The organism is Archangium violaceum, assembly GCF_016859125.1.
GTDB classification, from domain to species: Bacteria; Myxococcota; Myxococcia; order Myxococcales; family Myxococcaceae; genus Archangium; species Archangium violaceum_A.
In genome coordinates this window covers 12030223-12086144 of sequence record NZ_CP069338.1, presented here as the reverse complement: position 1 = coordinate 12086144, position 55922 = coordinate 12030223, and the positions used below count along the sequence as shown (strand labels likewise).

Below are 55922 nucleotides of genomic sequence, written 5' to 3'. Positions count from 1 at the left end.
AAGATCCGCACCGAGCAGATCGTGTCCTGGGCGGACTACAAGGAGATGATCCTCGACGCCGTCGAGGACGTCATCGTGTCGCTCACCGACACCTACTGCCCGTCGCGCAACCCCGCCTCCTGGGATCTGGAGGCGCTCAGCCGCGGCGTGAAGGAGACGCTCAACCTGGAGCTGTCCTTCCTCAAGGCCGGCTCGCGCGAGGAGATCCAGGAGGACATCTACAAGGCGGCCGAGAAGATCATCCAGGCCCGCGAGGAGGAGTTCGGGGAGGAGTTCCTGCGCTTCCTCCAGGTGCGCTACCTGGTCACCATCGACACGCTGTGGAAGGACCACCTGCTGGCGATGGACCACCTGCGCCAGGGCATCGGCCTGCGTGGCTACGGCCAGAAGGATCCGAAGCAGGAGTACAAGAAGGAGGGCTACTCGGGCTTCATCCAGATGCTCGGCGCCATCAGCTCGCAGTTCGTCAGCCAGATGATGCGGGTGCAGGCGAAGGCGGCCTCCGCCGCCGCCGAGGAAGCGGCCCGGCTGGCCCGGCAGATGGCCCAGCGGCAGCGGCAGATGCAGGAAGGCCGAGCGGACGCCGAGGGCAAGCTGGCCGAGCCCGTCGCCGCCCGTCCTCCGGCAGCCGCCACGCGTCCGGCCGCCAGTGCCGCCGCGTCCGCCGGGGGTCCCAAGGTGGGCCGCAACGATCCGTGCCCCTGCGGCAGTGGCAAGAAGTACAAGAAGTGCCACGGCGCGGCCGAGGCCAGCGTCTAACGGGCACACCCGGTGGACCGGGCCCCGGTGAGCTCTCCCGGGTGCCCGGCATCCGTCCACCAACCCCCATCTGGTGACGCGAAGCTTGCGCCTCCGGCATGGGTTTTGTTAGAGAAGCGCGCCCGTCGTCGGCCCAGGTCGATGGCGGGTTCGTTGTTCCAGTCAACCCCACTACACACACGTCCGTGCCGGTCCTCGGTGCCTCCCTTGAGGGGCAAGCGGCCGGAAATCCAGCGGGCGTGGAGGAAGAACCGAGATGGAAACGCAAGAGACGACTCAGCAGCAGGCCATGGCCGCCGCCAGCGGCATCACGATGCGGCAGCTCCTGGAGGCCGGTGTTCACTTCGGCCACCAGACGAAGCGCTGGAACCCGAAGATGAAGCCCTACATCTTCGGCGCCCGTAACGGCATCTACATCATCGACCTGCAGAAGACGGTCAACATGGCCCGCGCGGCCTTCCGCTTCGTGTCGGACATCACCGGCCGTGGCGGCTCGGTGCTCTTCGTCGGCACCAAGAAGCAGGCCCAGGACGTCATCCAGGAGGAGGCGCGCCGCGCCGGTCAGTTCTTCGTCACCAGCCGCTGGCTCGGTGGCACGCTGACCAACTTCAAGACGATCAAGCAGGGCATCGATCGCCTGAAGACCCTGGAGAAGATGGCCGAGGACGGCACCTTCGAGCGCCTCCCGAAGAAGGAGGTCGCGGCCCTCGAGCGTGAGCGCGAGAAGCTGGAGAAGAACCTGGGCGGCGTGAAGGAGATGACCAAGCTGCCCAAGTGCATCTTCGTCATCGACCCGAAGAAGGAGCACATCGCGGTGCACGAGGCCAACCGCCTCGGCATCCCCGTCATCGGCGTGGTGGACACCAACTGCGACCCGGACGGCATCGACTTCGTCATTCCGGGCAACGACGACGCCATCCGCTCCATCAAGCTCTTCACCTCGAAGATCGCCGAGTCCTGCATCGAGGGCGGGGCCCGTTACCGCGCCAGCGGGGCGGCCGAGCGTGACGAGGACGAGGCGCGCGAGGAGCGTGGCGATCGCCGCGACCGCGATGACCGTGGCGACCGCCGCGGGCCGCGCCGCGGGGACCGGGGTGATCGCCGGGGTGGTGACCGTGGCGGCGACCGCCGCGGGCCTCTCGTGGAGATGAAGGGCGCTGCTCCCGCCGCTGCCGCGGGTGAGGGCTCCGAGGGCGGCGAGGGCGGGGAGACCGCCGCCGAGTAATGCCGCCGCGCTCCCTCGGGAGTGCGTGAAGTCCAGCCGGGCGGCGCATGGTCGCCGTCCGGCTTTTCGTTTTCAACCCCGCAGTACCTTCAAACCTGAACGCCCCTTCCGGTGCCTGGCGCTGGGGGAGGGCCCCTGGGAGACGAACATGGCCGAGGTCAGCGCCACGATGGTGAAGGAGCTCCGCGAGAAGACCGGCGCGGGCATGATGGATTGCAAGAAGGCCCTCGCGGAGTCCGGTGGTGACTTCGTCAAGGCCGAGGAGTGGCTGCGCAAGAAGGGCATCGCCAAGGCCGGCAGCAAGGAAGGCCGCGTGGCCGCCGAGGGCATCATCGGCACCTACGTCCACGGTGGCCGCATCGGCGTCATCGTGGAGGTCAACTGCGAGACGGACTTCGTCGCCCGCAACACCGACTTCCAGGACCTGGTGAAGGACGTGGCCATGCAGGTCGCCGCGGCCAGCCCCAAGTACGTCCGCCGTGAGGAGGTCCCCACCGAGCAGCTGGAGAAGGAGAAGGAAATCCAGCGCGAGCTGCTCAAGCAGCAGGGCAAGCCCGAGGCCATGTGGGACAAGATCCTCGTGGGCAAGGTGGAGAAATACTACGAGCAGGTGTGCCTCGTGGACCAGCCCTGGGTGAAGGACGACAAGAAGAAGGTCGGTGAGATGATCACCGAGCGCGCGGCGAAGATCGGCGAGAAGGTCGCCGTGCGCCGCTTCGTCCGCTACGAGGTGGGCGAGGGCATCGAGAAGAAGAAGGACGACCTGGCCGCCGAGGTGGCCAAGACGCTGGGCCAGGCCTAGCCGTCCCGCGCCTCATGCGCTTCGGAGGGCCGCGCGTCCCGGAAATTCCGGGGGTGTGCGGCCCTCGCCGTTTGGGGGCCCGGGTGATAGGAGAGGGGCCACTGGAGGACGGCGCAGGCACTCCGGCGTTGATCGCCGCCGGGGCGAGGGATAGAAGCGGGACCAATGTCCGCTCCAGCCACACCCCTACGGTACAAGCGCATCCTCCTCAAGCTGTCGGGCGAAGCCCTGATGGGAGAGGGGAAATACGGCATCCATCCCCCCACGCTGACGCGTATCGCCTCGGAGTTGAAGGAAGTGGCGGATGCGGGCGTGGAGCTGGCCGTGGTCATTGGAGGCGGAAACATCTTCCGCGGCGTGGCCGGCTCCACCGAGGGCATGGACCGCGCGAGCGCCGACTACATGGGCATGCTCGCCACGTGCATCAACTCCATGGCGATGCAGGACGCGCTGGAGAAGCAGGGCTGCCATACCCGGGTGCTCTCGGCCATCAAGATGGAGCAGATCGCCGAGCCCTACATCCGCCGGCGCGCGGTGCGTCACCTGGAGAAGGGCCGCATCGTCATCTTCGCGGCGGGCACCGGCAACCCGTACTTCACCACGGACACGGCCGCCTCCCTGCGTGCCATGGAGATCAACGCCGAGGTCATCCTCAAGGCGACCAAGGTGGACGGAATCTATAGCGCGGACCCGAAGAAGGACCCCGAGGCGCGCCGCTACCGGACGCTGACGTACATGGACGTCCTCAAGCAGAACCTGAACGTGATGGACTCCACGGCCATCTCGCTCTGCATGGACAACAAGCTGCCGATCATCGTCTTCGACCTCACCCAGCGCGGTAACATCCACAAGGCCATCCTTGGCGATGCGGGAGAGATTGGAACGGTGGTGGGCGTGGGCGAGACGGCCTGGGCCTGAGAGAAGCACGGACGCTTCATAAGGAGACCTGCACATGGCAGACGTCGTGACCGAACTGAAGGGCCGTATCGACAAGACGCTCGATGACCTTCGCAAGGAGCTGACGAAGGTGCGGACCGGCCGGGCCAGTCCCAACCTCCTGGACGGCATCCGGGTGGACTACTACGGCACGCCCACGCCGCTGAGCGGGGTGGCCAACATCACCTCGCCCGAGCCCCGGCTCATCGTCATCAAGCCCTGGGAGCGGACGGTCCTCAAGGACATCGAGAAGGCCATTCGCGAGGCGAACCTCGGCATCAACCCGATGAACGACGGAGAGGTTATCCGCCTGCCCTTCCCCCCGCTCACCGAGGAGCGGCGCAAGGAGATCGCCAAGCAGGTGAAGACCAAGGGCGAGGACCACAAGGTCGCCATCCGCAACATCCGCCGCGACGCCAACGAGGCCATCAAGGCGCAGCTCAAGGACAAGAAGATCACCGAGGACGACTCCAAGCGCCTGACGGAAAAGGTGCAGAAGGAGACGGACGACGGCGTGAAGAAGGTCGACGAGATCATCTCCAAGAAGGAGAAGGAAGTGATGGAGGTCTGAGATGGCCTTCATCCTCGTCGCGGAGCCCTCCGCCTCGGTCGCCGGGGCGTTGCGTCGGTTCCTGGAGAGCGCCAGTCACGAAGTGACGTTGGCAACCGACGTGCGGGAGGCCCTGGAGCGCGTGCGCGAGCTGGCGCCCGCGATGGTGCTGGCTTCCGTCACGGAGAGTTTCGACGGCGAGTGGCTCTGCCGGCAGGTGAAGGAGGAGGCGCCGGGCATCCCGGTGCTCCTGCTGTACCTGCCGGAAGAGGAGCAGCCGGAGACGCGCTCGTCGGCGGCCGGTGCGGAGGCGTGCCTGGTGGGTCCGCTGAAGCGGGCCACCGTGGTGTCCTGCGTGAGCTTGATGATGCAGCTCGCGAAGGCCCGAGAGGCGGTGTCGGTGGTGCGGACCGAGATGCAGTTGATGCAGCACCAGGGGCCGCGCCGCGAGCCGACGTCCTCCGGATCGGATCTCGAGTTCCTCAAGCGGCTGCTCTTCATGGAGGTGAAGCGCAGCCGTCGCTACCGCTACCCCATCGCCTACCTGTTGCTGGAGCCGGACCGGTACGCGGAGCGCATCGCGCCCCTGCCGGCCGCGCAGCGCACGTCCGCCCTGGCGGAGGTGCTCCGGCGGCTCACCGAGTCGCTGCGGGACATCGACGTGGCGGTACCGTTCGCCGAGGGGCGCTTCATCGTCTTCCTGCCCTACACGCCCTACGAAGGGGCGGTGGTGGTGGCGGAGCGGTTGAGGCAGCGGGTGAAGGAGGTGGAGTCGGTGCCGGGGCTGACGGCGTCGATGGGGCTGGCGGTCTTCGAGCCGTCGGCGGCCAAGGGGCAGGCGCAGGTGAGCTTCGGCAGCCTCATGAAGGAGGCCGGAGACTCGCTCCGGCGGGCGCAGTCGGCGGGTGGAGACCGCGTCGAAGGCGGCCGTCCGGTGCTCGCGGAGCCCGTCTCGGAATGACCTGGAGTCCCTCTCCCTCTCCCACTGGGAGAGGGCAGGGGTGAGGGTCTACCTCGGTCCCCGGCGGCTCACGCCGGGTACGCGAGCTCCTCGCCGGAAATCTCCCGGACGACGTCGGCCACGAAGCGGAACAGCTCGAGCCCCTTGCCCTTGTCGTCCTTCCAGGAGCCACTGGCGGAGTCGTAGGAGAAGTGGATGCCCTGGCCGCGGCCGGCGACCCAGATCTGCCGCACGGCGCGCTGGGTGTTGATGATGCACTTCTCGCGCGAGGCGGCGGTGAGGGTGACCATGTCACCCGTGCTCTCGGCCTCGAGCACGTCCGGATCGAGCGCATCCGCGGCGGCCAGGATTCGCTTGAACGCCGCGGAGATGAGCTGGTTGTAGGTGGTTTCGTCCATCATCACGGCTGGATGACGTCGAGCACCTGCTGACCGGGGGCCGCGAAGAAGAGCAGCTTCGCCGGAGCGGGCGTGGCACCGGGCTCGGTGGAGTCCGGACGCTCGATGGCGATGACGGTGCCCGGGTTCACCTGCTTGGGGAAGGACTGCATGCCCAGCAGGTGGGCGGCCAGGGCGCCCATGGAGGGCTGGTGGCCCACGAGCACGATGTTCTCACCCGCGTGCTCGTCGATGACGGGCGCCACGGCTCCCACCGGCATGTCCGGCAGGAGGCAACGGTGCGCGCGCAGCGTCCCCTCGTGCTTGAGGATGGTGGAGAGCATCTGCGCCGTCTGTACCGTGCGCACCAGCGGGCTCGCGAGAACGAGCGAGACAGAACCGATACGCTCCGCCAGCGACGCGAAATGTGCGGCCGTGCTGGCTCGGGCCTTGGCAGTGAGCGCGCGCGCCTCGTCGCCGAGCCCCTCGGGGGCTTCCGCGTCCGCCTCGCCGTGCCTTACCAGGAAGATCCTCAAGGTGCCTCCACCTCTCTGAACGAACCGCGGTTCGTACACGACCGCGACCGGGTTGGTCAAAGGTAATACAGCGAATGTTGGCTGCTGGCGGCCTCGCCCTCTGGTGGGCAGGCAACCAGGGCCCGTTCCGCCCCGAGCGGATGCAATCCCGTCCGTGGGGAGACGTGTGCGGACGTATACTCCGCCCCTGTGACAACCGGGGAGGACCCCTGGAGGAGTGTGGATGCGCAAGCTGCTGTGGGTGCTGTTCGCCGCGGGGATGGTGGCCGGTTGCAAGAAGGAAGAGGCCCCCGCGCCCGCCCGTGAGGAGACCGGGGTGGCGGCCGGCATGGGCGAGCAGGCGGCACCGACTGGGGTCGCCGAGGACTTCGATGACAGCAAGCCCTACGTCCTCACCCAGGCGAAGCTGGACGCCTATGTGGGCTACCAGCACAAGGTCCTGGAGGCCTACGCGGCCATGGCGAAGGAGCTCCAGGCCGTGAAGGCCCGGCTGACCGCCGGGACGGAGACGCCGGGCAAGGGACCAAGCCTGAGTGAGTCCATGAAGGCCATCGAGAGCAAGGCCGAGTCCGAGGCCAGGGCGCGTCGCGAGGCCGGCCTCACCGAGGAGGACGTCAACCGCATCGGCGCGCTGGTGACGGACGTCATCACCCAGCGGCACATGTCCACCATGCTGGACCTGGCCGGCGAGCTCAAGAAGCTCGAGGACATGCAGGCGAAGCTCAAGCCCGAGCAGGCCCGGGAGCTGGCGCCGCAGATCGAGGTCATGCGCCGGCGCGTCCAGGAGACGGAGAAGCTCGTGTCCGTCCGGAAGGTCCACGGGGACGCCAACGTGGACCTCGTCCTCTCCCGCGAGCAGGAGCTGATGACCAACTACCAGGACATGCTCCGGTCCTTCGGTGCCAGGGCGCAGTAGGGGCGAGGCGCGCGGTCACCACGGGGACAACCCGTGGCTCGCGCTACCCTCACCCCAGCCCTCTCCCGGTGGGAGAGGGAGTTTTCAGACGCGGCGCAGACCCGGCGCCTTCTTCAGCAGCTGCGCCAGGTACAGGTCCGACACCTTCTCCAGCACCGTGTTGCCCCGCAGGCGCTGGTTCAGGTTCACGAAGTCCACCTGGTCCAGCCGCTGATCCTGGTTGAAGCAGGAGAACACCCACGTCTCCTTGCCCGTCCGCGGCTCCACGTGCCGCTGCAGGCACTGCGCGCAGATCTCCTTCATCATGCACTGCATTGGCGAGTTGATGGAGCCGATCGCCTCGTGCTCGGGGTTCAGGTACGGCTGCAGCACCCCGTGCCGGGCCTCCTGCACCGCCCTCATCATCCGGTCCGAGCCGATGGCGATGATGCGGTTCACGTCCTTGAGCGACGCGATCGGCGCCACCCCGAGCTCACCCTTCGCGTAGGCCAGCATCGCCTGCACCACGTTGCCCCGGAAGGCCGAGTCCTGCGGGCGCCGTGTCTCGATGAGGTCTCCCGCGTCCACCGACCACACCACCTGGTCCGTGTCCGCCTCGATCTCCTCGCGCTTGAAGACGTCCGAGCGCTGACGGAAGCCGGCGAAGTAGATCACCTTGCAGCCGGCCGCCTTCAGCGAGCGCGCGATGGAGAAGAGCACCGCGTTGCCCAGGCCACCGCCCACCAGCAACACCGTCTCGTTGCGGCCGATCTCCGTGGGCGCGCCCGTGGGTCCCATCACCACCACCGGCTCGCCCGGCTTCAGGGCGGCGCACAGCCGCGACGAGGAGCCCATCTCCAACACGATGGTGCCCATCAGCCCCTTCTCCTTGTCCACCCACGCGCCCGTGAGGGCCAGGCCCTCCATCGTCAGGCGCACGCCGTCCACCACCGGCGCCGTCCGCTCGAAGTTCTGCAGCCGGTAGAACTGGCCGGGCTCGAAGTGCTGCGCCGCGAACGGCGCCTTCACCACCACCTCCACGATGGTGGGCGTGAGCCGGTTGACCGTCACCACCCTCGCCAGGAAGGCCTCGTCCTGCTTCGCGAAGTGCTCGGCCAGCTTCTCGTCACGCCGGGCCTGCGCCAGCTCGTCGTGGAAGTCCATGGCCGCCACTTCCTTCGCGTACAGACGCGCCACCTCGGGGTAGCCGTCCTTCGCGCTCGCCATGGCCTTCACCACGTTGCCCGCGTACGTGGGGTGGTTGTCGCCGAAGTACGAGATGAAGTGCCCGTCCTTCCGGTACGAGGTGAAGAAGCCCACCTTCGCCGCGATGTCCTCCACCGGCTCCACCGGCGCCAGGCCGAAGCCGTCCGCCTGCTCGGCGAGCTCGAAGCTCTTGAAGTACTCGCCGTTCTCGTCCAGCTCGAAGGTGCCCGGGTACTCCTTCTCGTACGTGACGTTGGGCGCCGTGCCCGCCGCCACGCACACCGTGCGCGCCGGCAGCTCGAAGAACTCGCCGCTGCCGCGCAGCTTGCCGTCCTTCGTCACCATGCGCTCGAAGCGGATGGCCCTCACCGCGCCCTTCTCGTCCGGCACCGCCTCCACCGGGCTCATGCGCTCGATGAAGCGGATGCCCTCCTCGAGCGCCTTCGCCACCTCCTCGTGGTTGAGGCGGTAGGCCGGCGACTCCGTGAGGCCACGCCGGTACACCAGGCTCACGCCGCCCCAGGCGCGCACCAGCCGGATGAAGTCCGGCGCCCGGCCCTCGGCCCTCGCGCTCTCGCGCTCGGCTCGCACCGCCCGGCCATGCTCCAGGAAGGTCTGGTAGGTGGCCTTCTCGTCGGCGTCCAGGCGCGCGAGCACGGCCTCCTCACCCAGCTCGGCCACCAGCTTCTCGTGGCGATCGAGCGTCTTCTCCACCTGCACCGGGTAGTACGCCAGCAGCTCCGTGGCCGTGTCGATGCCCGTCAGGCCTCCGCCGATGACGATGGCCGGCAGCTGCACCTGCAGGTTGGCCAGCGAGTCCCGCTTGAAGGCGCCCGTGAGCTGCAGCGCCATCAGGAAGTCGCTCGCCTTGCGGACGCCCCGGATGAGGTTGTTCTTCATCCCGATGATGGTGGGCTTGCCCGCTCCCGCCGCGATGGCGATGTGGTCGAAGCCCATCTTCCACGCGTCCTCGATGGTCAGCGTGCCACCGAAGCGGATGCCGCCGTAGATGCGCAGGTTCTGCCTCCGCTCCAGCGTCAGGTGCATCAGCGTGAGGAAGTTCTTGTCCCAGCGCACGGTGATTCCGTACTCGGACACGCCGCCGAAGCCCTCCTGGATGCGCTCGTCCAGCTCGCGGGTGAGCTCCTTCCAGTCACGGATGGGCCTCATCGCCTTGCCGTTGCGGCCCACCAGGTCGTCCTCGAAGGGCTCGATCTTCAGGCCGTCGATGCCGGTGACGCCAAAGCCCTCGTTGAGCAGGTAGTGCGCGAGCGTGTAGCCGGCGGGGCCCAGGCCCACCACCAGCACGTTGCGGCCCACGTACGGCAGCGCGTACGGACGGCGCACGTTCAGCGGGTTCCAGCGCGTGAGCAGGCCGTAGATTTCGAAGCCCCAGGGCAGGCTCAGCACGTCCGTCAGCGCCCCCGTCTCCACCATGGGGATGTTGACCGGCTCCTGCTTCTGGAAGATGCAGGCCTTCATGCAGTCGTTGCAGATGCGGTGGCCGGTGCCCGGGCACATCGGGTTGTCCACCATCACCACCGCCAGCGACGCCAGCGGGTTGCCCTCGCGCTTGAGCGCGTGCGCTTCCGAGATGCGCTCGTCCAGCGGGCAGCCGGTGAGCGGAATCCCCAGTGGGTTCTTCTTGAAGGTGTGGCCCTCGATGACCGGGTCCTTCGCCTTGAAGCCCTTGGAGCACGAGTCCTTCTCGCGCTCGTGGCAGATGACGCAGTAGTCCACCTCGCCCATCACCTCGCGCTGCGTGCCGCGCGGGTCCGTCAGCTTGAAGCCGTCGCGGTAGCGCAGGTGGTGGTCCGAACCCTGGGTGATCTCCGGCAGCTTCTCGTCCGGCCGCTCCAGCTGCACCAGCTGGTCGAACACCAGCGGCTTGGGCACCCGGTGCGTGGGCCACTTGTGGAACAGCTCCTTCATCTCCGGGTGCAGCGCACGCGCGTACGTCCAGCGGTCCGCCAGCGCCAGCAGGTTGCGCACCGACTGCAGCTCCGCCGCGTCGTCCCCGTGCGTCACCAGGCTGGAGCCGAAGGCCTCCTTGCCCTCGGCCTCCGCCAGCAGCGCGGCCCGGATGCCCGTCCACTTCTTGCGCAGCGCCTCGCCCTGCTCCGGCGTCAGCGGCGGCAGGTTGCCGGAGCTTCCGGAGAAGAGCCGCTCCAGGTCCATCAGCGTGAGGATGGACTCGGCCAGGGCGCGCTCCACGTCGTCACTGGCGAGCGCCTCGGGGAAGGCGAGCGACAGCATCAGCCGCATCCGCGCGTCCAGCGAGGGGTACTCGGCCAGCGTGGGGCGATCCGCCGCGCCCTTCTTGAAGACACGGCGGGTGATGAACTCGCGCTTGAAGTCGAAGAGCGGCAGCTCGCCCTTGATGGCGCGCGCCACCCGGTCCGCATCGGACTCGAGGCCGAAGAGCCGGGTGATGAAGGCCGACACGTGGCGCGCCACGCGGATGAGCAGCTCGGACTCGGCCGGGCCGCTGACGCTCTTGCCGCCGGACTTCCGGTAGGCGTCGAAAGTCTTGAAGAGCTCGGGCTCGGCGGTGGCCAGCTGCTCGTCGAAGCGCTCGGCCAGGCGGCGCAGCCCGCGGGGGCGGTACAGATCCTCGAAGCTGAAGCCGGGGATGCCGAGGGTCAGCGTGGAGCCGTCTTGGGTAGGAAGGGCGGTCAAGGGACGCATGTCACTGAGAGTAGGAGAAGGCAACCGGAGAAAAACGGCTGCCAGACCGGGCCTATTTCGCGGCTTACCGGTTGGAAAGCAAGCAGACTTGATGAGGTGGGCTACTGGTGCTGGTGTAACCGGCGGTGCATCTTCCTCAACCCCCAGAACATGCGGGCCGCATCCACGCCGAATCGGACCTTCGAATCCCCGGCATCAGCCCAGTCGATGGGGACCTCGAGCGGGCGGGCGCCCTGCTCCCGCATGAGCACCAACAACTCCACGTCCAGCAGCCACCGGTCCTCGCGAAGCCGGTCCAACAAGGGCCGCAGCATCGAGGCCCGGAAGAGCTTCGCCCCACATTGGGTGTCGTAGTAGCCCAGGTGGAACTGGAGGTCCGTCAAGGTGGCGAAGACGCGCCCCTGCAGGTGCCGGAAGAGGCTGCGCTCCACGTGCCGCCCCGCCATCTGGACACGCGAGCCCACCACCACGTCAAGGTCCCGTGACGCGGCCGCCAGGGTGGCCAGACGCAGGAACTCCTCCGCGCTCACCGAGCCGTCCGCGTCCAGGAAGGCCAGCCACTCGGCCTGGGGAGCGGCCTCCCGCCAGCCCCGCCGGATGGCCAGGCCCTTGCCACCATTGCGCTCGGCCGCCATGAAGCGGAAGCGATGTGGCGAGCCCTCCGTCGCCAGCCGGGCCTGGGCTGCCTCGACGCTCGCCCGTTCCTTCTCCGCCTGCTCCCGGGCGCTCCCGTCGTCGAAGACGATGAGCTCCAGGAGGGGTGACGCGGTGGCGAGGCAGACCCGTGTGAGCAACTCCACGAAGCCCGGAAGCCGGGCCCCCTCGTTGTACGCGGGAATCACCACGCTGATGGTTGGCGGAGCCACTGCGCGGGAGCTTGGAACAGGGGCTCCAGGGGGTCAATCCAGGATGAGCGCGGTGTGCACCCGTCACGAGCACCCGCCTCGTGCCGGGTCATGGACCGTCGACCGGCCCCGCTGTCACGGCGCCATCCGAGGAGCCCGCACGGGGGGGCGTCCAGGCCGCGATGGCGGAGCATAGGGTGGCGACGATGAAGTAGTAGTAGTTGCAGAAGGCCTGCTTGCTGAACGCGAAGAAGACCAGGAACGTCATCGCCACCGCGGCGGCGAAGCCCGCGGGCGTCCGGGGCGCTCGCCAGATGCACAGCCCGAGCGCGGGCAGGACCACCGCGAAGCCGAGCCACGAGGGCGGCTGGACCCCCGTCTCCTTGGCCCACCACGACAGGTAGCTGAGCGCGTCCATGCGGAAGGGCTGACGGAGCTGGAAGCCGAGCAGGTCATGGACGAAGGCCTTTGGATCCAACACGGCGAAGGGCAGCGTCACCACCGCCGCGACCGCCGCGGCCTTCAGCAGCGTGCGGAGCGTGTCCCGCCAGGGCCGGGGGCCCGGGTGCAGCAGCACGACGAGCGGGGCGGCGAGCTCCATGTAGTGCTTGCTGGCGAAGAGCAGGCCCAGCGCGACGGGTATCCACCGGGGCGCCCGGCATGCACACCACACGGTGGCGGCCATCAGGAGCGCGACGTACACGTCCGTCCACCCCTGCTCGAGCACGAAGAAGGTCCGGGGCGTGAACAGGAAGACCACCGCGGCCACCGGGGCCCACTGTCCCGGCCGGCAGGTGGCGATCATCAGCGCGGCCAGTCCCATCGCCACCAGGTTGGCGAAGCGGTAGTCCCCTCCGAGCAGGTGTCCGGCACCGGCCAGGAGCAGGCTGAGCGGAGGGTAGGGGAAGCCCACCTGCAAGCGCCCGTTCTCCGTCAGTCCCGGCCCGTAGAACAGGTCATGCCCGTAGATGTTCGGCATGGTGATGGCGTAGGGATTGATTCCCTTGCCGAGCGCCTGGAACGCCTCGATGTGGAACGTATAGACGTCGATGTGCGGATGCGGTGATGCGCGGATGATCCACGTGCCCAGCACGACGTGCACGCCCACCAGCAGCGGCACGCGCAGCTTCCCCAGCCAGGGCTGACCGCCCAGTCCCGCCCCGGCCAGCACCGCCGCCATGGCGATTCCTCCGAGGAACGGAGCGAATCCCCGAGGCCCCGTGCGCAGGTACATGGCGGGGGAGGAGGTGGCGAGCTGGATGAACTGCCAGACCAGACCCACGCCGAGCACCAGGAGCGTCGCGCGCTCGGCCATGCGTACGAGCCGCGCCTGTCCGGACAGTGGCAGCAACACGGCCAACAGCGAGGTCCCCAGCGCCACCGACAGCAGCGTCATCGAGGTGGGGTGGCGGGTCCCATTGGAGACCTGGATGGCATGTCCGAGCGCCACGGCCGCCAGGGATAGCAGTGGACCCAGGAGGGTCCGCTCGTCAGGGGCAGGAGGGGTGGACGTCTCCACGGGCTGGGGACCCGGTGTCACATCGCCCCCCGGGCCTGCTCCTGCGGGGACTCGATGTTCAGCTTGCGCCCCTCCGGGGAGAGGAAGCGGGGCTGGGGCATCAGGCCCATCCGCATCAACCGAAGCTGCGCGGCCGCCTCGAGCACGCCGAAGCCGTAGCGCACGCTCTTCGCGAAGCCGATGGAGGACGACTGCTCCTCGTAACGCGTGGGGCAACTCACCTCGCCGATGCGGAAGCCGAAGTGGATGGCCTGCACCAGCATCTGGTTGTCGAACACGAACCCGTCGTCATTCTCCTCGAGCGGCAGGGTGAGCAGCACCTCGCGCGAGAAGGCCCGGTATCCCGTGTGGTACTCGCTCAACTTCTGATCGACGAGGATGTTCTCCACCGCCGTCAGGAAGCGGTTGGCCACGAACTTGTACAGCGGCATGCCGCCCTTGAGGGCCGTGTTGCCGAGGATGCGCGAGCCCAGCGCCACGTCGTAGATGCCGCTGCTGATGCACGAGGCCAGCGCGGGGATGAGCCGGGGCGTGTATTGATAGTCCGGGTGGACCATCACCACGATGTCCGCGCCACGCCGCAGCGCCTCGGTATAGCAGGTCTTCTGGTTGCCGCCGTAGCCCCGGTTCTTCGGGTGCACGATGGTGTGGACTCCCAACGAGCGAGCGATCTCCGCCGTTCGATCGCTGGAGCCATCGTCGACGAGCAGGACGTCATCCACGACGTCCTTGGGAATCTCGTCATAGGTTCTCTTGACGGTGTGCTCGGCGTTGTAGCCAGGCATCACGACGCAGATCTTCTTGTTGTTGAGCATGGATACGTCTCCGCGGCCCTCTCTAGCATGCCTGGGAGTGGTGGGAAGCCGCGAGGCGGCAGGTGGGCGGGTGGCCGAGCAGGGCCGGGGACCTGTCCACGCTGGACGAGGTGGGCTATGTGAAGGGGCCGCATGGAAGCCCACCTGTTCGAGGAGATGGCTCGGACCGAGGACCACCATTGGTGGTTCCGGGGCCGCCGCAACATCATCGAGGCCGTCCTCCGGCAACACCTGCCGCCGGCCTCCCAGCGGCGCATCCTCGACGTCGGGTGCGGCACGGGCGGCAACCTCCCGCTCCTCCAGCGCTTCGGCCAGGTGGTGGGCCTGGAGGGCTCCCCGGACGCGCTGGCGCTGTGCCGGCGGCGGCTCGGGCTGGACTTCCCGCTCCACCAGGGGCACATCCCCCAGGACATCCCCCCGGGCCGCTTCGACGTGGTGACGGCCTTCGACGTGCTGGAGCACATCCCCGACGCCGAGGGGGCGCTCCGGGGCATCCGCTCGGCGCTGGCTCCCGGTGGGCTGCTGGTGCTCACCGTGCCCGCCTTTGGCTTCCTCTGGAGCGAGCACGATACGGTGCACCACCACCAGCGCCGCTACACCGTGGACCTGCTCACCGCGCAGCTCACGGGCGCGGGGCTGCGCCCGCGCTGGTCCTCCTACTTCAATAGCCTCCTGTTCCCGCCCATCGCCGTGGTGCGCCTGCTGCAGCGCCTGCTTCCGAGGCCGCGGAATGGCGCGCCGCGCTCCGATGTGGAGGTGACGGACGGCTCGGGCCTGACCAACCAGGTGCTGGAGGCCGTCTTCAGCGCCGAGCGGCACGTCGTGCCGCGCGTCTCGCTGCCCTTCGGTGTATCGCTGATCGCCGTGGCCTCCGCCGAAGCGGGGAACTGAGGCCGGCTACTCCTCCGAGGCCTTGCTCTGCTTCGCCGTGCGCCGCGCGCGGGACGGCGTCGGCTGCGGCTCCTGGGCAGGTGAGGTCTGGACCTGGGGCACGGCCTGGGCGGCGCGCAGGGCCTCCACCTCGGCGCGCAGGCGGATCACCTCCGCGGAGAGCTGCGCGTACGAGTCGCGTACGTGGCCGTTGAAGACGCGCTGGCGGCCGAGCGCCTCGTTGATGAACACCTGGCACGTCTTGCGGAAGGCCCACTTGGCCACCAGCACGAACTGGCCCGTCCCGCCCCGGTGGGTGTGCAGCGGCAGCCCACGCGTGGCGTCCGCGTTCTCCTCCAGGGCCTGGAGGTTGAAGGAGAGCGGATCCACCCGCGGCTCCACGCCCTGCTCGGGCACGTCCACCTGCTCCGACGTGGGCAGACCCCGCGTGCGCAGGCGCTCCTCGATGCGCGCGACCAGCTCTCGCGCGGGGATGTCCCGTCCCAGCAGCTTCATCGGCTCTTCTCCCTGACGATGCGTTCCATCTCTTCCCGGTAGGCGTCCACCACCCTGGGCCACGTGTACCGCGCCGCGTACGTCTTCGCGCGCCGGCTCAGCGCGGCGCGCTGCTCGCCCAGCTCGCGCAGTCCCGTGATGAACGATTCGATGTCCGTGTACGTCCGGCCCGCGCGGCTGCGCTCCACCTGGCCCACCAGCACCTCCGAGTGCCCGTTGACCAGCACCGGCGTTCCCGCGGCGAAGGCCTCCAGCGTGAGCAGCGAGAGGCTCTCGAAGCGCGAGGGCACCACCACCGCTAGAGCGCCCGCCAGCGCGTCGTACTTGTCCTGCTCGCTGATGCGTCCCACGTGGCGCACGCCCTCGCCGCGCAGCTCCATGTGCGCCTCGCCCGCGAGCACCAGGTCCGGCGCGTCGTGGAAGCGCGAGCGCAGCTCCCGGTGGTGCGCGAGCAGCTCGGGGATGCCCTTGCCGGCCTCCAGCCGCCCCACGTAGAGCAGGTAGGGATTGCGCACGCCGTACTGCTCGCGGAAGCGATCCGGGTCCACCTCCTCCGGCACGTCCACCCCCACGCCCACCACCGTCGCGGGAGCATGGTTCGGGTAGTACTTCCCGATGAGCTCCACCTCCTCGGGCGTGTTGCACAGCAGGGCGCGTGGGCGCTCGAAGACGTCCGAGTACACGCCGAAGCGGATGGGCGGCTCGTCGTGTGCCGTGGGGACGAGCAGCGAGCGCCGCGCCACCATGGGCAGGCCCCACACCGTGGGCGCGTACAGGTAGGTGAAGAAGATGAAGCCGTCGTAGTCCGCCCCGTGCGTCTCCAGGTGCTCGAGCAGGCCGGGCACGACCGGGCCCTGCTCCGCCACCCAGTGCTCCTCGCGCAGCCGCTCGTTGGGCTTGTCGAAGACCTGCCTCGACAGCGCGTTGAAGGGCCGGATGTGGCGCACGCGCGTCACCGGGAAGCGCAGCACCCGCACGCCCTCCACGTTCGCGTCCTGCTCCTCGCCCGGCGGGAAGACGTTCTCCCAGGACAGGTGGTTCTTCGCGCACGTGGTGAGCACCGTCAGCTCCCAGTGCGGCGCCAGCTGCTCCACCACCTGCTGTGCGTGCCGCTCGGCCCCGCCCGTGACCTCGCCGTAACGCTGCACCACCACTCCCACCCGTGGCTTCTTCCTCGCCGGCGCGGCGCGGCGCTTGGGCCGTCTGTCCTCACCCAGCGCCTTCGCGAGGGCCTTCTGGCTCGCCTCGGCGGAGAAGTCCTCCAGCCTCCGGGCCTGGCCCGCGAGCAGGCGCTCGCGCAAGGACGGGTCCTCGCACAGGTCCACCACCAGCTCGGCGAGGAAGGCGAAGCGCTTCTGGTCGAACGCGATCCCCGCGCCCCCGAGCGTCTCGGGCACCGCCGCCGCCGCGTAGGCCAGCACCGGGAGCTCCGCGGCCATGGCCTCGATGAGGGGGACGCCGAAGCCCTCGTGCTCGCTCATGGAGACGAAGACGTTGGCCGAGCGGTACGCGGCCACCAGCTCCGCGTGGTTGAGCCTCCCGAGGAAGTGCACCCCGGACAGCTCTCGTGCCTTGCGCTCGAGCGACTTGAAGTACCGGCTGCCCGGCTCGTAGCCGCCCACCACCAGCAGGCGCGCCTCGGGCCGCAGCCGGAGCAGCTCCGCGTGCAGCGCGAGCAGATCCTCGAAGCGCTTGTGGGGCGCCACCCGGCTCACCGAGAGCACCACGGGGCCCGGGCCGGACAGGCGCCGCAGCATGTCCTGGTCCGCGTTGGACTCGGAGAAGCGCTGGGGCTCGACGAAGAGGGGGACGGTGTGGACGTCGCGGTAGCCGGCCTCGCGCAGCTCGGCGCTGTTGTAGTCCGACACGCCGATGGCCACGTCCGTGAAGGGGGCCATGGCGGCGAGCTGCGCCCGTCCCGTGAGGAGCGCCTCGGCCAGCGGGGTGCCCGCGTAGTAGCGCGCGGGGCTGATGTTGTGGAAGACGACACCCCGGCGGCAGGGCAGGTGCAGCAGCCGGCTGCTCAGCGGCGAGGCGATGCCGTGGTGGTAGAGGACGAGGTCATCCGGGCCCGGGCGCAACGCGGAGACGGGGTGGGCCAGGGACTCCAGGCCCGCGCCCACCTCGCCCGCGTACAGCTCGCCGAAGTGGCCCAGCCGGCGCAGCAGGAGTTGCAGGTGCAGTGCCGCCTGTCCGGTGGCGTCGCCCGCGACGAAGCTCGGAATCAGCTGATGGACCGCCATAGGGGAACCCTGCCTATCACAGCACCGTGCTATGAGGCGCCCCGTGTCCATCGGTCCTGTCGCTTTCGATGCGAGTCTGTGGGACGAGCCCACCACGGGTATTGGCCTGTATGCCCGCTGTCTGGCCGCGGGCCTCGAGAACCGGGGCGTGCGCCTGCAGCGCCTGGGGGCTCGGGTTTCGGGAGAGGACCCACGGGGTCGGATGGGGCGCACCGCCTACGTGCTCGGCCGGCTGCCCCAGGCCCTGAGGAGCTCGGAGGCGTCGCTGTACCACGCGCTCGGCAACTTCAACCTCCCGCTGGTGCGCATCCCCGGCAAGGCCTACGTCGTCACCGTCCACGACCTGATTCCCCTGCTGATGCCCGAGACGGTGTCCCGGGCCTACCGCTGGCAGTTCCGCCTGTGGCTCGCCCGGAGCGTCCTGGTCGCGGACCGCATCGTCTGCGTGAGCGCGTGCACCCGGGACGACCTGCTGGCCCGTCACCCCGAGGTCGCGCACAAGGTGTCGGTGGTGCACAACGGGGTGGACCACGTGGACCGCCATGTGACGGATGCCACCACCGAGGACTTCCTGCGCTCGCTGTCGTTGCCACGGCAGTTCGTTCTGTACGCGGGCTCGCTGGACGTGCGGAAGAACGTGAGCCTGGTGCTGGACGCTCTCGAGCGGCTGAAGGCGAGGGGCCGGCCGGCGACGCTGGTGCTGGCGGGGCAGAGTTGGTTCGGCTCGGGCTCGGTGGAGAGCCGGGTGGGGCGCATGCGCGCGGAGGGCCACGACATCCGCCCGCTGGGGTACCAATCCGAGCCCGTCTTCTACGAGCTGATGCGGCGGGCGACGGTGTTCGCGTTCCCCTCGAAGTACGAGGGCTTCGGACTGCCGCCGCTGGAGGCCATGTGGCTGGGGACGCCAACCATCGTGTCCACGACGGGGGCCACGCCGGAGGTGTGCGGAGAGGCGGCGCTGGCGGTGCGGCCGGACGACGCGGAGGGACTGGCGGAGGCGATGGATCGGCTGCTGCGCTCGGACACCGAGCGGCGGCGTTGGGCGGAGGAGGGAAGACGGCACGCGGCCCGGTTCACCTGGGCTCGCTGCGCGGAGGGGACGCTCGAGGCCTATGAGGCTGCGCTGCGGCGTTAGGACGTCCGAGCCAACTCCAGCGTGAAGGCGAGTCGGGGGATGCCGGACTTGCTCTCGTGAGCCTCCAGCAACAGGCCTCCCAAGAGGGAGAGCGCGAGGCCCGCGGCGATCCACCGGGTGTAGCGCTCGCGTGGAGGCCACAACCATGAGGCGAGGCAGAGCAGGGGCACGGCCTTGCTCGCGAGCCGCAGCCAGAACAGTTGCAGCCAGATGCCGGAGAGGAAGGCGGCGACACCACCGCCGGGCTGGGACCGTCTGGTCAATCTTCCCGTGTTGACCGGTGTGATGCGGGCCATGGTGCTCGCGTGGGAGCCGGATTGGGCCGTTGCCGCCACCGATGACTTCCGCGAGCAGATGTCGCGGAACCGCTACCCCGGCACCTTCGTGGGCTGGCTGACGTACTACTCGCGCCAGTGGGGCGAGGTGCCCGCGTTGCCAGTACCCGCGCGCGTCGAGCCCGTGGAAGACAAGGGTTTGCTCGTCGTCCTCTCTCCCGAACGCCTCACCGCCGCGAATCCCGAGCATGTTTCCCTGGGTCACCGTATCCAGGGAGTGCTCGAGGAACGCGGCCTGCTCCGGGAGGTTCTCGAACCACGGGCATGAGCCCACCTCGAGAGCTCCTTACATCGCCGAGTGCATCGGCTCGGGGCCTCTGGGCGCCGCGGGCCCGGTGGCTTCCGCGTCCCTCCGCGCCATGACTTCGGGGACGCGGTGCTTTTGGATCCACTCCTGGAAGTTCCACTTCTGGAAGAAGCGCTCGGCGGCCTTCTGGCCCGAGACGCGCAGGGCCTGGCTCCGCTCCCGGCGGATGCCGAAGTCCGTGGTCTTCACGCCCAACGTGGGGATGGGAATGGTGCGATCGAAGTTCTTCTCCTGGATGTAGCGCCTGTCGTGCGCTTCCATCATCGTGGAGAACAACGCCCGGAGGAGGGAGACGGGGCCTTGGATGCGGCTCGGTGCCTCCTCCGCGACTCCCAGGTCATTCACCTGATCCACCAGCTTGAGACCGAAGGTGGGCCAGGGCGGCTCGAGCGACTTGTCATCGAGGATGTCGACGGGGAAGTTGCTGAGCACTCCGCCATCCACGATGTAGCAGGTGAGGCCTCCTCCATCCTGGAGCCGCACGGGCTCGAAGAAGAAGGGGATGCTCATGCTCATCCTCACGGCCCGGGCCACGTCGAGCTCCTCGGGCTCCATTCCGTAATCCCGGATGTCCCAGGGCAGGACGAGCTGCTTGCGCCGGGTGAGATCAGCGGCGATGACCTGGAGCTTGTAGAAGTATTTCGACCCGGGCTGTTCGCCCTGCATGTGCAGGTCGCGGAAGGTACGGACCTTCCGGGGGGCCCTGGCCAGCAGGTCGCGCAGCCAGCGCTCGAAGTAGGCACCTTCGTAGAGCCCCTTCTCGCGCAGCACGCTCAGCGCGGGGCCGAGCAGGGGCACCCTGTCCAGCGCGCTCATGTCCGTGAACCGTCGATAGTCGAGCTCCTCCATGATGGTGCTCAGCTCTCCGGCCGAGTAACCCGCCGCCACGAGTGCCGCGACGATGGCTCCGGCCGAGGTGCCCACGACGTTCTGGAGCTTCACGCCGCGCTCCTCCAGGTGCTCCAGCGCGCCCACCAGCCCGATGCCCTTCACTCCTCCGCCTTCGAAAACCGCGTCCGCCTTGTCGAGCTCCGCCATGCTCTTCCTCTCCCTTTCTGGGGGAGAGTGGCCGGGGTTGGAAATGTGACGGCGCGCAACATCCGCGAGGACTCCCACCTTGCGCGAGCGGGGCTCCATGGCCACCCCGTTGCGACGAATACCGCCCAGGGGGCCGTCGTGCGCTTCCGAATATTCCTTGTCCTGGCTGTCCTTCTCTCCGGCGTACCCGTGCTCGCCCAGCAGACGATCCAGGTGCTGCCCACGCTGGAGACGGATCCGGCACTGGGCACTGGAGCCGTGGTGCAGGGCGCCGCCCTGTGGCGACATCCCTCGGATCCCCTCAACAGCTTGTTGCTCGTGGCGGACAACCAGGTCGGGCTCCTGCTCTACGACATCAATGGCACCCTGCGGGCGCAGCTCTCCGAGGGCGTTGTCCTGGGGGTGGACGTGCAGGAGGGCGTTCCGGTGGCTGGCATCACCCAGCCCCTGGTGATGGTGGCCAACCCGACCCTTCAGGCGCTCGTGTCGTACGTCATCGAGCCCACGACGCTCGAGATGCGCAGGGCAACGGGGCTCTCGCCCATCATCGCGCAGGGGTTCTCCCCCAGCACGGTGGCCCTGTACGCGAGCCCCACCACGGGTCGCATCTTCGCCTTCGCGGGGAGCGCGACGGGCGCCCTCGTGCAATTCGAGCTCACCGCCCAGCCGGATGGGAGCACGACGGTGGGCCTGGTGCGAACCCTCGACGTGGGAGGCGCCGTGGTGGGCCTGGCCGTCGACGATGCCCAGCGCACGCTCTATGTCGTCGAGCAGAACACCGGCATCTGGCAATACGGCGCCGAGCCCGATGCCTCGGACAGCCGGACCTCGGTGGATGTCGTCACCGGAGGAGGGCTCGTCCAGCCGCTGGGTGGAGTGGCCCTCTATACGGCTTCCGGAGTCCAGGGCTACCTGCTGGCGGTGAGCGGGGGCGAGAACGCGGTGCGCATCTACGAGCGTCAGCCCGGCGCGCATACCTTCCGGGGCAGTTTCTCCCTCGTCCAGGATGGGGGAATCGACGCGGTGGAGCGCCCTCGCCAGGTGGTGGTGACGAACCGTTCCCTGGGCAGTCTCTTCCCGTTGGGGATGGTGGCCGTGCACGACAGCTCCAACGGCGCCGCCAACGAGAACTTCAAGCTCGTCCAGTGGTCGGCGATCGCCACCGGTTTCCCGACTCCACTCGTCACGGACACCAGTCCCGGGACCAGCCCGGATGCGGGGACGTCGGATGGGGGGACGGATGGGGGGGACGACACGCCGCCCGTCAGTGTGCCGCCCCCCGGCATCGGTGGTGAGTCGCCGCCGGGCTACGACGGGAATGGCGCCAGTTGTGCCTGTGCCTCGGCGTCCGTGCCGGGGACGCTGCTGCTCGTGCTGGCGGGCGTGTTGCTGCTCTCGCGCCGGCGCCCTGGCTCCTGACGTCGGTTGCCTGCGGGGGGCGGCTGGGCTCAACTCAGCGCCCGCATGGATTCCTCCCGACTCGTCCTCCCGCTGGTGGCCCTCGTGGCCGCCGGTTGTGCCGGTGCTCCACGTTCCGCGGAGTCTCGGCCTTCCTCCGAGCCCCCGTCCCTCCAGGCCTCCGCCGAGCCCGTGCGGCTCACCCTGGTGGCCACCAATGACTTCCACGGCTGGCTGATGCCCCACACCACCTCGCTGTCCGAGGGACTCCAGGTGGAGGAGGGTGGGGCGGCCGTCTTCGCCGGCTACATGGCCCGGCTGCGCGCGGACAACCCGGGAGGCGTACTGCTGCTCGACGCGGGCGATCTCTTCCAGGGGACGCTCGCCTCCAACCTCACCGAGGGCGCCGCCGTCATCGACGTCTACAACCACCTGGGCTACGCCGCCGCCGCTCTCGGCAACCACGAGTTCGACTACGGGCCGGTGGGGCCCCGGGCGGTTCCCGGGCCGGGCGAGGATCCCGTCGGAGCGCTCACCGCCCGCATCCGACAGGCGCGCTTCCCGCTGCTCACCGTCAACGTGCGTGACGCCGCCACCGGTCGGCACCCCGCGTGGCTCGGCAACGACGGCACGCTGCTGGTGACGCTCAAGGGCGTGAAGGTGGGCGTCGTGGGCCTCACCACTCCGTCCACCCCGCGCATCTCCAACCCCGCGCACATGGTCAACCTGCGCTTCGAGGACATGGTGCCCACCACGTTGGAGGCCGCCAGTCGCCTGCGTGCCCGGGGCGCCGAGGTGGTGGTGGGGCTCGCCCACGCCGGTGGCAAGTGCGCCGATCTCTCCAACCCGCGCGACACCTCGAGTTGTGATCGCTCGGATGGAGAAATCTACGGCCTGGTCGAAGCGCTGCCACCGGGCACGCTGGATGCCGTCTTCGCGGGCCACACCCACCAGGCCATGGGTCATTACTTCGGGAACGTGCCCGTCCTCTCCACCTCGGGACTGGGCCGCTCCTTCGGGGTGGTGGAGCTCTTCGTGGACCCGGCGAGTCATAAGGTGTTGCCGGAGCGCACCCGCCTCCAGGCCGCCATTCCCGTGTGTGCCCGGGTGGATGCGAAGACGGGGAGCTGCGACCCGCGCAAGCTGAAGGAACTGGGGGCCGCGGTGCAGCTCGTGCCCTCGACCTTCCTGGGGGGGCCGGTGGTGCCGGACAAGGAGGTCGAGGCGCTCGTGGCCCCCGCGCTGGCGCGCGTGGAGGAGGAGCAGCGCCGGCCCCTGGGTGTCACCGTCACCACGAACCTGGGGCGCAACTACGAGACCGAGAGCGCGCTCGGCGATGTGCTCACGGACGCGCTGCGCGAGATGGAGAAGGCGGACGTCTCCCTCCTCAACTCCGGCGGCCTGCGTGCCAACCTGAAGGCCGGGGCGCTCACCTACGGGGACCTCTACGAGGTGTTGCCCTTCGACAACACCGTGGCCATCGTCACCGTTTCTGGAGAGGAGCTGCGGCGTCTGGTGGCGGTGGCCTATGGCTCGCGCTCGGGCGTCTTCCAGCAGTCGGGTCTGAAGGTGACCCTCGCGAAGTGCGCCGGCCCCGAGCGCCTGCGCGACGTCACCCTGGCCAATGGCAAGCCGCTCGAGCCCAAGCGCCTGTACCGGGTGGTGATGCCGGATTTTCTCGCCCGCGGTGCAGCCGGGCTGGGGACGGTGCTGTCACAGGTGCCTCCCGAGCGCATTGATTTGGGAGTCGGCCGCGAGCTGATCCTCCGTGACGCGGTCGCGACATGGTGGAAGAGCCGCGGCAAGCCCATCTCCGCGCCTGCTACAGGTCGCATCCGCTTCGTGGAGGAGGGGGCGAAGTGCGCCTCCAAGGGTCCCGAGGCCGCGACCTCCGCGCGGCCTTGACAACGAGGCCGGACTCGCGCGCGGGCCGGAAAATCGGCTCGCGCGCGGTTGGGGCTCCACCGGGAGCGCATGCAAGTGGCCGAGATCCGGGCAGATCGCGGCTCACGCCGAAAAATCGGCCTGGGATCAGTTTTCAACGACCGTTTTCCTCCTTAGTCTAGTGGGGGCGCGCCGTGATCCGAGGAGCCTTCAGAGGCACCGATCGTGGCCCGCCGGCAGGGAGGGACACACATGCTTTACAAGGTTACCCCGATGATGCCGCCGCCGGCCTCGAAGGAGGCGAAGACGACGCGCGAGCCGGGGCAGCCGCGCAAGCGGCGTAAGTCGGCGGTCTACGATGCCGACGGGCACGAGGTGCTCATTTCGCTGATGTGCCTCAAGTGCCGCTCGCTCAAGCCGCTGGCGCAGTTCGGTTTGCGCAAGATGGCGGACGGGGCCATCCGCAATCAGCCCTGGTGCCGCACGTGCCGCTCTGGCGCGGGGACGCGCAAGCCGAAGGACAAGGCCACCGGGACGCTCGAGGTCGAGGCCGAGGCCATTGCCGAGGCTCCCGCCGCGGTCGCCAACCTCCAGGTGGTGCCGGTTCCCGCCGTCGCCGTCGAGGAAGAGCCGATCTCCGTCGCTTCGCAGGGCTGAGCGGGTCCGCGAGTAGACGCCTCCTTCGAGGGGCGGAGCCTCGTGCTCCGACCCGAGGGAGCGCTCTACCCTTCGAGCAGCTACAGGCGCAGGCCCGCGGGCAGGGTGTCGCCGAGGGCCCGCGCTTCGTCCGCCGCCTCGAGCGCCACGACTTCCGTCACCATCCGCACCCAGGTGTCGGAGGCCTTCGCCGCGCGCAGGGCCTGAGCCGTCTTCTCTCGGAGCTCGGGGCGGATGTCCCGCATCCGGTCCCCCGTGAGTCGCGCGAGCTGCGCGGCCGCGAACGGGGCTCCGTCGATGCGTTTGAGATCCATCTCCAGCAGCAGCGACAGCCAGGCCTCGGCGACCTCCACGTCCACCACCTTGTGGCTGCTGCCATACAGTGGCACTCGCGCGCCCAGCCGTCCCAGCGCCCAGGCCCACGGGCCGCCGCTCTTGTTCTCCGCCTTCAGCCGCGCCGCCACCCAGCCGCCGACCTCCGCCTTGTCACTCGGGTCGAGGTGCTCCAGCGACGCCGCCGTGCGCACCATCTCGTCCAGGCCCTCGGGCTGGATGCCCTTGAGCTTGCCCTGCTGAGGTGCGTCCAGCGGAACCTTCCTCGACAGGTGGGGCTTCAGGTAGTCGTACAGCTTGCGCTGCTGCGCCTCGCTCAGCCCGCCGGCGATGCGCCGCCACATCACCCAGAATTCAATCCACACGGACTTCTCGGTGTGGTGCTGCACCAGTGGCTCGAAGAGGGAGAACGTCTGCTCCGCCCGCCAGTGGTCCAGCGGGTAGCCGAAGCCCGGCCGCAGCGTGTAGCCCGTCAGGCTGTAGAAGACGCGCTCGTGGTCCGCCGTACGGCGACGCTTGGAGGCCCCCGCGAAGAGCGAGCTCCACAGCTCGCGCAGCACCGGCACCCGCCACGTCTCGCGCGGGCCCAGCACCTTCTCCAGCGTGCGCGACAGCTGCTTCACGTCCTTGGGGCCGATGGGCAGCGGCTTGTTGCCGTACACCCGCTCGACGTTGTCCTTCGCCTCGGCGAAGCGCGCGGGCATGGACTCGGTGACGGTGAGCTCGCGCTCGCCGCCCGTGCCGCGCAGCTCGAACTCCAGGCGCCAGCGCTCGTCCGCCACGTTCGACACGGCGAAGAGCTCCAGCGTGCCGATCTCCGTGAGCCCCGCCTGCAGGTGCACCGGCACCTCCGCCGTCTTCCCCGCGGCGCCCTTGAGCACCGTGTGGATGGGAGGCAGCGGCTTCAGCTCCTCCGACAGCGTCACCACGTCGCCCGGCTTGTCGATGCGGTCGCTCGTGGTGGAGTACAGCGTGAACTGCACCGGCCGCTCCAGCGTGAGCGTGAAGGATCGCTCGCCGATGGCGACCTGGTTGCCCTCCTCGAAGCCTCGGGGGATGAGGCACAGCACCGGCTGCTCCGAGCTATCCGCCGGGCGCTGCAGGGCCACGTAGTACGCACGCGCCGCGCCGCCTCCGATCTTCAGGCCGTGCCCGCGCCGCACCAGCCCGTAGTAGGCCGCGCCGCGCGCCACCGCCAGCTCGAGCGACTCGTGCTTGAGCAGCCGGATGCGCGGAGCCCCTGGCCACCACGCGCTCACCGCCTCCACCAGCCGCTCGGCGAGCCGCGGCGAGTTGAAGACGCCACCATTGAGCAGGATGGCGTCGGGGCGGGGCAGGGCACCTTCCGAGGGCGCCGTCTCTCCCAGCGCCGCGAAGCCCGCCGCCGCGTGCTGCGCGAGGAAGGCCGCCAGGTGTCGCGTGATGGCCGCGTCCTGCGCGTAGGGCAGTCCCAGCTCCTGGAGCGCCATGCGCGACACGCGCCGGGGCCGCTCCTGTGGGCCCGAGCGGGGGAAGAAGCCGTCCATGACGAGCGACTCCGCCTCCTCGCGCGTCAGCTCCGTGGACAGCGAGCCACCCAGGAGTCGGCTGCCCTCGGCGACGAGGGACACGCCGTAGCGCTCGGGCGGGTTGTTGCCCAGCAGGGCCTCCTTGGCGGTGCGAGCGGCCTGGATGGCCTGCGTCCACTGCGTGGCGGACAGGCGCCGGTTGCCGTCGGGGAAGAGCTTCTCCTCCACGCGTCTGGCGAGCGCGGCGTCCATGTTGTCGCCGCCGAGCATCAGGTGCTCGCCGACCGCGAGCCGCCGCAGCATGGGGCCCTCGGGGGACACGCCCGCGTGCACCAGGGTGAAGTCCGTGGTGCCGCCGCCCACGTCCACCACCAGCACCAGCCGCACGCCCTCCAGTGACGTCGCCAGGTCCTTCCGGTGGCGCGCGGTGTAGTCGTAGAAGGCCGCCTGGGGCTCCTCGAGGAGGGTGAACTTCTCCAGGCCCGCCTTTCGTGCGGCGCTCACCGTGAGGGCGCGGGCCGCCTCGTCGAAGGAGGCGGGGACGGTGATGACCACCTCCTGCTGGGACAGCGGCGCGTCCGGGTGGGCGTGGTTCCACGCGCGGGCCATGTGCGAGAGCAGCAGGGCGCTCGCCTCCACGGGGGACAGCTTCGCCACGTCCGCCGGAGCGCCCCAGGGAAGGATGGGGGCCGAGCGATCCACGCCCGGGTGGCACAGCCAGCTCTTCGCGGACGTCACCACCCGGCCCGGCACACGGGCGCCCTGCCAGCGGGCGAGCTCACCCACGACATGAGGGCCACCGTCGCCCCAGGGGAGGCGCAGGGAGCCGGCGGCGAGCTCATGGCCGGCGGGCACGTAGACGCACGAGGGCAACAACGACCGTGGGCTCACCTCGCCCTGGCGCACCAGTTGGGGGACGGGGAAGTCCTCCACGGGGGAGGTGGGGCCCCTGGAGGGGTCCACCGAGGCGACGGCGCAGTGAGTGGTTCCGAGGTCGATGCCGACGATGTGCATAGGCGTGCGTGCGGCCCTCCTGACCGCGGGGCCCCTTCTACTCCTTCATGCGGACGTTGAGCTCCAGCTTCCACTTCCCGGGGCCATTCTTCTCCAGGCAGCGCAGCTCCAACGTGCCCACCTCGGTGACGGCGGCCTGGAGGTTGACGGGAGTCAGGTCCCCGAAGGGCGCGGGTGTGCCCGGGAGCGTCGTCTCGATGGGGGCGAGCTCCTCGAACTCGTCGCTGTCCACGTCGTCCACCAGGGTGCCCACCTTGTCGTCGCGCCGGACGGACGAGGCGAAGAAGCGGAAGCTGGTGGGCTCGCCGGTGACGAGGCCGAACTCCTGGGGAGGCACGTCCGCCTGGGTTCCCTCCTCCATGCCGAAGGGGGCCACGCACAGGGCCTTCACGGGGGGCTCCATGCCGGGCACCGCGGGCATGGCCGTCTCCACGCCCACGTAGTAGGCGCGCGCCGTGCCGCCGCGGATGCGCAGGCCGTGACCCTGCCGCACCCACCCGTAGTAGGCCGCGCCGCGCGCCACGGACAGGTCCAGGTCCGCGCCCGCGAGCTCCTGCGCCGGCTGGCCGCCGTCCGCGGTGAGCCAGCCGTTGAGCACCTCCATCACCCGGGCCTTGAGCGGACCCGCCTTGAAGACGCCGCCGTTGAAGAGCACGGCGGTGGGGTGGATGAAGGTCTTGCCGCCCACGTCCACGGGCGAGTCCGGCGAGTTGGCCAGGGCCTGGGCCTGCCGGGTGAGGAAGGCGGCCAGGTGCCGCGTCACCGCCGGGTCCTGCGCGTAGGGCAGGGCCATCTGCGCGAGACCCGTGCGCCGGGCCACGCGTGGCATCTCCGAGGCGGGGGAGGGCGGGAAGAAGCCATCGGTGAGGACGCGGTCGAGGTCCTCGCGGGCCAGCTCCGTGCGGAGCGTGCCGCCGATGAGCGACGAGCCCCGGCCCGGAATCGCGATGGGCGCCTTCGCCATGGACGGATCCGCGTACAGCGTCTCCTTGGCCACGCGGCAACCATGGGTGAGGGCGTTGAACTGCCAGGCATCCAGCTTCTTGCCCTCGGCGGTGAGGCGCTGGTTGAGCGTGTGCGCCAGCGCGAGGTCCATGTTGTCGCCGCCCAGGAGGATGTGGTCGCCCACTGCCACGCGGGTGAGCTCCACGTCGCCCGCGCGGTCGCGCACGGTGATGAGCGAGAAGTCCGTGGTGCCACCGCCCACGTCCACCACGAGGATGACCTCACCCACCTTCACCCGCTTGCGGAAGGTCTCTCCCTGGGCCTCCAGCCAGGAGTAGAGCGCGGCCTGGGGCTCCTCCAGGAGGATGATGTTCTCCAGGCCCGCGGCCTTCGCGGCCTCGAGCGTCAGGTCGCGCGCGGCGGCGTCGAACGAGGCCGGGACGGTGATGATGACGTCCTGTGCGGCCATGGCATTGGCGGCGTCCTCCTTCACCCGGGCGAAGGTGTGGTCCCACGCCTCGCGCAGGTGGCGCAGGTAGCGGGTGGAGGCCTCCACCGGAGAGACGCGCTGCACCTCCTCGGGGGCCTGCCAGGGGAGCAGCGCGGCGCGCCGGTCCACGCCCGGGTGGCTCAACCAGCTCTTCGCCGAGGACACCAGCCGCGTGGGCACCTTGGCGCCATGCGTGCGGGCGAACTCACCGGCGATGCTGGTGGCTCCCGGGTTCCACGGCAGCGCCAGGCTGCCCTGGGGGAACTCCTGGGCGCTCGGCAGGTAGAGGAACGAGGGCAGCAGCGGGCGGGCCTCCACGGTGCCCGGCGCCGTCAGCTGCGGGATGGGCAGCATGGACTGCGCGGGGCCGCGGGGCTTTCCCTCCTCCAGGTTGAAGTAGGAGACCGCGGAGTGCGTGGTGCCGAGATCGATTCCAATCGCGTAGCGGGCCATATGGGCTCAATCTGATGTCAGGACAGTTCGACTTCAGCGGGCGCGAGCACCCGGGGATCCATCGCCGGACTGGTGGATGGGAATTTCACGGCCGTGGTCACCCAGCCGTGGTGCTTCAGGGCACCGCTGTAGGGAGGCTGGCCGGCCACGTTGCCGGTGAGGCGGATGCGCTGGGCGTCGAAGCCGGCGGGCACGTTCACCCGGTCTCCCTCCGTCTGGGGCAGTACGGGCTCCAGCGAGAGGTACTGACGCACCACCTTGCGGCATCCCTCGTGGACGATACGGGCGGCGGCGCCCACGTCCGCGTCCGGGAAGGCGGCCACGTCCTCCTGGAGGAAGTCGATGAAGCGACCCTCGCGCTGCAGCATGGACAGCAGCTGCAGGGCCGGGGCGTGCTCCCGCTCGGGGGGCGGGGGGGCGACCGGCGTTGGCGGCGCGACGACCGGCGTCGGGACGGGGGCGGCCTTGGGCTGCTCGGTGGCGGCTGGCAGCTCCGCGGGCGGGGTGACGGCCGGCAGCGTGCCGGCCTTGTCGGCTTCACGGACTGGCAGTACGGCCTGGGCGAACGCCTGGTCGAACCAGATTCGCCAGAAGCACACGAACGCGAGCCAGAAGCGAGCGAAGAACGAGATCGAAGGCTGTTCGGTCATCGGCCCCGGATAACAGACCCCGGGCGCTTTTCAATTCACTCGTAGCCCAAATGAAAAGGGCCTCACTGTTTCCAGTGAGGCCCTCTTCACTTCTTCATGGTGGAGGTGGACGGGATCGAACCGACGACCTTCGCATTGCGAACGCGACGCTCTCCCAACTGAGCTACACCCCCATACCCACTACGTACCACGTGTCCCGCCGGCGTGGGCTTTTTTCCGCCGCCGAAAGACGAACGGGCAGATACAGGACCCTATTCCACGTGTCAAGCCGGGAATCTTTCGGTCCGCATGGGCGATTGACGCGCGGCAACTCGGGGTGTCATAAGAACCCCCTCCTTACAGGCGCCTCCATTCGGAATGTCTACTCCCTCATCGAAGACGTTGAGCCCGGCCGAGCTTGCGAAGCTGGAGCACGCGTTCGCTTCCGACCCTTCCTCTGACGCTTACAAGCCACTGGCCGAGGCGTATCTCGCCGCGAGCCGCTTCATGGAAGCGATGGTGGTCTGCAAGAAAGGGGTGAAGGCACACCCCGATCGCGCGGAGCCTCGCCTCCTGCTCGCTCGCGTGTACTCGGAGCAGGGCAAGGACAAGAAGGCCCTGGAAGAGGTGCTCGGCGCCCTCCAGGTGCAGCCCAACGACAAGGCCTCCCTGCGGATGGCCGGTGTCCTTCAGCTCAAGACCGGTGAGGCCGACGCCGGCAAGGCCAACCTCCTCAAGGCCCATGAGGCGGACCCCGCTGACGCCGAGACGCTCGCGGCGATGCAGCAGTACAAGGTGCCGGTGCCCCAGGCCGCCGCGCCCGCGCCGGTGGCCGCCGCCCCCGCGCCGGTGGCTCCGGCTCCCGCGCCGGTGGCCCCCGCGCCCGCGCCGGTGGCCGCCGCCCCCGAGCCCGCTGCTCCCGCTCCGGCCGCCACCCGCAGGGCCCAGGTTGCCGCGGACGATGACGACGCGCCGCGTCCCAAGGCCCGTGCCGAGCAGCCCGTGCGCACCGCGGCCCGCCGCCCGCCGGTGGTCGTCGACGAGGACGATGACGTCGACACCGACGACGACGATGACGCGCCTCGCAAGCCGCGCAAGAAGAGCGCTGGCAACAGCAAGTTCATCACGCTCGGCCTGCTGATCGCGGTCCCCATCATCCTGGGCGGCTACTTCGTCCAGGGGCGTATGGCCGCGCATCGCAACCGGGAGATCAAGAAGCAGCTCGAGGCCGCCACCGATCAGCTCAAGCACGACTCCTTCGACTCCTACAAGAAGGCGTGCGAGGCGGCCGACAAGGCGCTCGAGGTGGATCCGGACTCCACCGCCGCCCACGGCTACCTGGCCTATGCCTACGCCATCCGCTGGGGTGAGCACGGCGGTGGCGACGACGCGCGCAACAAGGCCGAGGAGCATCTGAACGCCGCCAAGAAGAGCGGGGAGATCAGCTCGCACCTGTATGCCGCCGAGGCCCTCTTCCGTACGTACGGTGGCAAGGGCAAGGACGCGCTCACCGAGCTCGAGAAGCACGTCAAGACCTTCGACGAGCAGGGCAAGCGCAGCTCGCTGCTGTACCTGACGCTCGGCCTCATCCAGATGAACGCGGGCGACCTGGATCGCGCCAAGGACAACCTGGAGAAGGCCCAGGCCCTGGCGCCGGACGACCCGCGCATCTACGCCGCGCTCGGCGCCGTGTACCGCCGGCTCGGCCAGGACTCCATCGCCTGGAAGAACTACGACTTCGCGCTGCGCTACGAGAAGGACCACCCCGAGTCCCTGCTCGGCAAGTCCCTGCTGATGCTGGAGCAGGACGAGCCCAACTTCGGGCTGGCGGCGCAGATGATCAAGAAGCTCGTGGATGCCCAGCCGCCTCCGTCGCCGCGCCAGCTCGCGGCGGCCTACCTGGCGCGCTCGCTGCTCATCTCGCGCGTGGTCGCGAGCATGGACAAGCTCAAGCCCGATGAGCAGACGCGGATGGTGGAGGCCACCGGTGTGCCCGCCGACAAGGAGAAGGCGGCCCAGGAGCTGAAGAAGGCCGAGGAGACGGGCTTCGCGCTGGACAAGAGGAGCCCCGAGCTATCGCTCATCAAGGGCCGCCGGCTGCTGTCGGAGAACAAGTTCGACGAGGCCGCCACGGAGATCCGCAAGGCCATCAAGATCGACGGCACGCGCGCTCAGCTCTACGCCGAGCTGGCCAAGGCCCTCATGGGCAAGCCGGGCGGCGAGAAGGAGGCCGCCGAGGCGCTCGTCACCGCCCTCAAGACGATGGGCGACAGCCCCAAGCTGCTCACCATGCTGGGCAACGCCTACCGCCGTCAGAACAAGCTCGACGACGCGCTGGCCGCGTACCAGCGCTCGGTGAAGGACGCCAACGCGAAGAACCCCGAGGCCCGTCTGGCCATGGGCTCCATCTTCCGCGAGCGCTCGGACTGGGCGAAGGCGCAGGACGCGCTGGAGAAGGCGAGCACCGAGTTCATCGGTCAGCCGGACCGGGCCGCCGCCGCGCTGCTCGAGCTGGCGCGCGTCTTCGAGGGCAAGGGCGACGCCGCCAAGGCCGACGAGACGTACCAGAAGGCGCTCAACGCCGATGAGAACTACGCCCCGGCCTACTACTTCTACGCGGCGTTCCTCTCGAAGGACAGGAAGCAGGCCGACAAGGTCAAGGCGCTGGCGAGGGAGTACATCAGTCGCGAGCCCAAGGGCGAGTACGTGGCCCAGGCCCAGGCGCTGTAGCCGGGCTGCCGTTTTCAACAAGCGGTGCTGATGCCGACGGGCGCGGGGAGATGCCAGATCCCGCGCCCGTTTGCTTGAAGTGGCGCTCTCCTATGTGTAAGGGGAGGGGCGTTTTCCACCCTGGGCGGAGTCGTCATCCGCCTCCAACCGCGTCAGCCGCCAGCCTGTCGCGCCTTGGGGAGTTCCGCGTGAGCGCGCGTGCCGTGAGTGAGTCGAGCTTCGCTTCGGATCTGCTGTCCCTCACCAAGCCGAGGCTGTCGGGGCTGGTGCTCGCCACCACCGCGGGCGGCATGTGGTTGGCTCCTGGCGAGCTGACGGTGTCGCGCATCCTGGTGACGCTGTTGGCCACCTCCGGTCTGGTGGGCGCCGCCAACGCGCTCAACTGCTACTGGGAGCGGCACAGCGATCGCTTCATGGCGCGCACCCGCAACCGCCCGCTGCCCTCGGGGCGCATGGAGCCGTCGGTGGCGCTGGCCTTCGGGCTGGGGCTGGCGGCCATCTCCCTGCCGGCGCTCGCGCTGGGCGCCAACCTGCTCACCGCGGGGCTGGGCCTGCTGGCGCTGCTCAGCTACGTGCTCGCGTACACGCCGCTCAAGGCGCGCTCCTCCACCGCCATGCTGGTGGGCGCGGTGCCCGGCGCGCTGCCGCCGCTCATGGGCTGGACGGCCGTCACCGACCAGATCGACGCGGGCGGCTACGTCCTCTTCGCCATCCTCTTCCTGTGGCAGATCCCCCACTTCATCGCCATCGCCCTGTTCCGCAAGGACGAGTACGCGGCGGCCGGTCTCAAGTCCGTGCCGATCGAGCGAGGGGACGACTCCAGCCGGCTGCAGATCGTCCTGTACCTGGTGGCCCTGGTGCCCATGACGCTGCTGCCCTTCCAGTTGCACATCGCCGGCGCCTGGTACCTGGCGGCCGCGGTGCTGTTGGGCCTGTCCTTCCTGGGGTTGGGCGCCATGGGGCTCTTCCGCCGGCTGGGAAGGACCTGGGCGCGTCAGACGTTCCTGTTCAGCCTGCTGTACCTGGCCGGCCTCTTCGCCGCGCTGATGCTCGACAGCGGGGGACACGGTTGATTCGAGGATGTCCACGGTCCTGACGGCTGTCCCTTCCCCGGCGGGCCGCGCCCCGGCGCCACTGCTCCAACTCGACGGGCTCACCCGCCGTTTCAAGGATCGGGTGGCTGTCGACGGTCTGAGTCTCGCGGTGGGCAGCGGTGAAATCGTCGGTCTGCTCGGCCCCAATGGGGCGGGCAAGTCCACCACCTTCCAGCTGCTCGCCGGCCTGCTCGCCCCGGACTCCGGGCGCGTGCTGTTCGAGGGCAAGCCCCTGTCGCTCCATGATCCGGCCCTGCGCCGACGCATGGGCATCATCTTCCAGCGCGGCAGCCTGGATGACCTGATGAGCGCGCGGGAGAACCTGATGCTCGGCGCCCGGCTGTACGGGCTGACGGGCGAACGGGCCCGCGAGCGCGTGGAGCGGATGCTCGGCCTCATCGGCCTCCAGGAGCGCGGCGACGAGCGTGTCTCCACCTGGTCCGGTGGCATGCGCCGGCGGCTGGAGCTGGCGCGCGCCCTGGTGCACCAGCCGCGCATCGTCCTCATGGACGAGCCCTCCCAGGGGCTCGACGAGGCCGCCTTCCGCTCCTTCTGGGCACACCTGCGGGCTCTGCGCGACGCCGAGGGCCTCACCGTGCTGCTCACCACCCACCGCGCCGACGAGGCGGAGATGTGCGACCGGCTCGCCGTGCTGGACTCCGGCCGGCTGGTGGCCACCGACACTCCAGCGGCCCTGGCCGCACGGGTGGGCGGTGACATCGTGACGCTCGAGGCGCGTGAGCCCGAGTCCCTCGCGGCCGAGCTGCGCGCGCGGCTGGGCCTGGAGGCGCGCGTGGTGGAGGGCCGGGTGCAGGTGGAAGTGGAGCAGGGGCATGCGCTGGTGCCCCGGCTGGTGGAGGCCTTCCCGGCCGGCCGGCTCGCCTCGGTGTCCCTGCGCCGTCCCACGCTCGCGGACGTGTTCCTCCAGCTCACCGGCCGCGTACTCGGCACGGATCAACCCGCGGCCGAGCCCGCCCGTAGGAGTCGTCGTCGATGAACGCCCACGCCACCACCGCTCCCGAGTCCTCCGGCGAGCCCGAGCGAAACCTGGCTGTCGTGGACTCCCGCGCCTCGCGCGAGGAGGAGCGGACCCCCGGCGCGCTCGCGTTGCAGTGGGCCACCGTGCGCGTGCTGCTCGTGCGCGACGTGGTGCGCTTCTTCCGCCAGCCCAGCCGGATCGTCGGCGCGCTCGCCCAGCCCATCCTCTTCTGGTTCGTCATCGGCGCGGGCTTCGCCGGCTCCTTCCGCGTCGACGGCGCGCAGGGGATGGACTACCAGCGCTTCTCCTTCCCGGGCGTCGTCACCATGGTGGTGCTCTTCAGCGCCATCTTCGCCACCATCTCCGTCATCGAGGACCGGCGCGAGGGCTTCCTCCAGTCGGTGCTGGCCGGGCCGGGCTCGCGCCTGGCGGTGGTGCTGGGCAAGGCGCTGGGCTCCTCGGCCATCGCGCTGCTGCAGGCCTCGCTCTTCCTGCTCTTCGCCCCGCTCGCCGGAGTGAAGGCCGCCACCCTGAACGTGCCGCTGCTGGCGTCGGTGATGCTGCTGTCCGCCCTGGCCCTCACCGGTATGGGGATCGCCCTCGCCTGGTGGGTGCGCTCCACCGCCGGCTATCACGCGGTGATGAGCATCGTCCTGCTGCCCATGTGGGTGCTCTCCGGTGCCATGTTCCCCCTCAAGGGCGCCGGGCCCCTGCTGGCCTGGGTCATGCGCTTCAACCCCATGCGCTTCTCCGTGGAGGGCATCCGGCGCGCGCTCTACGGCGCCGAGGCCTCGCTCGCCGTGAGCACCTCCTCCTCGGGCGCGGGCCTCGAGGTGCCGGTGCTGCTCGCCTTCGCCACCGTCTTCCTGGGGCTCGCCGCTTTCAGCGTCAGCCGCCGGGAATAACCTGGATGACGGTTCTAGCGGTGGCTTCTGGGTCTACTTTTCTGTTACGACTGAATGCATTGGTTCATCTGACCGCTGGTGCAGGACCCGATACGGGCCAGCGGCATGAGGGAGTGTTGACATGAAGCTGCGTACGCTGGGCGTCGCGGTGCTGGGGGTGGTGGGGCTCGCCGCCCTGCCGGCCTGCAAGAAGGACGAGGCGCCTGCTGCCCCCGTTTCCCGGTCTCCCGCGCAGGACAAGGCCACGGCGAAGCTCGAGGCCCCCGTGGCGGAGTCCGCCCCCCAGCCCGTCACCGGTGGAGGCACCGTCCGGGGTGCCGTCACCTTCAAGGGCGTGGCGCCTCCGCCGGCCGCCGTCGCGCCCAGCGAAGATCCCGCCTGTGACGGCATGCCGTTGACGGACCAGTCCCTCCGGGTGAAGGACGGCAAGCTGGAGAACGTCCTGGTGCGCGTGCGCGGCCTGGTGCCTCGCTCGCGTCCGGCGCAGCCCGCCGTCATCGACCAGCAGAAGTGCACCTACACCCCGCGGGTGCAGGGGGTCGCCGTCGGCCAGCCCATCCTCATCAAGAACAGCGATGGCACGTTGCACAACGCGCGCGCGCTCGCCGGGACGAAGTCCATCTTCAACGTGGCCCAGCCTCCGAATGGCAAGGCCGTGCAGCGCCCGCTGCCCGCCGATGCCGAGGTGATCCGCCTCAAGTGCGACATCCACCCGTGGATGTCCGCCTGGGTGGTGGTGAACCCGAACCCATACTTCGCCACCTCCGGCGCGGATGGCTCCTTCACCATCGAGCACCTGCCCGCCGGCACCTACACCCTCGAGGCCTGGCACGAGACGCTGGGCATCCGCACGGCCGAGGTCACCGTGAAGGAGGGAGAGACCGTCTCCGCTTCCTTCGAGTTCTCCGCCGGGGACGCGAAGGCCATTGCCTCGGACGTGAAGTAGAGCTCCCAGGCGCGTGGCGCTCGTTTCTTCACGTGGGGGAACGGGCGGACGCGGGGGGGGCCTCGTTCGGGGAGGGACCCTCGCGCCGCAGGGTGAAGCCCACCCGGGCGCCTCCTCCGGGACGGTTCTCCGCGAAGGTCTCTCCGCCGTGGGCCCGGGCAATCCGCTGCACCAGCGCGAGCCCCAGCCCGAGGGAGCCCGCCTCGCGGGCCTCGCCACCCCGGTCCTTCCGGTAGAAGGGCTCGAAGATGCGAGTCTCCTCTCCCGGCGACAGCCCCGGGCCCCGGTCGTCCACGCAGAAGGCGAGTTGCCCGTCGCGCTCGAGGAGGCTCAGGGACTCCACTCCCTGGCCGTGCTTGCGCGCGTTGTCCAGCAGGTTGGCCAGCGCGCGTCCCAGCAGCGTGGCATCTCCCACCAGCTTCGTATCACTCACCTCCACCGCGAGTGCCTCCGCCGGCAGCCCCGTCCGCTCCAGCGCGCGCGCACCCAGGTCCTTCCCGTCCAGCTCGCGAGGCGTCAGTTGCCCGAAGTCCAGTCGTGAGCTCGCCAGCAGCTCGCCCACCAGCGCGTCCAGCTCCACCACCTCGCGCTCCATCTGGTCCGCCGTGTGATCCGAGCCCCCGGCATCGCGCATCAGCTCCACGAGGACGCGCAGGTGCGCCAGCGGCGTGCGCAGCTCGTGTGACACCGCGGCCAGCAGCTCGCGCTGATCCGCCATCTGCCGCTCGATGCGCGCGGCCATTTCGTTGAAGGCATCGGCCAGCACGGACATCTCCCCGGTGGCGTGACGGCCCATCTGCACGCGCGTGTCCAACTTGCCCTTGCCGAGCTCCTGCGCGGCTCGCGCCAGCGTCTCCAGGGGGCGGGACAGCCGCCGGGCGAGCCACCCCGAGGCCATCCACAGCGAGGCCCCGGCCAGCACCAGCACCATCGGCCCACGCCAGGGCTGCCGGGCCCGGGTGTGTCCATGACAGGCCCGCACGGTGCCGAGCCTCACGCCCTCGCGCTCCACCTGCGCGGAGAACGCGGCGTGCGCGTGGCAGGGGGGGCCCGTGCGCACCAGCAGCGCACCGGAGGCGTCCCTCAGCTCCACGTCGACGTCCAGGTCCCTGGCCACCGAATGGACGATGGCGTCCCTTCGCGCGGGATCATCCCACGCCTCGGCGAGGCGGTTGCCGACGAAGGTGCGCACGCGCTCCACCTCCTGGCGCCAGCCGGGCCCGCCCACCAGGCTCATCACCGTGCCGACCACCAGGCCGGTGATGAAGATGGACACGCCGAACCAGAGGAAGAGCCTGCGGTGCAGTCTCGCGCGGATGAACCACCCCAGCCGGCTCATGCGCCAGCGCGGGTGGTGCCCGCCGTGATACCGCTCCTGGCGGTGGCGGTGGCGCTGCTCCCATTCCTTGCGTCTCATGGGCCCTCTTTGGAGAAGAGGTAGCCCACCCCTCGCACCGTCTTGATGAGGCGCGAGCCCTCGTCGCCCAGCTTCTGTCGCAGATGGGAGATGTGCACGTCCACGGTGCGCTCGCCCACGACGGTGTCTCCGCGGCCCGCCTCACCGAGCAGCGCGTCGCGGGGAATGACTCGCCCGGCTCGCCGAACCAGTGCCACCAGCAGATCGAACTCGAGCCCGGTGAGCTCCACCGGCTTGCCACCCACGCGCACCTCCCGGGCGGACACGTCGATGGAGACTCCGCTGGACTCCAGCTTCTCGGCCACGGCGGCGGGCTGGGCCCGCCGCAGCACGGCCCTCAACCGTGCGAGCAGCTCGCGGGGGCTGAAGGGCTTGGCCAGGTAGTCATCCGCGCCGAGCTCCAACCCCACCACGCGATCCGTCTCGTCGCCGCGCGCGGTGAGCATGATGACGGGGAGGGTGCTCTTCGCTCGGATGCGCCGGCACACCTCCAGTCCGTCCATGCCCGGCATCATCACGTCCAGCAGCACGGCGTCGTAGGTGCTGGCCTCCAGGGCGGCCAGCCCTCGCCCTCCATCGGGTGCGTGGGTGACGGTGATGCCGTTCTGCCCGAGGTATTGCGCGAGCAGCTCGTACATCCGGGTGTCATCGTCGATGAGGAGGACTCGGGTGGCCATGGGAGGGCGCCGACTCTAACGCGGCTCCGGGGTGGGCGCCCGGGCCTGGGTCGTTGGCCGTGCCCAGGGCGCGGTGCTGTCGTCGAAGTGGGAGTCCCGGTGCTGCCCGTGGCGGCAGGCGTGGCCGGGGCCGTGGTGGCGCCAGCGGTGGAGACTCGCGAAGCCGGAGGCGTAGCCGGTGACGGTGCCCAGGGCCAACAGGAAGATGAGCGCGCGGCGGCGGATCATGGTGGGTTCCTTTCCTCGTCCGGTGTTCGGGGCCGCTCAGTAGGACCGGGCGCCGCGCCAACCCCCGCAGCCTCCGCCATGACCGCGAGGGCCGTAGCCCCAGCCCCATCGGTACTCGAGCATGTCCGCCAGCTCGCGCCGCTGCCTGGGATCCAACGCCTCGTGGATCTTCGACAGCGAGGTGCGCAACGTCCGGCGCAGGTTGGCCACGAGCTCCTCGTGCCGGGCATCCAGCTCGCTCAGGGCGGCGGAGTCGAACGTCTCGCCGCGCAGCGAGCGGGCCACGGCGGCGCGGGTGGCGCTCAGCTCATCGCGCAGCTTCTCGAAGGCCTCGGTGAGATCGTCCGCGGCCTGGACGATGACCTTCTCCTGGCCGGGCGAGGTGTCCAGGTGCTCGAACAGCCCGCGCATCCGGCCGCGCCAGCTCCAACGGCCGCGGCCTGCGTGACGGGGGTGCCAGCGGCCCCGGCGCAGGGTGTAGATGAGGCCGGCCAGGCAGGCGGTACCGAAGAAGAATCCGAACATGTGCTGCTCCTTCCGTGAGCGGCCGAGCGATCAGGGCCCGGCATCCATCGGTTGGTGCAGAAGGTACGGGGGGGGTGTGAAGCGCGCGCCCAGTACTTATGAAGAAGTGTGAAGGTCCCAGAGGAATGTGAGGAATGGGGGAGGCATGTGGACCGTTACCTCTCCCAACTGCCCTGGAGTTCAGGGCGGTGTTCGTCAGTCCGTAGAAGCAGAACGCAGAAAGCAGGGATGTACATGGCAACTGGTACCGTGAAGTGGTTCAACGACGCGAAGGGCTTCGGCTTCATCGCGCCGGACGCGGGTGGCGAGGATGTCTTCTGCCACCACTCCGCCATCAACATGGATGGCTTCCGCTCCCTGGCCGAGGGCCAGAAGGTGGAATACGAAGTGACGCGCGGCCCCAAGGGCCTGCAGGCACAGAACGTGCGTCCCGCCAGCTAAGGACTCCGAGCCACGGCCTTCGGGCCGTGCCTTCGCGCCCGCTCTTCCCTTCGAGGGGGGAGCGGGCGTTTCCTTTGCGGGGTTCGCCCCGTTCTTCCCTCCTTACCTTGTCCGGCAAAGACAACGCGACGCCAGCGTCCGCGAAGGAGACGAGATGGGCGACACCAGCGTGAAGAAGGTCGACTCGCAGTTCTCCCCCAGGGGAGAGATGGGGCAGAAGTACCTGGCCGGAGGCATCCGGGTCTCCATGCGCCTGTGGGAGAACGAGCAGCCCGCCGAGCCACTGCCCGCCACCGTGCGCGATTATGAGACGGTCGGCTACGTCATCAAGGGCCGCGCCGAGCTGCACCTGGAGGGACAGGTGCTGCTGCTCAACCCGGGAGACTCGTGGCTCGTGCCGAGGGGCGCCAGCCATACGTACAAGATCCTTGAGCCCTTCACTGCGGTGGAGGCCACCAGCCCGCCGGCGGCCGTGCACGGGCGCGACGAGACGAGCCGCGAGCAGGCCAAGGCCTGAGAGCGGAAGCGCGTGGGGAAGGGGAGTGGGCCCTCCTGGATTCGAACCAGGGACCAATCGGTTATGAGCCGGGAGGGAGCGGGTTGGCAGGGGCTCGCAGCCCCTGTCACCGGCTCGCAACCTGCGGAAGGAACTGGGGTTCCTCAAGAAACCCTACGCCCCCGCCTCCAGTTGCTCGAAGAACTCTCTCAGCTCGCTCGGAGGTGGGACTTCAGCGAGCGACACACCATCTCTTTCAAAAACGAAGTCACCCGATGGGAGATCCATGACCGCCATGTGGGCGGCTCCATCGTCCCATACGGTCAATTCACCCAGACGCTTTCCATGCTCTACTCTCAATCGGGTCGAGGCCCTGGGAGTCTCGTGGAAATCGAACTCAACGGTCGCGCCCGACCTCTTGAGCGCCTCGCTCTTCGTGCGCAGCCATCGAACAAAGTCGGCGAATGACCAGGTAGCGTTGCTCATGGAACAGTGACTCGAATGTTTGTTGCAGGCGGCATCTGTGTGGGGACTGCGAATCCCTTGGCCGCAGCAGCCCGTGCCTCGAGTGAGCCAGGTCCAAACACCCGTCCCCACCCATTCACGGGGTCATGGATACGAAGCTGACTTGTGGGAACATCAAACTCCACAAAGTGGGTGCTCTGTGGCGGAGGCCTGAACGCAGAAGCATTGGGCGGAACCGTCACGTGGGTGGCACCGGCGCCGTTGAGCGGAGCCTGCACGTGCCCGCTCTCCAGCATCGCCTTGTACTCGGCCTCAGACATCCACCGGCCAACCCGGGTTGTTCCCGTCTCATTCGTGGGCAGCCCTGTCAGGCTACCCTGCTTCGAGGGGGGTGCTCCGCCGCCCGGCCCCATGGCCATGGTGGCTACGGCGGTAGGCGCCAGCCCCACCACCAGTTCCTGGGTCCCCAGCGCCACGGTCCCCACCTGCCCGGCCGCCTCCAGCCTCACCCCCATGCGTGCCGTGGAGGCCGCCGCCGCTTGAGGGAAGCCGGGCAACTTGGGCCCTTTGGTCAGGAAGCTCGTCTGGCCCGCGATGGCTGCCGTCGCCAGCAGGAGGAGCACTCGCATGCCGTTGTCCCCCAGAACCCGACCATAGCGGCGGCCTGCCTGCCCCAACTCCTCGGTGGTGGTCGCACGCTGGGAATCCTCCAGCAACTGCCACCCGGCTTTCATCATGGCCCATACCGGGCCCATGCCCAGGTATGCCACCAGCCAGATCGTGAGCACAGCCGCGAGCCCCTTCGTCAAAGGATCAGGGAGCAGGAGCGTCACGAGGTATGTGCTCAGGGCCGTGTAGACCATCACTTTGAAGGCGAGTGGATCCAGGAACTCGCTGATGGGCACTGTAGCCCCCTCCCACACGGAATCCATGGCGTACGAGAGTGCCAGCCGCAGGCGTGCCAGCGTTTCTGGAGGTGGCGCGTTCTTCGGTAGCAGGAGGCAGCCGTCTGGAGTCTCCGAGGGCGCGCACTGGCTCAGGAGCATGTGTTGGGCCTTGTCCTGCGACCCTCCCCAGGAGGCGAGCACCACCCGGCCCTGCCGCTGCGGTGGTGGAGCGAGGGTCAGAGGCATGTGCACCACGAGAGCCGTCAGGGCTTCAGCAAATTCCTCCTGGCGGATCTCCACCGGTGGGGGCTCGGCGGCTGGTGGGGTGTAGACGATGGGCGGACCCTGACCCGTGTCGAGGCGAATCTCGGGCCGGGTCACACAGTTCGTCAGCCAGGGCAACACCAAGAGCAGCCCGAGTCCACTCCACGTATGACGCATAGGCTTCTCCACACGCCTTGATAGGTTGGGAGCACGGGACAGGAATCTACAGGGCGTGTCTGACGTGGGCGGCCGGGGCGATCGGTCTGCGCGCTTGGAGTGTGTTGAGCAGCATGCGGTGCGAGCGCCGCTGGACGTGCGTCAGCACCGTGCTCGTGCCCGGAGTGATGCGTGCCGTGGTGCGGCCGGTGGGCCCGCCGATGTTCACGATGTGCGAGGTGGCGGAAGAGCTGGCCGTCTGCCGGGCCACGGTCTACGCGCTCCTGAAGTGCGGGGAACTGGAGCGGGTGTGGGTCGGACGTTCCATCCGCATCCCGGCCCGTCGCGTGAGGCACTCCTCGCCCACCATCACGGCAGGGGTCTACGGCCACCTCGACGTTGACGACATGCGCGCGGGCCTGGAGCAGCTCAGCTTCCAGCCAGCCGAGGCGCCGGTTGCCGAGGTGCTCCCGCTGGCCGTGGGCGGCCCGCATGGTGCGCCGGTGGTGCGGAACTCGGAGGGGGCGGGATTCCGCTCCCGCGCCTCAGCGGAAAATCCCGAGGCGCGGGGCGGGGTTACGGGGAGTGGGCCCTCCTGGATTCGAACCAGGGACCAATCGGTTATGAGCCGACAGCTCTGACCGCTGAGCTAAGGGCCCTCGAACCACGCCAGCACGGCGCCGAGGCACTGTGCTGACCGGGGAAGTATCGCGCACCCCGCGCGCGCGCAAGGGGGCGCCCGCAGTGATGCTCAGCGCCGCACGCGCCAGGGGGGGGCCCTCTCCGTCCAGGCGCACCCCCTCGGCCTTCAGCCGCCGGGCCTGCTCCACCGCCACCGCGGGTGCCAACGTCCCGTCCGCGCGGATGACGCGCCACCAGGGCACGTTCTCCATCGTCTTCAACTCCCGCCCCACGCCGCGCGCCGCCCCCGGCCGCCCCGCGTAGAGCGCCACCTGCGCGTACGAGCGCACCTCCCCCCGCGGAATGGCTCGCACCGCCCGGCGCACGGCCTCGGGGAAGGGGAGGGGTCTGGCCGGGCCCGTCGGCTTCTTCCGCTCTGGTTTCTTCTCCGTCCTGCTCGCGGTCTTCCGCTTCGCCGGCATGAGGCCTCCCCTTCCGCTCACGAAAAAGCCCCCGGTCCTCGGTGGGAACGGGGGCTTCTTCCTACTTCATCCGGGCTGACTCACGGAGCGACCTGGTGGGGCGGATACCCTCACCCCGACCCTCTCCCAGGGGGAGAGGGAGGGTCAGCTCTCCACGAAGGAGCGCAGACGCTTGGAGCGGCTCGGGTGACGCAGCTTGCGCAGCGCCTTGGCCTCGATCTGCCGGATGCGCTCGCGCGTCACCTCGAAGTCCTGGCCCACCTCTTCCAGCGTGTGGTCGCTCTTCTCGCCGATGCCGAACCGCATGCGCAGCACCTTCTCCTCGCGCGGCGTGAGCGTGGCCAGCACCTTCCGCGTCTGCTCGGCCAGGTTCATGTTGATGACCGCGTCCGACGGCGACACCAGGCTCTTGTCCTCGATGAAGTCGCCCAGGTGGCTGTCCTCTTCCTCGCCGATCGGCGTCTCCAGCGAGATGGGCTCCTTGGCGATCTTCAGCACCTTGCGCACCTTGTCGAGCGGCAGCTCCATCTTCTCCGCGATCTCCTCGGGCGTCGGCTCGCGGCCGATCTCCTGCACGAGGTAGCGGCTGGTGCGGATGAGCTTGTTGATCGTCTCGATCATGTGCACCGGGATGCGGATGGTGCGGGCCTGGTCCGCGATGGCGCGCGTGATCGCCTGGCGGATCCACCACGTGGCGTACGTCGAGAACTTGTAGCCGCGCTTGTACTCGAACTTGTCCACCGCCTTCATCAGGCCGATGTTGCCCTCCTGGATGAGGTCCAGGAACTGCAGGCCGCGGTTCGTGTACTTCTTCGCGATGGACACCACCAGACGCAGGTTGGCCTCCACCAGCTCCGTCTTGGCGCGCTCGGCGCGGCGCTCACCCAGGCGGATGGCGTCGTAGTTGCGGCGCAGCTCCTCCACCTCGAGGTTGGCCTCCTCCTCCACGCGCTTGATGTTGCGCGTGGACGTGCGCACGTCGCGCTCCAGCGCCTCGAGCTGCTCGGCGGTGATGTTGAGCTTGCGCTGCGCCTTCTTCATGGCCTCGGGGTCTTCCTTGGCCTCGCGCAGCAGCTCGCGCAGCGTGTCCATGGGCACGCCGTAGCGGCGCTCGATGTCGCGCAGCTCCGCCTCCGCCTTCTCCACGCGCTCGATGAGCCCCTTGAGGTTGGCGACGATGCGGTCCACCTGCTTCTTGTTGAGCCGCATCTCCTCCAGGACCTCCATCATCTTGGTCCGGAGATCCTTCACCTCCTGCTTGAGCTCCTTCTTGCGCACCTCGGTGAGCTTCTTCTTGCCGGCGAGCTCCGCGTCCAGCGCCTCGCAGTCCTTGGCGAACTTGCGGATGCGCTCGATCTGCTTGTTGATCTGCTCGATCTTGTTGAGCTCGCTCTGGGCCAGCTGCTGCGGCTGGGCCTCGCCGTCAGCGCCCTCCTCGGAGACCTCGGCCTCGGCCTCCTCGCCCTCACCCTGGGCCTCCTCGGGCGCGTCCTTGATGACGTCGCGCACGCGAAGCTTGCCGTTCTTCAGCTTGTTGCCGATGTCGAGGATCTCCACCATGGCCACGCGGCAGGCCAGGAGCGCGCGCAGGACTTCCTTCTCGCCCTCTTCGATGCGCTTGGCGATCTCCACCTCGCCCTCGCGGGTGAGGAGGCTCACGCTGCCCATCTTGCGCAGGTACAGACGCACGGGATCGTTGGACTTGCCACCCGGCTCGTCGTCCTCGTCCTTCTCGTCGTCGTCGGCCTCGGCGCGCTCCTCCTCCACCGCGACCGTGGGCTTGATCTCCGTGTTCTGGGCGGCCTTCTGCGCGTCGACGATCTCGATGTCGTTGTCGCCGAACATGCTCATCACGTCGTCGATCTGATCCGACGACACGATGTCCGCGGGCAGGGCGTCATTGACCTCGTCGTAGGTGAGGAAGCCCTTCTCGCGGCCGGCGGCCAGGAGATCCTTGACCTCCTTGCGGTCCGCGATGGGCTCCTCGTCCACCTCGTCCTCCACCGCGTCCGGATCGACCTCGACCGCGGCGGCCGCCTCTTCCGCGGCCTCCTCGGGATCGATGTCGCCGTCATCCACCTGGGTCACCGCCTTGCGCTTCTTGAGCGCCTCGGTGGCCTTCTCCGCGGCGGCGGTCCTCTCGCTCCGGTCGGACTTGTCCGCCTTCTTCGCGGAGGCCGGGGCGGCGCTGGCCTCGGCGCTCTCAGTTCCCTTGGCCGAGGCTTCCTCCGGGGACTTCTTCTTCTTACGGATCTCCGGGGCCACCTTCTTCTTGGGCTTGACGGCCACCTTCGAGGAGGGCTTCTGCGTCGGCATTCGGGTACTTCTCCTTAGAAAAACAGGGGCTTGGCCTGGAGCGAGCCGGCCGATCTATCGCAAAGTAGAGGATTCTTACAAACGCGAACTCAAACCGGTTGCATTGGTGCCTTTGTTCCCGGGGGAGGCGGGCGGATTTCCTCCTCCACGCGTTTCTTCAGGGCGAGCAGTTCGATGCGCTGGGCAAGCAGGCGTCGGGTCTCCTCGGAGAGGTCATGTGCGCCGGCCGTCTGACGGGTGGCGCGCTCGATGTAGGAGAGCTGCTCGCGGATGCGGCGGAGGATGAGGTTGCGGCAGACGAGGAGGAAGGTGTGTTCGAGCGCGGAGCCGCCCTCGGGCAGCTGGCGCCAGGCGCCCTCCAGGGCGCGTTTGACGGTGTCGTGGGCCTCGAAGAGGGCGTCCTCGGTGCCGTGGCCGGCGGTGGCGTGGGCGAGGGCCAGGCGCAGGCCGGGGTGGGACAGCTCGTCGCAGACGCGGAAGGCATCCCGGGCCACCAGCCGGGGCTCGCGCAGGGCGGCGGCCACGTACAGGGCCTCCAGTGCGTCCGGGGGCTTCACGGGGACCTGGCGGGGCGCGGGGGCACCCTGGGAGGCGGAGCCCCGGGCGGGCGGCTGACCGGGACGGCCCTGGCCCTGGGCGGGAATCTGTCCCGGCTTGGGCACGGGCTTCACCGGCGGGGGCGCCTTGCTGCGCAGCGAGGCCTCCAGCTCGGCCGCGGGCAGGCCGCACCAGATGCTCAGCGCGGAGAAGAAGGCCGAGCGCACCAGCCCCACCGGGAGCTGCGCCGACACGGGCTTGAGCCGCTCCAGGGCGGCCATCTTCTCCTCGAAGCTGGCCTCCTTCCCCTGGGGGAGGAGGGTGAGGAAGACGTGATTGGTGAGGGGCCGGGCCTCGGTGAGCAGCCGCTCCAGGCCCGCGCTGCCCTCGCGGCGGATGAAGGTGTCGGGGTCGTCGCCCTGGGGCAGCAGGGCCACCTTGGCGGCCGCTCCCGCGGCGAGCAGGGGGCCGGCCAGGCGCTCCACGGCGGCCAGACCCGCCTGATCTCCGTCCAGCAGCAGGAAGAGCTCACGGGCCTCGGCGCGGCCGAGCACCTTGAGGTGGCCCGGGGTGAGGGCGGTGGAGCACAGCGCCACCGTGTGCTTCACCCCCTCCTGGTGCAGGGCGATGCAGTCGAAATAGCCCTCCACGAGCACGGCGGCCTTGCGGCGGCGGATCTCATCGCGCGCCTGGTCCATGCCGAAGAGCGTTTCACTCTTGTTGTAAAGCCGGGACTCGCGGGAGTTGAGGTACTTGGGGCCTTCCTCCGCGTCCACCAGTCGGCCGCCGAAGGCGATGGGGCGGCCCTCGGGGGCGCGGATGGGGATGATGAGGCGGCTGCGGAAGAAGTCGAAGTAGCCGTCGCCCTTCTGGCGCTTGGAGATGAGGCCCGCGTTGAGGCCCCATTCGATCATCCCCGCCTTGCCCAGCTTGTCCGCCAACGAGGTCCACGCGGCCGGGGCCCAGCCCAGGCCGAAGCTCCGGGCGGTCTCCTCGGAGATGCCGCGGCTCTCCAGGTAGGCGCGGGCGCGGCGTCCCTCCTCCTCCCACAGCAGGGCGCGGAAGTGCTCGGCCGCCAGGTCGGTCACGTCCTTGAGCTGCTGCCGCTCCCGGGCGGCTGGATCCTGCGCCGCCTCCAGGTCCACCCCCACCTCACGGGCCAGATCGCGCACCGCGTCGAGGAACGTCTTTCCCAGGTAGCGCTGGACGAAGGACACGGCGTCGCCGCTGGCCCGGCACCCATGGCAGAAATAGAAGCGCTTCTCGGGGACGACGTAGAAGGAGGGGGTCTTCTCCTGGTGGAACGGGCAGCGGCCCTTGAATTCGCGCCCGGCCTTCTTGAGCTCCACGTAGCGCGAGACGAGCCCCACCAGGTCCACCCGCTCGAGGACTTCCTGGATTTTGTGCTCGGGGATCATGAGAGCCACCCCCTCCGCCCGGCGTGGCCGGACCCCCATGGTCCGCGCACCGGCCCCAGCGGACGAGTATGGGTCATTCCCCTGACATGCGCGATACGCCCGCACGAAGGACGGCGGATGTAGGTGCGGCTCGGGTGGGCGATGTGGAGATGAAGGGCCATTTCGGCGCGTCGGAGCTACCCGGGAAAGTGGGTAGGAAGACGACCGGACTACCCTTAATGGCCGATCAGCGACCGGGCAAGTTCAAGACCCGCCCGGCGCCGTTCGAGGCCAGAGACCTCAGGACAGCTTGGAGAGCTGGTTCTTCACTTCCTCGGAGATGGCGCGGCCCTCGGCGCGGCCCTGCAGCTTGGGCGTGAGGAGCTTCATCACCGCACCCATGTCCTTGGCGCTCTTGGCGCCCGCCTGGGTGATGGCGGCCTCCACCTCGGCGCGGAGCTCGTCCGGGCTGAGCTGCTTGGGCAGGTAGTTCTGGAGGACGGAGATCTCCGCCTCCTCCTTCTCGGCCAGCTCGGGGCGGCCGCCGGTCTTGTACTGCTCGATGGAGTCGCGGCGCTGCTTGATGAGGGTACCGATGACCTGAAGGATGGCGGCCTCGTCGAGAGGGCCGGTGGCGCCGGGCTCCACTTCCTTGTACTTGATGGCGCTCTTGAGCATCCGCAGGACGCTGGTGTTCAGCTCGTTCTTCGACCGCATCGCGTCCTTGAGGTCGGCATCGATGCGCTCTCTGACGGTGGCCATACAGGGCTCCAGAATGTGTGGGAAGGGTGCTACACGGACGGGAGCCGGGGCGCCGGACTGACGCGGCCCCAGCTCCCGGACGGGGCGGCTAGTACGTCTTGCGCGCCTTCTTCACCGCGCGCTTCTTGGCCGCGAGAGCCTTCTTCTTCCGCTTCACGGAAGGCTTCTCGTAGTGCTCGCGCTTGCGGATCTCGGAGAGGATTCCAGCCTTCTCGGTGGCCTTCTTGAAGCGCTTGAGAGCGCTCTCGATGGACTCGCCGTCCTTGACTCGAATGCCGGGCATTGACTGTCACCTCCTTCCGTGTGCCTGCAAATGTAAGGGGCGCCGATATGACGCAGCGGGCATGAAAACGCAAGGATGCCCTCAGAAAAGGATGTAACGGGTGGGCTAAAGTGGACCCTCCGTGAGCCCCGCACTCCTCCTCGTCCTGCTGTTGTCGGCCGGCCAGCATGGTGGCCAGGGAGCGATTGGTTGCTGGAGGTCCTGCCAGCGGCATGTGCAGGACCAGTCCCTTCGCACCCGGGTCTGCCAGTCCTGCGTCACCTCCGGCCGCGCCGATTCCTGGGTGCTGGAGCTGGCGCGGGTGAAGCCCGGTCCCGCGTCCCGGGCGGCCCTGCGCTCGGCCCTGACGGACCCCGAATGGCGGGTACGGTGGGGGGCGCTGAGGGCCCAGGCGAAGGCCCAGGGTCTGCTCGAACGCCGGGTCCTGGCGGACTGGGTGGCCGAGGCTCCGGCCAGGGACGAGGTGCTCGCCTGTCTCACCGCCGCGCGGATCGCCGCCGAGGAGGGCCAGTCCACGGCCTCCTTCCTGAAGGACGCGGGGGCGAAGGGGGGGGCGGCCGCCGCCCGTATCTGGGCTCGCCGGGAGGCCATCCGGGATGCCCTGGAGGTGGAGGTATACGCGCAGGAGGCCTCGGTCCGGGGAGAGGCGCTCCTCCACCTCGCCACCTTCCTGGGTCGAGCTCCGGCCCGGGTTCTGCTGGAGGCCATGGCCCGCCGCCCCGAATCCGGTGATGGGATCGCCGCCTCCGCGCTCCTCCGGGTGGCGGAGAAGCAGGGCGGCTCGGTGGGTCGGATGCTGGTGTTGGAGGCGAAGCCGGAGGATCGGGTCCTCATCAACCGGCTCTTCGCCGTCTACTCCCAGGACATGGAGCCGCTGCGCAAGGGGCTCGGTTCCCTCGACGTCGCGGAGCGGCGCGCCGCCGTGCAGTCGCTGCGGTCCTATGGTCCGCTGGCGCAACGCGAGCTGGAGCGGGTCCTGGGAGACACGGAGGTCTCGGTGCGCCGGTTGGCGGCCCGGGGGCTCGCCGAGTCCGAGGGCCTGTCCCTGATGGAGGTCGCGGGCCGGCGCATCCGTGCGGACGAGGTCCCCCTGGCCACCCGGCGCGTGTGGTTGGAGGTGGCCGCGACCGACAAGGGGTGTGAGCCCTTCCTCCTGGACGTGGCGAACGACACGCGGCTTCTCGCGGACGTGCGGGGCGAGGCGGTCGCGTGGCTCGCCGAGTGCGAGGGCCGTGCCCGGCCCCGTTTCCAGGTGCTGTCCACCTTCCTGCGGGACGCGCAGGCGCTGGTGCGGGCGGGGGCGGTGCGGGCGCTCGCCAGACCTCGCTCGCCGGAAGGAGACGCCGCCGTGGGTGCCGCGCTCGGGGACTCCGCGCCGGAGGTGGTGGTCGCGGCTCTTGGCGTGGTGGGCCAGCAGCGTCAGCGGGTGCAGGGGGAGACCGCGGTGGCCCTGCTCGATTCCCAGCACGCGCAGGTGCGCGAGGCCGCCGCCCGTGCGCTGGAGCAGCTCGGCCGCGCCCAGGACGTGAAGCCCCTCGCCCGGACGCTGCGGGAAGACGGCGTGGCCTCGGTCCGGGTGGCCGCGGCGGAGGCCCTGGGCTCCCTGGGCGGCCCTTTCGCCGCCTCCGCGCTCAGCGAGGCCCTGGCCAGGGATCCGGACTCCCACGTCCAGCACGTGGCGCGACGGGGACTGGTGCGGTTGGGGTTCAGACCTCCCTGAGGCCCGCTCGGCTCCCTTGCGGAGATTTCAGGTACGTCAGTATGGTTTGAGGTCTGGAGAGGTGGTCATGAGGATTACACGAGCCCTCGTCATCGAACCGGCTGCGGCCGGGCGTCGCAAGCTGAAGGAGGGACTGGAGAAGGCGGGACTCGAGGTGTCCGCCGTGGCCGAGTGGGAGGAGGAGCCGGGCCGGGCCCAGGTGGTGGTTTTGGGGCCCTCGGTGGAGCGGGCGGCGCAGGTGGCGCGCACGGTGCGCAAGCGGTTGCCGCAGGCGCTCGTGTTGGCGGCGGGGGAGTCGCACGGCAAGGCCGGCTTCGCGGATGGCGTCCTTCCCCTCCCTGTCTCCCCCAGGGATTTGAAGGTGCGCCTGCCCGAGCTGATGAAGCTGCGGACGCTCTCGCGAGGCACGCCGGTGCGCAAGGGGAGGGCCGCGCCCGCTTCCGAGCCGGTGCGAGCCTCGGGCGAGGGGCTGTTGGATCCGCTCACCCAGTTCTACGTCTTCGCGCACTTCAAGGACTTCGTCTTCGTCGAGGTGAAGCGCTCGCGGCGTTACGGCCTGCCCCTGGCGCTCGCGCTGGTGGCCTTCGATCCGCTTCCGGTGAAGGGGGACCGCGCGCTGCGAGAGCAGCTCCACGGAGGGCTGGCGCTCGCCATCCGGCGCTCGCTGCGGGACACGGACTTCCCGGTGCAGTACTCGGCGGACCACGTGCTGCTGCTGCTGCCGCACACGGACCTGGCCGGGGCCCACACCGTGGCGCGCCGCGTCTGCGAGCGCGTGGCCCGCTCGAGCCTCTCCTTCGATGATCAGCTCCTCCGCCCCACCGTGTCCGTGGGCCTGGCGGCGCTCGCTCCGGGGAGGGAGGTGTCCTTCGCCGACCTCGTGCGTCAGGCGCGCGGCTCGCTGGACCTGGCCCGGGAGGCGGGTGGCAACCGCGTGGAGATGCTCGCGGAGACGCCGGGGCTGGAGTTCGAGGGGACGTGAGCCCTACGGACCGCTGATGGCCTTGCCGTCCACGCGGTTCCGGCCGGCCCGCTTCGCGCGGTAGAGGTACTTGTCCGCCGCGGAGATCAGCTCCTCCGCCTGCGCGAAGTCCGAGTCGTGCAGCGTGGCCACGCCCAGGCTGATGGTCACCTTGATGGGCGTGCCGCTGAAGATGAAGTCCGTGCGGTCCACCGCCTGGCGGCAGCGCTCGGCGCAGGACAGCGCCTGCTCCTCACCCGACTCGCGCAGCATGAGGGCGAACTCCTCGCCTCCGTAGCGCGCGAACAGATCCTCGGTGCGGATGGTGTCGCTGACGCGCTGCGCGATGCGCGTCAGCACGTAGTCGCCGGCCGGGTGCCCGTACACGTCATTGATCTTCTTGAAGTAGTCCACGTCGAACATCACCAGGGACATGGGCTCCCGGTGGCGCAGGCAGTACGCGAACTCCTTGCGCAGCGTCTCCATGAAGTACTTCTTGTTGTACAGGCGCGTCAGGCCGTCCCGCGTGGCCGACTCGTAGATGCTGCGCTGGTAGGCCTCCTCGAGCTGATCCTGGATGGAGAACTTCAGGACCGTGTTGGAGCCGATCTGGATCTTGTCGCCATCGTAGAGCGGCGCGGCGTTCACCTTCAGCCCGTTGAGGAACGTGCCATTGGTGCTGCCCAGGTCCACCAACTGGAAGCGGCCATCGCCGAGCGACACCACCTTCGCGTGCTTGCGCGAGATGCCATCGTCCTCGACCTGGAACTGGGCCTCGACGCTGCGGCCGAGCACCGACTCGGACCGGTCCAGCTTGAACATCCGGCCGATGCCGGAAGCGGACTTCGCGCTGATGACGATGAGGTACGCGCTCTGCTGCTGAGGCGCGGCTGACCCCAGCAGGTCCGAAATCGAATGGACGGCGGTCTTCTCGTCGGACATCGTGCCCCCCATCTTATGGGTCGAGGATTGGTACCAGCAAGCAGGCCTCGAGCCGGACGCCCAGGGATGGTCTCTCTTAACGCGCGCGCTTCGACTTTTTGGCCGGTGTCTCCTGAACAGCGGGCGCCCGCTCGGTCATCTCCCCGACAATTGGCGTCTGGATGAAGCGGGCCAGTGCCTCCCTGTCCCGGTGGTAGGCGAGGCCCTGCATCAGCTTCACCAGCGCGGCCGAGGGCGTCATGTCGCCCCCGCTCGAGGCGCCTTCCGCGAGCGCCGCCGCCCCGGACTCGTAGAGCGTGAGGTCCACCCCGTTGCGGTAGGCCTGGCTCACCACCACCACCGGCACTCCGCGCTCGCGGGCCTCCCGGAAGAGCGGCAGGAGCGAGCGGCCGAGGCGGGTGTCGAGGGGATAGTTCCCGGCGCCATAGGCCTCCACCACCAGGCCACGCACATGGGGCAGCAGGGCCAGGGGCAGCGCGGGATCCAGCCCCGGGAACACCTTGAGGAGGAAGACGCGCGATTCCAGCTTCTCGCGCAGGCGGAAGGGGCCCTTCTGTCTCAGACCGGGAGCGAAGGTGGCATCCACTCCCAGTGTGCCCAGCAGGGGGAAGTTGGGGCTCTCGAAGGCGTCGTACTCGGACACCTTCACCTTGCGGGTGCGGTTGCCGCGGTAGAGGTGGGAGTCGAAGCAGATGCTCACCTCGGGCGGGCCCTGGAGGGCGGAGAGCACCGAGTCGATGAGATTGAGCCGGGCGTCCGTGCGGATTTCACCCAGGGGCCGCTGCGAACCCGTCATCACCACCGGCTTGGGCAACCCCGGCAGCATGAAGGAGAGGGCGCTCGCGGTGTGGGCGAGGGTGTCCGTGCCGTGCGTCACCACCGCGCCGTCGAAGTCCGGCAGCCGGCGGTAGAGGTGCTCGGCCAGCCGGCTCCACAGCTCCGGCTGCATCTCCGAGCTGTCCAGGTTGGAGAAGAGCTCCAGCTCGATGTCGGCGAGCTGGAAGAGCTCCGGGCAGCGGGACTTGAGCGTCTTGAAGAAGGCCGCGGGGCGCAGCGCGGACGGCCGGCCACCGGCCATCCCCAGCGTGCCGCCGGTGTGCAGCAAGAGGATTCTGGGCATATCGCGGGGCACCTCCCTGGCAGAGCCGGGGTTGCTTTACAAGCCTCGCGCGCATGGCTAAGACCGGCGCGTGCTCCCCGACCGCCGCAACCGTGTCCTCCTCGCGCTCACCCTGGCGCTGACGGGCCTCGCCTGCTCCAAGAGCTCCGAGGCGGCCAGCCCCGCCCAGCCCGCCGCGCCGAAGCCCTCCACTCCGGCCCCGGCCCAGCCGCCCCCGGCCGGTGCGCCCTCCTCGGGAGCTTCCGCCCTCGCTGGCATCCCGGGCATGGATTTCTCCGCGCTGCCGCCCGCCGCGCAGCGCGAGCTGTCCACTGTCTTCTCCGATGAGTTCTGCTACTGCGGCTGCCCCCACACCCTGGGGCAGTGCCTCAAGGGCCACACCGGCTGCCAGCACGCCAAACGCATGGCCCGGCTCGCCGCCCGTCAGGCCTCCGCCGGAGTGCCGGCCTCGGAGATCATCGTCGCCCTGTCCGAGTACTACTCCGCCTTTCGCGCGCCCCGGAAGACGTTCGACGTGGATCCGCGCATGTGCACGGGCGACGCCAAGGCTCCGGTGACGCTGGTGGAGTTCTCCGACTTCGAGTGCCCCTACTGCGGCAAGGCCCGCCCGGTGCTCGAGTCCTTCGCGAAGAAGAACCCCACCAAGGTGCGCTTCTGCAACATCCCGTTCCCGCTCCCCATGCACCCCAACGCGGTGCCCGCGGGCCAGGCCGTCCTCTGGGCGCGAGACCAGGGCAAGTTCTGGGAGATGCACGACGCCCTCTTCGAGAACGCGCAGAACCTGTCCCAGGCCACCATCGTGGGGCTGGCCAACAAGCTCGGGCTGAAGGGCGCGGAGCTGCAGAAGGCGCTGCAGGCTGGCACCTACGCGAAGGAGCTGGACAAGTACAAGTCGATGGGCAACGCGGCGAACATCCGCGGCACCCCCAGCCTCTTCTTCAACGGCCGTTTCTTCGACCTGCAGATGGGCCTCTCCGAGGAGACGCTCAACCACACCCTGGAAGACGAACTCGAGTGGCGCGCCAACAACAACGCGTGGGCCGCTGACTGACGGTGACATGAGCCAGCGCTTCCGCATCGACGGCACCCAACTCGTTCCCGACGAACGGCCGGGGACGCAAACCCAGCAGCCACCAGCGCTGGCGGGCCGCACGGGCTCGTACGTGCTGCAGCCGACCTCTCCGGACCTGCTCGTCTTCTCGCGTTCGCCCGCCGAGGGCGGCTCGCTTCCCACCCCGCGCGTGGTGCTCTCCGGTGACGCGGCGGGCTTTCCTGTCTCGGACCTCATCGCCTTCCTCAGCCAGGCGCGCTGGAGCGGCGTCGTGCGCGTGCATTCGCCCGGAGGCGAGCGCTCGGTCATCCTGCGCGAGGGCGAGGTGCGTGGAGCCACCTCGGACGTGGCGGCGGACCGGCTCGGCGAGGTGCTCGTCCGGTTGGGCTACCTGGATCGTCCCCAGCTCGAGGCCGTGCTGCGCGAGCACCCGCCCTCCAAGATTGGCCGCGCCCTGGTGGAGCGGGGCCTGCTCCAGGCGCACGATCTCTTCAAGTGCGTCACCCACCAGGTGAGTGAGATCTTCCACGCCATCGTCCTGTGCCGCGAGGGCAGCTTCTTCCTCGTCGACCAGCCGGTGGAGGACAAGCTCGGCCACAACATCCAGCTGTCCACGCAGAGCCTGCTGATGGACAGCATCCGGAAGATCGACGAGCTGGCGCACTTCCGCAAACGCATCCCCCACAGCCGCCTCTACGTGCTGAAGAAGGGGATGGCGAACGCCAAGCTGGAGCCGGACGAGGACAAGGTGCTGGCCCTGGTGGATGGCCGCCGCACGCTGCTGGACCTCGGGCAGGCCGCCCGGCTGTCCGAGTTCGACGTCACCAAGGTCGTCTACGGCCTGCTGGAGGGCGGCTTCGTGCAACTCTCCGACAAGCCCCTGGGCGGCACGGCGCAGTCCCTCTCCGGCATTCCGGCGGTGCGCCCGAAGACCTTCATGGGGATTCCCGTGGTGCGGCCGTCCTCCACCGGCATCCCCACGGTGCGCCACTCGCAGTCGGGGCTGCGCGCCATCACCACGCCTCCGGTGCCGCCCCCGGTGGTGGACGTGCGCGACGTGGTGCGCGTCTTCAACCGCATCTTCCGGGAGATCGCCACCGAGGTGTCCAAGCAGGGCCTGGCGCGCGAGTTCATCGCCTCGGCCAATGCCGCGCTCTCGGGACAGGCGCTGTCCTCGTCGCCGGTGCTGACGGGGCTGGCCTTCGCGCCAGACGGGAGCCTTCCGGACGCGAAGCTGCTGGATGCCTACGATCAGAACCGCGCCCTGTTGGGCACGGAGCCGCTGGTCGCCTTCCGGCAGGCGCTCAGCGACGTGATGTTCTTCCTCCTCTTCCAGGCGGGGGAGCTGCTCGAGTCGCGCGCGGACGAGGACCTCGCCCGGCGCGTGAAGGACATGCTCGCCGCGCTCGGCGGGTCCTGACATGAGCACCGAGAGACCCCGGCTGACGGAGGACGTGCCGGGCTGCGGTGGCGCCTTCAAGCTCGTCCCCGAGGACTTCGAGGTGGAGGAGCTGCCCGCCTACGAGCCCTCGGGAGAGGGCGAGCACCTCTACCTCTGGGTGGAGAAGCGCGGCCGGGACACCCGCGAGGTGGTGCGGGCCCTGGCCACCCTGCTGGGCGTGGACGAGGGCGACGTGGGCGTGGCGGGGAT

The 55922-nt window shown here is 69.4% G+C and carries 52 protein-coding genes, 2 tRNA genes and 1 pseudogene (2 of these 55 only partly in view); 26 read left to right on the top strand and 29 right to left on the bottom strand.

Features of this window, described 5'->3' with window-relative positions; translation table 11 throughout:
- From secA to JQX13_RS50985, 6 genes are all read left to right on the top strand, one after another.
- Positions 1-759, top strand: the final stretch of a protein-coding gene (gene secA / locus JQX13_RS51010) for a preprotein translocase subunit SecA (RefSeq protein ID WP_203406602.1). 2091 nt of this gene lie to the left of the window's left edge; the window shows 759 of its 2850 coding nt (coding positions 2092-2850); its start codon lies off the left edge, out of view; it ends in the stop codon at positions 757-759.
- 256 nt (positions 760-1015) lie between these two features.
- A complete protein-coding gene (gene rpsB, locus JQX13_RS51005) occupies positions 1016-1984 on the top strand; it encodes a 30S ribosomal protein S2 (RefSeq protein ID WP_203406601.1) in 969 nt (322 codons plus the stop codon).
- 148 nt (positions 1985-2132) lie between these two features.
- Complete coding sequence (gene tsf, locus JQX13_RS51000) at positions 2133-2786, top strand: translation elongation factor Ts (protein ID WP_203406600.1); 654 nt, start codon at positions 2133-2135, stop codon at positions 2784-2786.
- Positions 2787-2951: 165 nt separating this feature from the next.
- Positions 2952-3704, top strand: coding sequence for a UMP kinase (gene pyrH, locus JQX13_RS50995; RefSeq protein WP_203406599.1), 753 nt, complete (start codon positions 2952-2954; stop codon positions 3702-3704).
- Between the two features lie 34 nt (positions 3705-3738).
- Positions 3739-4293 (top strand): ribosome recycling factor, encoded by a 555-nt coding sequence (frr, locus tag JQX13_RS50990; RefSeq protein WP_203406598.1) that lies wholly within the window; start codon positions 3739-3741, stop codon positions 4291-4293.
- A 1-nt stretch (position 4294) separates the two neighbouring features.
- Positions 4295-5233 carry a diguanylate cyclase domain-containing protein gene (locus tag JQX13_RS50985; protein WP_203406597.1) on the top strand — a complete coding sequence of 313 codons (939 nt, stop codon included), beginning with the start codon at positions 4295-4297 and terminating at the stop codon, positions 5231-5233.
- Between the two features lie 68 nt (positions 5234-5301).
- On the opposite strand, the gene cyaY is transcribed toward JQX13_RS50985, so the two are convergent.
- Together cyaY and JQX13_RS50975 are read right to left on the bottom strand one after the other, a co-directional pair.
- Positions 5302-5634 (bottom strand): iron donor protein CyaY, encoded by a 333-nt coding sequence (gene cyaY / locus JQX13_RS50980; RefSeq protein WP_203412596.1) that lies wholly within the window; start codon positions 5632-5634, stop codon positions 5302-5304.
- On the bottom strand, positions 5634-6146 hold the full coding sequence (locus JQX13_RS50975; RefSeq protein WP_203406596.1) for a SixA phosphatase family protein: 513 nt from the start codon (positions 6144-6146) through the stop codon (positions 5634-5636). The genes cyaY and JQX13_RS50975 overlap by 1 nt, the downstream gene beginning before the upstream one ends.
- 223 nt (positions 6147-6369) lie before the next feature.
- On the opposite strand from JQX13_RS50975, the gene JQX13_RS50970 reads away from it, so the two are divergent.
- Positions 6370-7062, top strand: a complete 693-nt coding sequence (locus JQX13_RS50970) for a hypothetical protein (RefSeq protein WP_203406595.1) — start codon at positions 6370-6372, stop codon at positions 7060-7062.
- 84 nt (positions 7063-7146) lie between these two features.
- On the opposite strand, the gene JQX13_RS50965 is transcribed toward JQX13_RS50970, so the two are convergent.
- The 4 genes from JQX13_RS50965 to JQX13_RS50950 all read right to left on the bottom strand — a co-directional run bounded on the left by JQX13_RS50965 (position 7147) and on the right by JQX13_RS50950 (position 14114).
- Positions 7147-10935, bottom strand: a complete 3789-nt coding sequence (locus JQX13_RS50965) for an FAD-dependent oxidoreductase (protein WP_203406594.1) — start codon at positions 10933-10935, stop codon at positions 7147-7149.
- A 101-nt stretch (positions 10936-11036) separates the two neighbouring features.
- Positions 11037-11801: a glycosyltransferase gene (locus JQX13_RS50960; RefSeq protein WP_203406593.1), complete on the bottom strand. Its 765-nt coding sequence runs from the start codon at positions 11799-11801 to the stop codon at positions 11037-11039.
- Positions 11802-11889: 88 nt separating this feature from the next.
- Positions 11890-13320 carry a hypothetical protein gene (locus tag JQX13_RS50955; RefSeq protein ID WP_203406592.1) on the bottom strand — a complete coding sequence of 477 codons (1431 nt, stop codon included), beginning with the start codon at positions 13318-13320 and terminating at the stop codon, positions 11890-11892.
- The gene (locus JQX13_RS50950; protein ID WP_203406591.1) at positions 13317-14114 is read right to left on the bottom strand and encodes a glycosyltransferase family 2 protein; all 798 of its coding nucleotides are present in this window, start codon (positions 14112-14114) and stop codon (positions 13317-13319) included. The genes JQX13_RS50955 and JQX13_RS50950 overlap by 4 nt, the downstream gene beginning before the upstream one ends.
- A 132-nt stretch (positions 14115-14246) precedes the next feature.
- Here JQX13_RS50950 and JQX13_RS50945 point away from each other — a divergent pair, with 132 nt between their 5' ends.
- Positions 14247-15005 (top strand): class I SAM-dependent methyltransferase, encoded by a 759-nt coding sequence (locus JQX13_RS50945; protein ID WP_203406590.1) that lies wholly within the window; start codon positions 14247-14249, stop codon positions 15003-15005.
- Positions 15006-15011: 6 nt separating this feature from the next.
- Here the strand turns inward: JQX13_RS50945 and JQX13_RS50940 are convergent, their stop codons facing one another.
- Positions 15012-15500, bottom strand: a complete 489-nt coding sequence (locus JQX13_RS50940; protein WP_239014372.1) for a hypothetical protein — start codon at positions 15498-15500, stop codon at positions 15012-15014.
- Positions 15497-17743: a glycosyltransferase family 4 protein gene (locus tag JQX13_RS50935; RefSeq protein ID WP_203406589.1), complete on the bottom strand. Its 2247-nt coding sequence runs from the start codon at positions 17741-17743 to the stop codon at positions 15497-15499. Before JQX13_RS50935 ends, JQX13_RS50940 begins: the two co-directional genes overlap by 4 nt.
- Before the next feature lie 43 nt (positions 17744-17786).
- On the opposite strand from JQX13_RS50935, the gene JQX13_RS50930 reads away from it, so the two are divergent.
- Entirely contained in the window at positions 17787-18878 is a 1092-nt protein-coding gene (locus JQX13_RS50930; RefSeq protein ID WP_239014371.1) for a glycosyltransferase family 4 protein, read from the top strand.
- On the opposite strand, the gene JQX13_RS50925 is transcribed toward JQX13_RS50930, so the two are convergent.
- Complete coding sequence (locus JQX13_RS50925; protein WP_239014370.1) at positions 18875-19141, bottom strand: lysoplasmalogenase family protein; 267 nt, start codon at positions 19139-19141, stop codon at positions 18875-18877. The genes JQX13_RS50930 and JQX13_RS50925 overlap by 4 nt on opposite strands.
- Positions 19142-19148: 7 nt before the next feature.
- Between JQX13_RS50925 and JQX13_RS50920 the strand changes: the two genes are divergently transcribed.
- Positions 19149-19481 carry an Imm52 family immunity protein gene (locus tag JQX13_RS50920; RefSeq protein ID WP_239014369.1) on the top strand — a complete coding sequence of 111 codons (333 nt, stop codon included), beginning with the start codon at positions 19149-19151 and terminating at the stop codon, positions 19479-19481.
- 18 nt (positions 19482-19499) lie between these two features.
- On the opposite strand, the gene JQX13_RS50915 is transcribed toward JQX13_RS50920, so the two are convergent.
- Entirely contained in the window at positions 19500-20558 is a 1059-nt protein-coding gene (locus tag JQX13_RS50915) for a patatin-like phospholipase family protein (RefSeq protein WP_203406585.1), read from the bottom strand.
- A 138-nt stretch (positions 20559-20696) separates the two neighbouring features.
- Here JQX13_RS50915 and JQX13_RS50910 point away from each other — a divergent pair, with 138 nt between their 5' ends.
- The 3 genes from JQX13_RS50910 (at position 20697) to JQX13_RS50900 (ending at position 24497) form a co-directional block, all read left to right on the top strand.
- On the top strand, positions 20697-21977 hold the full coding sequence (locus JQX13_RS50910) for a myxosortase-dependent phytase-like phosphatase (protein WP_203406584.1): 1281 nt from the start codon (positions 20697-20699) through the stop codon (positions 21975-21977).
- Positions 21978-22022: 45 nt separating this feature from the next.
- Entirely contained in the window at positions 22023-23861 is a 1839-nt protein-coding gene (locus tag JQX13_RS50905; protein WP_203406583.1) for a bifunctional metallophosphatase/5'-nucleotidase, read from the top strand.
- 231 nt (positions 23862-24092) lie between these two features.
- Entirely contained in the window at positions 24093-24497 is a 405-nt protein-coding gene (locus JQX13_RS50900) for a hypothetical protein (protein WP_203406582.1), read from the top strand.
- An 80-nt stretch (positions 24498-24577) separates the two neighbouring features.
- Here JQX13_RS50900 and JQX13_RS50895 read toward each other — a convergent pair whose 3' ends face one another.
- From JQX13_RS50895 to JQX13_RS50880, 4 genes are all read right to left on the bottom strand, one after another.
- On the bottom strand, positions 24578-27352 hold the full coding sequence (locus JQX13_RS50895) for an Hsp70 family protein (protein WP_203406581.1): 2775 nt from the start codon (positions 27350-27352) through the stop codon (positions 24578-24580).
- Between the two features lie 37 nt (positions 27353-27389).
- Entirely contained in the window at positions 27390-29240 is a 1851-nt protein-coding gene (locus JQX13_RS50890) for an Hsp70 family protein (protein WP_203406580.1), read from the bottom strand.
- A gap of 17 nt (positions 29241-29257) precedes the next feature.
- Positions 29258-29890, bottom strand: a complete 633-nt coding sequence (locus tag JQX13_RS50885) for a DUF2760 domain-containing protein (RefSeq protein WP_203406579.1) — start codon at positions 29888-29890, stop codon at positions 29258-29260.
- Positions 29891-29987: 97 nt separating this feature from the next.
- Positions 29988-30063: transfer RNA gene (locus JQX13_RS50880), tRNA-Ala, on the bottom strand.
- A gap of 184 nt (positions 30064-30247) precedes the next feature.
- On the opposite strand from JQX13_RS50880, the gene JQX13_RS50875 reads away from it, so the two are divergent.
- The 5 genes from JQX13_RS50875 to JQX13_RS50855 all read left to right on the top strand — a co-directional run bounded on the left by JQX13_RS50875 (position 30248) and on the right by JQX13_RS50855 (position 36523).
- On the top strand, positions 30248-32599 hold the full coding sequence (locus tag JQX13_RS50875; protein WP_203406578.1) for a tetratricopeptide repeat protein: 2352 nt from the start codon (positions 30248-30250) through the stop codon (positions 32597-32599).
- 188 nt (positions 32600-32787) lie between these two features.
- Entirely contained in the window at positions 32788-33672 is an 885-nt protein-coding gene (gene cyoE / locus JQX13_RS50870; RefSeq protein WP_203406577.1) for a heme o synthase, read from the top strand.
- A gap of 7 nt (positions 33673-33679) precedes the next feature.
- Entirely contained in the window at positions 33680-34690 is a 1011-nt protein-coding gene (locus JQX13_RS50865) for an ABC transporter ATP-binding protein (protein ID WP_203406576.1), read from the top strand.
- On the top strand, positions 34687-35577 hold the full coding sequence (locus tag JQX13_RS50860) for an ABC transporter permease (RefSeq protein ID WP_203406575.1): 891 nt from the start codon (positions 34687-34689) through the stop codon (positions 35575-35577). The genes JQX13_RS50865 and JQX13_RS50860 overlap by 4 nt, the downstream gene beginning before the upstream one ends.
- Before the next feature lie 121 nt (positions 35578-35698).
- Positions 35699-36523 carry a carboxypeptidase regulatory-like domain-containing protein gene (locus JQX13_RS50855; RefSeq protein ID WP_203406574.1) on the top strand — a complete coding sequence of 275 codons (825 nt, stop codon included), beginning with the start codon at positions 35699-35701 and terminating at the stop codon, positions 36521-36523.
- Positions 36524-36551: 28 nt separating this feature from the next.
- Here the strand turns inward: JQX13_RS50855 and JQX13_RS50850 are convergent, their stop codons facing one another.
- Genes JQX13_RS50850 through JQX13_RS50835 form a run of 4 tightly spaced genes read right to left on the bottom strand, consistent with a single transcriptional unit; the run spans position 36552 to position 39370 of the window.
- Positions 36552-37940, bottom strand: coding sequence for a HAMP domain-containing sensor histidine kinase (locus tag JQX13_RS50850; protein ID WP_239014368.1), 1389 nt, complete (start codon positions 37938-37940; stop codon positions 36552-36554).
- Positions 37937-38617: a response regulator transcription factor gene (locus JQX13_RS50845; protein WP_203406573.1), complete on the bottom strand. Its 681-nt coding sequence runs from the start codon at positions 38615-38617 to the stop codon at positions 37937-37939. The genes JQX13_RS50850 and JQX13_RS50845 overlap by 4 nt, the downstream gene beginning before the upstream one ends.
- 15 nt (positions 38618-38632) lie before the next feature.
- The gene (locus JQX13_RS50840; protein ID WP_203412643.1) at positions 38633-38845 is read right to left on the bottom strand and encodes a hypothetical protein; all 213 of its coding nucleotides are present in this window, start codon (positions 38843-38845) and stop codon (positions 38633-38635) included.
- Between the two features lie 36 nt (positions 38846-38881).
- A complete protein-coding gene (locus JQX13_RS50835) occupies positions 38882-39370 on the bottom strand; it encodes a Spy/CpxP family protein refolding chaperone (RefSeq protein WP_203406572.1) in 489 nt (162 codons plus the stop codon).
- Positions 39371-39604: 234 nt separating this feature from the next.
- Here JQX13_RS50835 and JQX13_RS50830 point away from each other — a divergent pair, with 234 nt between their 5' ends.
- Both JQX13_RS50830 and JQX13_RS50825 read left to right on the top strand, forming a co-directional pair.
- Positions 39605-39811, top strand: coding sequence for a cold-shock protein (locus JQX13_RS50830; RefSeq protein ID WP_108073985.1), 207 nt, complete (start codon positions 39605-39607; stop codon positions 39809-39811).
- A gap of 154 nt (positions 39812-39965) precedes the next feature.
- Positions 39966-40328 carry a cupin domain-containing protein gene (locus JQX13_RS50825; protein ID WP_203406571.1) on the top strand — a complete coding sequence of 121 codons (363 nt, stop codon included), beginning with the start codon at positions 39966-39968 and terminating at the stop codon, positions 40326-40328.
- 153 nt (positions 40329-40481) lie between these two features.
- On the opposite strand, the gene JQX13_RS50820 is transcribed toward JQX13_RS50825, so the two are convergent.
- From JQX13_RS50820 to JQX13_RS50805, 4 genes are all read right to left on the bottom strand, one after another.
- Positions 40482-40793 (bottom strand): immunity protein TriTu family protein, encoded by a 312-nt coding sequence (locus JQX13_RS50820; protein ID WP_203406570.1) that lies wholly within the window; start codon positions 40791-40793, stop codon positions 40482-40484.
- Entirely contained in the window at positions 40790-42100 is a 1311-nt protein-coding gene (gene sitA5 / locus JQX13_RS50815; protein ID WP_430384134.1) for a SitA5 family polymorphic toxin, read from the bottom strand. The genes JQX13_RS50820 and sitA5 overlap by 4 nt, the downstream gene beginning before the upstream one ends.
- Before the next feature lie 46 nt (positions 42101-42146).
- Positions 42147-42350 (bottom strand): hypothetical protein, encoded by a 204-nt coding sequence (locus JQX13_RS50810; protein ID WP_203406568.1) that lies wholly within the window; start codon positions 42348-42350, stop codon positions 42147-42149.
- 315 nt (positions 42351-42665) lie between these two features.
- Positions 42666-42738 (bottom strand) — tRNA-Ile (locus tag JQX13_RS50805).
- 88 nt (positions 42739-42826) lie between these two features.
- Here JQX13_RS50805 and JQX13_RS55115 point away from each other — a divergent pair.
- Complete coding sequence (locus JQX13_RS55115; protein ID WP_239014367.1) at positions 42827-43024, top strand: hypothetical protein; 198 nt, start codon at positions 42827-42829, stop codon at positions 43022-43024.
- Here JQX13_RS55115 and JQX13_RS50800 read toward each other — a convergent pair.
- From JQX13_RS50800 to rpsU, 5 genes and pseudogenes are all read right to left on the bottom strand, one after another.
- Positions 42934-43182, bottom strand: a pseudogene (locus JQX13_RS50800) (MGMT family protein); the annotation flags it as partial. The gene JQX13_RS55115 and the pseudogene JQX13_RS50800 sit on opposite strands and share 91 nt — an antisense overlap.
- Before the next feature lie 144 nt (positions 43183-43326).
- Positions 43327-45498, bottom strand: coding sequence for an RNA polymerase sigma factor RpoD (gene rpoD, locus JQX13_RS50795; RefSeq protein ID WP_203406567.1), 2172 nt, complete (start codon positions 45496-45498; stop codon positions 43327-43329).
- Between the two features lie 89 nt (positions 45499-45587).
- Entirely contained in the window at positions 45588-47453 is a 1866-nt protein-coding gene (gene dnaG / locus JQX13_RS50790) for a DNA primase (protein ID WP_203406566.1), read from the bottom strand.
- Between the two features lie 279 nt (positions 47454-47732).
- Positions 47733-48194 (bottom strand): GatB/YqeY domain-containing protein, encoded by a 462-nt coding sequence (locus JQX13_RS50785; protein ID WP_203406565.1) that lies wholly within the window; start codon positions 48192-48194, stop codon positions 47733-47735.
- Positions 48195-48282: 88 nt separating this feature from the next.
- On the bottom strand, positions 48283-48477 hold the full coding sequence (rpsU, locus tag JQX13_RS50780) for a 30S ribosomal protein S21 (protein WP_002621505.1): 195 nt from the start codon (positions 48475-48477) through the stop codon (positions 48283-48285).
- 121 nt (positions 48478-48598) lie between these two features.
- Here rpsU and JQX13_RS50775 point away from each other — a divergent pair, with 121 nt between their 5' ends.
- On the top strand, positions 48599-50197 hold the full coding sequence (locus tag JQX13_RS50775) for a HEAT repeat domain-containing protein (RefSeq protein ID WP_203406564.1): 1599 nt from the start codon (positions 48599-48601) through the stop codon (positions 50195-50197).
- Between the two features lie 67 nt (positions 50198-50264).
- Entirely contained in the window at positions 50265-51179 is a 915-nt protein-coding gene (locus JQX13_RS50770) for a GGDEF domain-containing protein (protein WP_203406563.1), read from the top strand.
- Between the two features lie 3 nt (positions 51180-51182).
- Here JQX13_RS50770 and JQX13_RS50765 read toward each other — a convergent pair whose 3' ends face one another.
- On the bottom strand, positions 51183-52100 hold the full coding sequence (locus JQX13_RS50765) for a GGDEF domain-containing protein (RefSeq protein ID WP_203406562.1): 918 nt from the start codon (positions 52098-52100) through the stop codon (positions 51183-51185).
- A gap of 76 nt (positions 52101-52176) precedes the next feature.
- A complete protein-coding gene (locus JQX13_RS50760; RefSeq protein WP_203406561.1) occupies positions 52177-53220 on the bottom strand; it encodes an asparaginase in 1044 nt (347 codons plus the stop codon).
- A gap of 70 nt (positions 53221-53290) precedes the next feature.
- On the opposite strand from JQX13_RS50760, the gene JQX13_RS50755 reads away from it, so the two are divergent.
- The 3 genes in view from JQX13_RS50755 to truD are tightly spaced (at most 7 nt apart) and all read left to right on the top strand, a layout consistent with a single transcriptional unit that may run on beyond the window.
- A complete protein-coding gene (locus JQX13_RS50755; RefSeq protein WP_203406560.1) occupies positions 53291-54271 on the top strand; it encodes a DsbA family protein in 981 nt (326 codons plus the stop codon).
- Positions 54272-54278: 7 nt separating this feature from the next.
- Positions 54279-55691: a DUF4388 domain-containing protein gene (locus tag JQX13_RS50750; RefSeq protein WP_203406559.1), complete on the top strand. Its 1413-nt coding sequence runs from the start codon at positions 54279-54281 to the stop codon at positions 55689-55691.
- A gap of 1 nt (position 55692) precedes the next feature.
- Positions 55693-55922, top strand: partial view of a tRNA pseudouridine(13) synthase TruD gene (truD, locus tag JQX13_RS50745; protein WP_203406558.1) — the 5' portion only. 790 nt of this gene lie beyond the right edge of the window; only the first 230 of its 1020 coding nucleotides appear in the window; the start codon lies at positions 55693-55695; its stop codon lies off the right edge, out of view.

What these genes read in the sequence shown, in the direction of transcription:
- rpsB (WP_203406601.1), top strand. Translation starts at nt 1,016, where the DNA reads ATGGAAACGCAAGAGACGACTCAGCAGCAGGCCATGGCCGCCGCCAGC.
- tsf (WP_203406600.1), top strand. Translation starts at nt 2,133, where the DNA reads ATGGCCGAGGTCAGCGCCACGATGGTGAAGGAGCTCCGCGAGAAGACC.
- pyrH (WP_203406599.1), top strand. Translation starts at nt 2,952, where the DNA reads ATGTCCGCTCCAGCCACACCCCTACGGTACAAGCGCATCCTCCTCAAG.
- frr (WP_203406598.1), top strand. Translation starts at nt 3,739, where the DNA reads ATGGCAGACGTCGTGACCGAACTGAAGGGCCGTATCGACAAGACGCTC.
- JQX13_RS50985 (WP_203406597.1), top strand. Translation starts at nt 4,295, where the DNA reads ATGGCCTTCATCCTCGTCGCGGAGCCCTCCGCCTCGGTCGCCGGGGCG.
- cyaY (WP_203412596.1), bottom strand. Translation starts at nt 5,634, where the DNA reads ATGATGGACGAAACCACCTACAACCAGCTCATCTCCGCGGCGTTCAAG.
- JQX13_RS50970 (WP_203406595.1), top strand. Translation starts at nt 6,370, where the DNA reads ATGCGCAAGCTGCTGTGGGTGCTGTTCGCCGCGGGGATGGTGGCCGGT.
- JQX13_RS50965 (WP_203406594.1), bottom strand. Translation starts at nt 10,935, where the DNA reads ATGCGTCCCTTGACCGCCCTTCCTACCCAAGACGGCTCCACGCTGACC.
- JQX13_RS50950 (WP_203406591.1), bottom strand. Translation starts at nt 14,114, where the DNA reads ATGCTCAACAACAAGAAGATCTGCGTCGTGATGCCTGGCTACAACGCC.
- JQX13_RS50945 (WP_203406590.1), top strand. Translation starts at nt 14,247, where the DNA reads ATGGAAGCCCACCTGTTCGAGGAGATGGCTCGGACCGAGGACCACCAT.
- JQX13_RS50940 (WP_239014372.1), bottom strand. Translation starts at nt 15,500, where the DNA reads ATGAAGCTGCTGGGACGGGACATCCCCGCGCGAGAGCTGGTCGCGCGC.
- JQX13_RS50935 (WP_203406589.1), bottom strand. Translation starts at nt 17,743, where the DNA reads ATGGCGGTCCATCAGCTGATTCCGAGCTTCGTCGCGGGCGACGCCACC.
- JQX13_RS50915 (WP_203406585.1), bottom strand. Translation starts at nt 20,558, where the DNA reads ATGGCGGAGCTCGACAAGGCGGACGCGGTTTTCGAAGGCGGAGGAGTG.
- JQX13_RS50905 (WP_203406583.1), top strand. Translation starts at nt 22,023, where the DNA reads ATGGATTCCTCCCGACTCGTCCTCCCGCTGGTGGCCCTCGTGGCCGCC.
- JQX13_RS50900 (WP_203406582.1), top strand. Translation starts at nt 24,093, where the DNA reads ATGCTTTACAAGGTTACCCCGATGATGCCGCCGCCGGCCTCGAAGGAG.
- JQX13_RS50895 (WP_203406581.1), bottom strand. Translation starts at nt 27,352, where the DNA reads ATGCACATCGTCGGCATCGACCTCGGAACCACTCACTGCGCCGTCGCC.
- JQX13_RS50890 (WP_203406580.1), bottom strand. Translation starts at nt 29,240, where the DNA reads ATGGCCCGCTACGCGATTGGAATCGATCTCGGCACCACGCACTCCGCG.
- JQX13_RS50885 (WP_203406579.1), bottom strand. Translation starts at nt 29,890, where the DNA reads ATGACCGAACAGCCTTCGATCTCGTTCTTCGCTCGCTTCTGGCTCGCG.
- JQX13_RS50875 (WP_203406578.1), top strand. Translation starts at nt 30,248, where the DNA reads ATGTCTACTCCCTCATCGAAGACGTTGAGCCCGGCCGAGCTTGCGAAG.
- JQX13_RS50865 (WP_203406576.1), top strand. Translation starts at nt 33,680, where the DNA reads ATGTCCACGGTCCTGACGGCTGTCCCTTCCCCGGCGGGCCGCGCCCCG.
- JQX13_RS50860 (WP_203406575.1), top strand. Translation starts at nt 34,687, where the DNA reads ATGAACGCCCACGCCACCACCGCTCCCGAGTCCTCCGGCGAGCCCGAG.
- JQX13_RS50855 (WP_203406574.1), top strand. Translation starts at nt 35,699, where the DNA reads ATGAAGCTGCGTACGCTGGGCGTCGCGGTGCTGGGGGTGGTGGGGCTC.
- JQX13_RS50850 (WP_239014368.1), bottom strand. Translation starts at nt 37,940, where the DNA reads ATGAGACGCAAGGAATGGGAGCAGCGCCACCGCCACCGCCAGGAGCGG.
- JQX13_RS50845 (WP_203406573.1), bottom strand. Translation starts at nt 38,617, where the DNA reads ATGGCCACCCGAGTCCTCCTCATCGACGATGACACCCGGATGTACGAG.
- JQX13_RS50840 (WP_203412643.1), bottom strand. Translation starts at nt 38,845, where the DNA reads ATGATCCGCCGCCGCGCGCTCATCTTCCTGTTGGCCCTGGGCACCGTC.
- JQX13_RS50835 (WP_203406572.1), bottom strand. Translation starts at nt 39,370, where the DNA reads ATGTTCGGATTCTTCTTCGGTACCGCCTGCCTGGCCGGCCTCATCTAC.
- JQX13_RS50830 (WP_108073985.1), top strand. Translation starts at nt 39,605, where the DNA reads ATGGCAACTGGTACCGTGAAGTGGTTCAACGACGCGAAGGGCTTCGGC.
- JQX13_RS50825 (WP_203406571.1), top strand. Translation starts at nt 39,966, where the DNA reads ATGGGCGACACCAGCGTGAAGAAGGTCGACTCGCAGTTCTCCCCCAGG.
- JQX13_RS50820 (WP_203406570.1), bottom strand. Translation starts at nt 40,793, where the DNA reads ATGAGCAACGCTACCTGGTCATTCGCCGACTTTGTTCGATGGCTGCGC.
- sitA5 (WP_430384134.1), bottom strand. Translation starts at nt 42,100, where the DNA reads ATGCGTCATACGTGGAGTGGACTCGGGCTGCTCTTGGTGTTGCCCTGG.
- JQX13_RS55115 (WP_239014367.1), top strand. Translation starts at nt 42,827, where the DNA reads ATGCTCAGCGCCGCACGCGCCAGGGGGGGGCCCTCTCCGTCCAGGCGC.
- rpoD (WP_203406567.1), bottom strand. Translation starts at nt 45,498, where the DNA reads ATGCCGACGCAGAAGCCCTCCTCGAAGGTGGCCGTCAAGCCCAAGAAG.
- dnaG (WP_203406566.1), bottom strand. Translation starts at nt 47,453, where the DNA reads ATGATCCCCGAGCACAAAATCCAGGAAGTCCTCGAGCGGGTGGACCTG.
- JQX13_RS50785 (WP_203406565.1), bottom strand. Translation starts at nt 48,194, where the DNA reads ATGGCCACCGTCAGAGAGCGCATCGATGCCGACCTCAAGGACGCGATG.
- rpsU (WP_002621505.1), bottom strand. Translation starts at nt 48,477, where the DNA reads ATGCCCGGCATTCGAGTCAAGGACGGCGAGTCCATCGAGAGCGCTCTC.
- JQX13_RS50770 (WP_203406563.1), top strand. Translation starts at nt 50,265, where the DNA reads ATGAGGATTACACGAGCCCTCGTCATCGAACCGGCTGCGGCCGGGCGT.
- JQX13_RS50765 (WP_203406562.1), bottom strand. Translation starts at nt 52,100, where the DNA reads ATGTCCGACGAGAAGACCGCCGTCCATTCGATTTCGGACCTGCTGGGG.
- JQX13_RS50760 (WP_203406561.1), bottom strand. Translation starts at nt 53,220, where the DNA reads ATGCCCAGAATCCTCTTGCTGCACACCGGCGGCACGCTGGGGATGGCC.
- JQX13_RS50750 (WP_203406559.1), top strand. Translation starts at nt 54,279, where the DNA reads ATGAGCCAGCGCTTCCGCATCGACGGCACCCAACTCGTTCCCGACGAA.